Source organism: Acetobacter fabarum, from assembly GCF_029069195.1.
Lineage (GTDB): Bacteria > Pseudomonadota > Alphaproteobacteria > Acetobacterales > Acetobacteraceae > Acetobacter > Acetobacter fabarum_A.
In genome coordinates, this window is the sequence record NZ_JARDYK010000008.1 from 1 (window position 1) to 57671 (window position 57671).

Consider the following 57671-nt stretch of genomic DNA (forward strand, 5'->3'; position numbering starts at 1 on the left):
GCCGCCAGGTCTTCCAGTCTACCCTCACAAAATATAATCAACGCAAAATCATTACTCTCACCATCGCGGGGTGGAGCAGCCCGGTAGCTCGTCAGGCTCATAACCTGAAGGCCGTAGGTTCAAATCCTACCCCCGCAACCATGAATTATCCAATATAAACAGCATGTTAAGACGCCCATCGGGCGGATTTTTGCGTTTGGGACATACGCGCAGGATGCGTATAGGATGCAAATGGGACTGAAAGCGCAGCGTAGTTATGGGCTCATAACGAGGGTTTTCACGATAGCGTGATTTCTGCTGAATGGTCCGTTGTTCAGTGGAAATTGCGCGATCTGACGACGAGGCGTTCTTCAACACACAAACCTGCCTGAGCAATTCTGTGCAGGTACCAAAAGCTGCAATACAATTTCGTATTCCGACAGTATCTGATTTTTTCATTCCACTTAGTGTCGTTAGACGCGGTCTGCCCTCGGCATCTGCAGCCTCTTTGATAAATGAGGCCCAATATAAGCGAATGGCAAAAGCAATCGGCTGTGAAACTGTCGCAATCAAGGCTGTAGTCATGATTGAGGCAGCTCCTAATCAACCGACTTTTGATATTCTGAACCGACCACAAATTCTTTATGAACGACACATTTTTAAAAAAATGACACACAATCGTTTTGACGCGATCGCCCCGGATATTTCCGGCACAGTCCGTGGGCCGGGAGAGTATGGAGGGTACAATAAGCAGTATGAACGGCTCAATGCGGCAATGAAGCTAGATAATGAAGCTAGATTACGATGCAGCTCTCAAAGCGACATCATGGGGTGCGTTTCAAATCCTGGGTGAGAATTTTCGTCGTGCTGGCTATGGTTCTGTATCTGATTTTGTTCGTGCTATGGGTGATATTAATAAACAGGCTGATGCTTTTGTGGGACTCAATCTTTCTAATAGTAAAATGCGGCGCGCTTTGATCAACAAAGACTGGGCAACATTTGCGAGTGTTTACAACGGTCCTACGTACTACAGGTATAATTATGGCAGACGTATCAAGGCTAATTACGAAAAAATAATCATGAGCATGTTTATTCAAAACCCACCCGCTAAAAATGATATAGGCACGGCTTTTTTAAGAACGGCATGGTCTCAGAGAACGCAGCAGGAACTGAAGCAGCGGAAACCGTGAAATATCTGGCGTAAAAGACATGACTGTTGCAGCGTGCGACGGCGATATTTTCTTATTGTTTCGACGTTCACCGAACTATCTCGCCAAACGATAGTTTCTAAGGGCTGAATGCACGGCGTTGCCGTTCGGGCCAAATTTCCTATATGGCTATCTTAATCAGACATATAGAAAGAGTATAGAATGAAACATGGATGTATGTTCTTAATCTTTCTATTCCTGATTGTGACCGGGGCAGCCCAGGCGGCAACGCCATCTTATGACGTTTATGGATCGTGGCTGGTTGCATGCGACAATATTTTGACCTGCGAAGCCAAGGGGTTTGTACAGGGTGATGACGATGTCACTTCGACCATGCCCGACAACAGGTCAATCAACGGATCGGTTGACCTGCGTTTTATTCGTGATGCTGGACCGGATGGTGTGATTGAAGCGCGGCTGATCGCCGGGTTTCCTTTTGGCCTGGCGGATCTGCGTGTGGACGGCAGGCCGTTGTTGCTGGACCGTTCGGCATGGACACTCAACACACGGGACGGAATCACAATCCTGTCTGGCAAACAGGCTGAAGTCGTTGCGGCGTTTGTGGCGCAGTTGCGCGACGGGGAAACACTGCAGGTACGTGATGGGATTGTGCCATTGAACGGGTTCAGTGCTGCAATGCTGCACATGGATGACCGACAGGGAAGAGTGGGCGGTGTAACGGCACTGATCCGCGCGGGGACAAAATCAGCCAGCGGCGTACCCCCCGCGCCATTACTGCCGCCCGCTCCATCTGCTCATCGCTCCATCGTTCTTGCCCGCAGAGAGCGGGACCGTTTGATGGCGTGGACAGAAAGAACGCAGGCTAAGCTCATAAAAAAGCAGAGTTGTGATAGCCCGGATAAAGGAACTGATAATCTTCTGGAAACAGGAGTTTACGAGTTGGACAAGAATAATGCGCTTATCCTGTTCGGGTGTTCGATGGCGGCATATCAGGGAGCGTCTTTGGTTTTTGTTGTCCCGCGTACCGGCACTGGCCAGCCTGAGCCCGCCAGCCTGCCAAGTCCCGTCCTGATCAAGGGGGACACAGGCGGTGAAGGAAGTATTGTGACAAGCCCTGATTTTGATATGGCGACTGGAACTCTTACGGACTTTTACAAAGGCATGGGTCTGGCTTATTGCGGTGCTTCTCATGAATGGCGGTGGGATGGCCACCATTTCGTTCTGACGGGGATGACCTTTCAGCTTGGCTGTGGCGGCAGCATGTCGGGTGACTGGCCTGTTCTGTATCGATCGAAGGTTCAGCAAAGGGAACAGAGGATGGAGTAGGCAGGTTCTGTTTGGACGATTTCGTTTGCCTGGTATCGTTGCCATGTTGAGTGTGGCGCTGGTGGGCCGGAAAACGTGCGGATCGGATCAAGCTCTGCTATGTGAGGCGGCTCCGCGAGAGCGTGAATAAAGTTGTGACCTTGCCCTGAATTCAAACGGCTATTGCAGTCTTCCCACCCTATTGTAAGGTCATGTTCATGATCCGACGTATTTTATTGCTGGTTCTGGTCACAATGGGCGGCTGTACATACGCAGGAGCCGAACAGCAACCTTATGCGACAGATTTCCGGGTCTTCAACGGCACCCGGTATGCCAACGCAGACTATCTCGATAAAGCCGGTCTGGTGCCCTTTACATCCGTATACGATATCTGGAAGCTGACATGCGACGAGACCCAATGCTCCAATGTTCCGATCGAGAGCCAGTTCAAGAAAACACTTGCCAGCTATGTAGCGCAATTCCGGTCAAGCGCGTTTATTGCGTTCGATTTCGAGAAGATCGTGATTGACAGGGCAGATTCCACAGCGCAGGCCAATAACGAGGTTCAGCTCTTCAAAAAATTCATTGCCTGGACGCGGGACAGTTACCCTGAAGCAAAAATCGGTATGTATGACTATGATTTTAATTCGAAGTTTCTCGACATAAGAGCAAAAATCTATCGGAATGGCGGGTTCGATTTTTTTGCACCAACCCTTTACCAGAGATGGCCCGACCATGACGCGTGGCATGTGCACCTGCATGCGGCCGTAACAAACGATCGTGCCATCAATAAATCACTCCCGATATACGCCTATATCTCGCCTTACAGAGCCGGGGTGGCAAAGAACGGTTTTCTCAGCGACATAGAATGGTCCAGCCAGTTGGCCGATGCAAAGAGAGCCATTAACGGCGTGATCATATGGATGCCGGGTTCGACGTCCGCCAGACTGGAGACACAGCAGAGCTGGGAAGAAGCTTTGCGGCACATCATATCCAACAAAAGGCACTAAACAGTCCATCGTGGAGAGGACGTATTTATAACGGGCATGTGGAAGGTTCCAAAAACTTTCTGGTTTTGAGGTATTGCCTGTAATTCTGCCCTTTCTTGGTCTGGGTCTGTCAGACCACGTGCCTGAAGCCCAGACGGTCTGACTGTTTTGCGAGCACCTGACGCAGGCGGGGTAACTGATGCTCCGCACCATGGGGACAAGGAGTGTGCCGGACTGCGTTTCGATTGTAGTCCGGCACGCATTCCCCCGGTGGCCCGAGGCATGAAAAAGGCCCTGGCGACAAAAATGGCGAGACGTTTTTTTGACTAAGCTACCCGCGTCATACGGGGCAGGGATTGAACCTGCGTCTGCGGTTTCCCGCCGCTCTACCTGTAGTCCCGCCGGCATTCGCCAGGCGTATTCAAATTGGCTGGGCCATGATCTGCCCGACCCAGTGTGAGGCTTCCATCTGACCTGACGCAAAGGTGGCCATCTGGTCAAAGACCGCATCGGAAAACCCGCCGATATTCAGGATATCATCCCGTTCAGCGGCCTGCGCTGTGCCGTAGGGCTGGATATCAATACAGACGAGACGCGCCGCAGGATTGCTGAGCTTCAGCCTTGTCCACTCAAGCATCATACCCGTTGGCTTTCCTTTCGCCTGCGCGTTACCCCATGACTGATTATCCGACACAAACACAACAAGGTCAGCCCTCTCTTTCCGGGCGTTGAGCCACGCCAGCGGTGCCGCGCAATCTGTGCCGCCTCCGCCCAGTTCCGCAAGGCGGCGGGCGTTGGTCAGGATTGTATCACGCGGCTCCAGAGTGATGTCCCGTACCTGAACCTCAAAAGGCAGGATCCGGGCCGCCGGATTGTTGCGCTTGATGGCCGCAGCCACAAGGGCTGCAACATCAATGCACCGCACCGCTGTTGTGGCGCTGCCCCTGTAGCCTGTCGCCGGTGAGAGCATGGATCCCGAGACATCGGGGCAGACCACCACGCGTCCTTCAAAGCGGGGCACATTGTCTACCGCGCGTTCCATGGCATCATGCAGTGCATCCCGCAAAACCGCAGGAACTGCCGGGTCCAGTGCGCGCAGGGTTGCAAGCAACTGGTAGGGCAAAGCCTTGGCAGCCTTGATCCGTTCCCGGTCACGAAGCACATCGGCAACGTGCGCCACAACGGCAGGATCAGCAAACGCGCTGTTGCGGGTCAGCATGTTCAGCGCCTGCCGCAGGGTCTGCCAGGAGGCCATGCGGGCCACCGCGCCCCACTGCTGAGGTGAAAGCGTCAGACTGCCCAGCAACTGGAACGGCACAGCAGGAACATGCTCCGACTGACCCGCACGGAAGGCCAGCAGTTCCTGCACAACAGTAGGCAGCGCCGAGACATCGGCAGGTCTGTCGATCAGCCATGCATAGAAGGCTTCGCGCTGGGCATTGCCCGGACGAGGGTGAACCATGCGGATAACGTCTGCCAGAGACGGAACATTCCCAACGGATGCCGCCAGAAGCTGCGCGTCAGACGCAGTATTCAGCCAGTCCTGTACCATGGCCTTGGGGCGGGACCCCAGAGATTTGCGGCCCGTCTTCCCCGATCGCATGATCTGCACAAAAGTCCGCAACATACGCCCAGATGTGATGACCTTTGAGAACACACGGCTAAACAGCGCCGGATCACGACCGGACAGGACTGCCAGCAGCAGAGCGGGCGTATCCTTCATATGTCCCTTATCCCGTGCAAAAATAGCGGCACGGGCAAGGAAATCCGGGCTGACGGTATTAGCCAGTTCGATCAGGTTGCATGTCTGTGTCTGTGCATCCGTGTAATAACCACCGCCGAAAGTTCCGGTCATGGCAAGCTGAGCCAGCTTGTGGGGCGGGGTGAGGTCATAAGCGGCAGCGCCTGCCGCGTTATGAATGTCAGTCTGCGGTGCAAACCGCCCCGGCAGCGACGCAAACACGGATCGGTTTGCCATGAGTTTGTTTCCTTTCGTCTTCACCCCTCTTTTTTGCCAGACCGGGAAAAAAAGAAAAAGGAAAACGAAAATTTTCCATAACTTATTGTTATTAAATGATAATATTCGGTTTTTGGTGTGTCGCCCACAGAAAATATTATCTGGATTTATAAGGATTTATCATTTTATATAAGGGTATGCGTAATGTTGTTATTGGCTTCCTCGGGACCACCCTTGATCGGGGTCGTCGCCGGTCATGGCGTCCCTCGGTGCAGATTTGTGCCCAGTCCGATTTTCGGGTTGATCGGCTCGAACTCCTGTACGAGCAACGTCATTTGCGACTGGCGGAACATGTGGCGCGCGATATTGTAGCACTCTCCCCCCAGACGGAGGTGCGTCTGGTCGATATGGAACTTTCTAATCCATGGGATTTTCAGGAAGTTTACGGAAAGCTTTATGATTTTTCAGAAGGATATGGATTTGATGAAGATCGGGAAAATTATTACGTCCATCTGACAACGGGCACGCATGTCGCCCAGATATGCTGGTTTCTGCTGACCGAAAGCCGCCATATTCCCGCTCGCCTGCTCCAGAGCGCCCCTCCACGTGCAGATGAGGCGTCGCACGGTACCATCGACATCATTGATCTTGATCTTGCGCGCTACAATGATTTGCAGCGCCGTTTTGAGGCCGCAGCACGAGAACATTCCTATATGCTGCGTGGTGGTATCCCGACCCGAAATGCAGCCTTTCATAACCTGATCGAGCGGCTGGATCAGGTTGTGACCCGCTCGGATGAGCCGGTTCTGCTGGTCGGGGAGGCTGGTGTTGGCAAGACAACCCTGGCGCACCGCATTTACGAACTGAAGCTTCAGCGCCGCAGGGTCAAGGGTCGTCTTGTGCATGTGCATTGCAGCGGGTTGCAAGGGTCTCATGCTATGGCGGCTTTATTTGGCCAGAAGCGGAATGTGACGGGGCAGGCAGGAACCGAGCGGGCCGGATTCCTGAGCGAGGCTGAGGGAGGCGTATTGTTTCTTGATGATATTGACTTGCTGCCCCTCCCGGAACAGGGCCTGCTGCTGAATGTGCTGGAGAGCGGGCGTTATTATCCCGTAGGGTCTGATACTGCACGGAGTTGCCGTTTTCAGCTGATTGCCACGAGCGGTCGAGACCTGCCCGCACTGGCGCAGGAGGGCCTGATGCGCCCCGACCTGCTGGCGCGGCTGGCATTATGGGTCTTTTCTCTGCCGCCACTGCGTAACCGGCGGGAAGATGTGGAAGCCGAACTGATGCATGAACTGGAGGAAGCCGAGAGAAGCCTGGGGTGCAAAATCGGTTTTAACGTGGATGCAAGGACGCGGTATCTGCATTTTGCCAGCGATCCCGCCATGCCATGGTCTGGGAATTATCGGGATCTGTCGGCGTCAGCCCGCAGGCTGTGCACACTGGCAGAGCGCGGGCGCATTACCTTGCCTATGGTGGAGGCGGAAATTGCGACCCTGAGCGGCCAGTGGGCCGCCACCCGGCGTGATGGTGATTTTGCGTTGCTGGCCGAATTATTGCCAGACCCTGCGCGTGTAGACGAGTTTGATCGTGCGCAACTGGCGGCTGTTGTGCGGGCGTGCCGTGAGGCATCCTCTCTGTCCGCAGCAGGGCGACGATTGTTTGCCATATCCCGGCAGGGTAAGGTCAGTCAGAACGACGCTGATCGCCTGCGCAAATATCTCGCTCGTTTTGGCCTGAATTGGGAGATGGTTTCTGGTACGTGACGGCGTAACGGCAGGTACGGCTTGGCGGATACAGGTCTGTGCATCTTGGTGCATTGGAGATGACGGGTAGGCTGCCAAGATCAGGCCTGATGGGTAACCCCCGGTTTGAGCCGGGGCCGGTTGCGAATTATGCCGATTTGTGGCATCGACTTGAGAATTGGTCGCAACTTCGTATTGGACGGACGAGGATCTGAGCCTCTGGAGGGGGTCTTGCGTTGAACCGCGCACGCACATCGCTGGAGCTTTATCAGACTCACCGCGCCAGTCTTCTGTCCTACGCGACCCGGCTTTCGGGCGATCAGGTAGTCGCCGAGGATATTGTGCAGGACGTCTGGCTCCTGTTCAGCCGACAGCAGATCGAGACGATCGCCGCTCCGCTGAATTACCTCCGCACCATGGTCCGTAATCTGGTGATCACCCGTGGGCGCAGGCAGGCGCTGGAAGCCACTGCGGGCACGGATTTTGAAGTCGCAACGGCGGAACTGGCGGACGGGCAGGTTTCGCCCGAAGAAAACGCCGCTTCCCGCGAGACGATGCAACGCATTATCGACGCGATTGCCGCATTGCCCGACGAACGCCAGAGGCGGGCAATCTGTATGTATCATTTCGAGGGAATGAAACTGCGGGAAATCGGCACATGTCTGGGGCTGTCTCTGACACGTGTTCATGGCCTTATCGAGGAAGGCATGGTGATCTGCGACCGTGTCCGTAAGGAAGGGCAATAACGTCGCGTGTGGTTTCGAATTCGACGGAAAAAAATCTCTCGCCGCGCATCTGTTAGAGTAGACGGCTTTTCGATTCCTGCTTCAGGTGCAAGATCAGGGTGGCTGTGGCCGTGCGCTCCGGGAGGCTTTGCTTGTCATGACTGAACGGAAGACGCCAACGCAGGCTGCGGCAGGCTGGTATCTTTTTCTTCGGGACTATCCGGATGACGAGGATATGAAGCATCGGTTCGCCGAATGGCTGGCGAGCGACCCGGCGCATGCCCGGGCGTGGGAGGACATGAATGTGACGGCCTCCGTCATGGCTGGGGTTCCACGCATTTTGCACATGCCAGCGCGCACCTCTGCTACGCCCGTCCTGCATATGAACGCGTACCGCGTTGCCCGTCGGTTCCTGCCCGGCTGTGCGCTGGCTCTTGCGGCGGCTTGTGCCGCACTCGCTTTTATGCCCCCCGATATGCTCGTGCGACTGAGCGCTGATCATTATGCACCGGTGGCCCAGACGCGCGATATCCGTCTGGCGGACGGCAGTGAAATCATACTCGCCCCGCGTGCGGCCGTATCCCTTACGATCAATGGTTCAGAGCGGGGTGTCCGTCTGCTTCAGGGCGAGGCTCTGTTTGATGTCCGCCATGACCCCACGCGGCCGTTTCGTGTGACGGCCGGTCATGTTACAGCCACCGATGTCGGCACGGTATTCGATGTCCGGATGGACGGCGATGCCACGACGGTTGCCGTGCGCGAAGGCGAGGTTCATGTGGCCTCCGCCCGATCTGGCATCATTGAACGGAATCTGCACGCGGGCGAATGGGAGCGGGTATCCGGTACGACTGCCACCGCAGGCACCGCACCTGCTGCGACCATTGGTGCCTGGCGTGACGGAACGCTGATCGCCCGTGATCAGACTGTTGCAGCTCTGATTACCGCCTTGCGTCCGTGGACAGCCGCAAAAATTGTTCTCACAGACAGCGAACTGGCGAAAAAACGGGTTACCGGGACATACGACCTGCGGCAACCGGAAGCGTCATTGCGCCTGATCGTTGAAGCCTATGGTGGTCAGGTGTCTTCACTGTCGTCTTGGATCGATATTGTCAGGGCACGCTGAAGAATTCCCACTCGCCTCTTTCCGCCACCGGTGGTGCCGCCGGTTGCTCTTCCGCCGTATTCCTGGTGGGTACCAGATATCAATCGTGTATGCGCCCGGCGTGTGCCGATGGACATAGCCTCTCCTGTGTGCTCAGACCTCGGAGGGGTAGGGATGATCGTTTTTGGGCGTATGTCATCCAGGTCAAAAAAAGAAAGACAGAAAAGATAATTATTTCAGCAAGATGTCATCATCATCCATTCTGTTCGTAAAAAAAATCCGTCGTTTGGGAGAAAAATCGCAGCGTCTTCGCATCTGTTGAGTTAGGAGCAACGAATGCGAATTAATTGCATTTTTGGCAGTTTGGCGGCTGAACAAGACGGAGAGCACAGCGACGATGAACCCTTTTACTGATTTTTCGACTTCTGCTCCGGCGGGCTCTTTCCCAAAAGCATTATTGGGTACGAACAATGCAAGTATTCTACGGTCTTGTGCTTCTGGGAAGCCGCTACGGAGGGCTGCTGTATCATTCCTTTTTCTTGCAGGAACCACAGCTTTTACGCCATTGGTCATGACAAAAGCCATTGCACAGACAGCAAGTTCCCATGATGGCCCGCCGCAGCCCGGATACGCGGCGCTATCCCCGCTCCACCCTGCGGGAGCAGGCATCAATTTCGACATTCCGGCTGGATCGCTCTCCGATGCGCTCGTGGCCTTCAGCACCCAGGCCCATGCGCCGCTGACCTCGCAGGCACCAGTACTCGCGGGTAAAACAACCGCTGGCCTCAGGGGTGCTTTTACTCCCTCGGATGCTTTGTCGCGACTTTTGCAAGGAACCGGGCTAAGCTACCTTCCAACGGGATCGCATGCTTACAAGATTGTTGCCGCATCTTCAGTGATCACGCTTGGCCCTGTCCGTGTCTCGGGCCAACTACGGCAGTCTCTTGCCGGTCTGCTGGATTTTGCCGATACGCTTCATAATGGCCGTTATTCGGCCGATCGTGTGACGGTTGCGGGCAAGTTGCCGCTTTCGGTACGTCAGATACCCAATTCCGTATCAGTTGTTACGCAACAGCGTATTCTCGACCAGAACATGATAACGGTTGAAGATGCGTTGCGCTTTACAACAGGCGTTACGGCAACACCGTATGGTGACGGTACTGCTTACTTCATGTCGCGCGGTTATACGCTTGATGTGCAGTATGACGGTATGCCGGTTGTTTCGGGCATACAGTATTTGCCGCAATTTGATATGATGATGTACGACCGCGTTGAGGTAATGCGAGGCCCAACCGGGTTGTTGCAGGGTACGGGGTCCGGTGCCGGGTCTGTCAATCTGGTGCGCAAGCACACACAGGACACGTTCGCTACCCATGTTGGTGTTCAGGCCGGTTCTTGGAATAATGTACACCCTTATATAGACGTCAATACCCCGCTCAATGCGCGTCATACTTTGCGTGCCAGAATTGTTGCAACTGGTCAGAGTGCGGACTCATTCGTTCATGAAGTGCATCAGTCCGAGGCGATGCTCTATGCGATTGTTGATTATGACATTGACGCGCAGACCCGGCTGACAGTCTCAGGTTCCTATCAACATTCTGATCGCGGACCGTTTGATTACGGGCGGTCTCGGTATACCAACAATAAATTCCTGAATTTTCCCAGAAGCGCGTTTTTTGGTTCTTCCTGGAACGATGCTCCGAATGACATGGGGGAAGGCTATATTAATATTACGCACTCTTTCGGTAAAAATCTGATATGGTCAACCAGTGTCATAGATCGATACGCAGAGTTACCCGGAATATATAGTTACATGGGGGGCGGCGTTAATTTCAGCACCAATTTATCAAAATATTTTGTACAAAGTAATTTCAATCGTCAAAACATGATTGGTGGGGATTCAAATATCAACTACAGGGTGAACATTATGGGACGCCCGATGGATTTTCTTGTCGGGACGAATATGTACCAAGTTTATACGCGTAGTCTCTACGGGTATGGCCCCACATCGACATTAAATATCTTCAATGCTGTACTGCCGAAACCTGATCTCCCCTATTCCAGCGGTAACGATACGACTACGGAGCAATGGGGTGCTTATGCACAGGCCCGGCTTCACCCTATCAAAAATCTGACTGTGGTTCTCGGTGGGCGTGTCAGCTCCTACTGGGCGGGCAGCCGCGTCATTCTTCCCGCGCGCTTGGCCCGCTCGGGCCAGCCGGGGGTGGAAGGCAAACTAACGCCAAATGCGGGTATCCTGTATGATCTGACGCGTGAGCTGACAGCTTATTTCAGCTTTTCGTCTATTTTCACACCGCAGACGGAACTGACCGCCTCTGGCACGGGATTGAAACCTGTTACGGGCAGACAGTACGAAGTCGGATTGAAGGGCGCTTTTCTTTCAGGAAATCTTCTTGCATCTTTGGCGGCTTTTCAGCTTGAAACGAATAACAGGGCTATCGGCGATCCAACAGATATGCGCTATTATGTCTCGTCCGGTCGTGCGCGCAGTCGGGGTGTCGAGGTTGAGATCAACGGACGCCCGTTGCCGGGGTGGAATATTTACGCTGGTTATACGTGGCTGGAGACGCAATATCTCTCTGATCCGGTATATGGCAATCTGAGCCTGCAACCAGAAGAACCAAGACACAACTTCAAGCTGTGGTCTACTTACACACTTCAACAGGGTGTATTGAAAGACCTGTCGTTTGGTGCCGGTCTGTTGGTTTCGTCCCGGACCTCGCGTGATTACGTTGTCTGGCAGGGTAGTTATACAATTCTGGATTTACAGGTTGGATACAAGGTTACGCCTCACCTTTCCACCACGCTGACGATGAATAACGCTACGGACAAGGTGTACTGGGCTCGGCTTCCTACAAACTACTTTGGAAGCTATGGTGCGCCGCGCAGTGTTATGGCAGCCATACGAGCCGATTTCTGACAAGGTGAGCACGATGCGGAGAGTTCTTTACGCGTTTGGATGACAATGCGCAGCCAGTCTTGCAGATCGGGAATGGTTTGCTGTAGGCGCAACTGTATCGTGCTCTGTTTTCTGCTCTGATCGGCGCATTTTTTTTGTACTGATGGCGATCTTCTTCATTTTGGCGATCGTTCTGGGCGTTTTATGGTTTGTTCATGAAGCGCCTGACGCGCTCCCCGATGATCCTGATGATGTCTTTGCCAAATACATTGGACGGCCATAATGGCCTGCTGGCGCACAGGTCGCATAACGCATAGAGTTTTTAAAGTATTTTTTAAGTGTGTTTGTACAGCGTTGTGGCATCTACATAAAACCCAAATTCTGTCCACTAAGAGTTTTGTGACATTTATGTTGCATGTCTTCTGGTGAGTTGCAAAGTCTAAACAGAGGGCGCAATGCTTGCCCGGCACGTCATAACTTGCATATGTTGTTTTGTGTTGTGTAAGTAAAAATCTGGCTATTTTGTGTTTTTTTATTTTTGTCGACCGTGAGCTTTCAGGTTTTTGAGCAGAGTCGGGCGGCATATATGTAGAGATATAAAGCAGGAAGTATCGTTCCATGTTTCGTTCTGGTCCCCCAACGCGCCGCCGCCTGATAACCGATGCCGCGCGTCTGGCAGCTTTCAGTTCAGCCGCTACTTTAATGCCGCCCAATGTGCGTAGACTTATGGCGCAAACACCTAAACGGGCAGGCTCGCTCAAAGACATCAAACATGTTGTCCTGCTCATGCAGGAAAACCGCTCTTTTGACCATTATTTTGGTACCTTGTCTGGTGTACGCGGGTTTAATGACCCGGACGCCCTGATCCTTAAAAACGGCAAAAGTGTTTTTTACCAGCCAGACCCGGACAATTATTATTCTGATTATCTGCTACCCTTCCATCTCGACACCAAAACCACCAACGCACAGAAACTGCCTTCAACCAGCCATGCGTGGAACGTGCAGCATATTGCATGGAACGGCGGCAGAATGGATCAGTGGCTGCTAGCTCACCGTGCGGTCGATAAAGAAAATACGCCTTATGTTATGGGCTATTTCAAGCGTGAGGATATTCCTTTCCATTACGCCTTGGCCGATGCCTTTACAATCTGTGATGGTTATCATTGCTCCGTTCTTGGCCCAACAGGGCCAAATCGCCTTTACTACATGACCGGCATGATAGACCCGGACGGTATAGGGGGTGGTCCCAGCACGGATAATATTCAGCCAGAAGGCGGGTTTAGTTGGAAAACCTACCCGGAACGGCTGGAAGAAGCCGGTGTAAGCTGGCGTATTTACCAGTGTGGCAAGCATGGTCGGCCCTTTAACCAGTTACGGCATTTCCGGCAGTTCATGGATGCGCCCCATACCTCCGCCTTGTACCGCAAAGGTGTGCCTGATCCATCAGAGGGCGACTTTGAATACGATGCACTGCATGACCGCCTGCCAACAGTGTCCTGGTTGTGTCCGCCAGATTGGGCTTGTGAGCACCCTGAGTATATGCCCGCGGCCGGAGCGGAATTTATAGCGCAAAAACTGAATGCTCTTGCCGCCAATCCGGATGTATGGGCAAAAACAGCCTTTATTCTCAACTACGATGAAAATGATGGCCTGTTTGACCATGTTCCCCCGCCGTTTGCCCCCCATGGTACGCCGGGCGAATATGTTGATAAATGGCCTATCGGGGCAGGGTTCCGCGTGCCCTGCATCATTATTTCCCCCTGGACAGTGGGCGGCTGGGTATGCAGTGAAACCTTCGACCACACGTCAACCATTCAGTTTATTGAGCGGATAACGGGTGTGCGCGAGCCCAACCTGACCCAATGGCGCCGCGACACATTTGGAGATCTTACCTCAGCCTTCCGCTTTGGTGCCAGCCCAGCCGCCGCGCCAGTTCTGCCGCCCACAGCAGACCTGCTCAAACAGGCAGAATATGCTGCGCAACATTTTAGCGATCCGGTTTTCCCAGATAAGCATCAGGTTGAACCCGTGCAGGAACCAGGTACCCGTAAACGGGTGGATCAGTAAAAAAGGCGGCTGAATATGCACATGTCTGTCCGTCAGATTGCACTGGTTGTGGCATATAGTCTGATAATGGCCCTGCCAACATATGGTTGGGCCACCACACAGCCTGCTGTAGCCATTTTAAATCCGCAACAGGTGGCGCAGGGTGTTGTGTTATACAAACAGCGTTGCGGTGCATGCCATGATACCCCATCGCGCAGTTTGGACGAAGCGCCGCAACTGGCTGGCCCGGCTTTTGCCAGAAAATGGCTTACCCGGCCCGATGCCTTGTTCCGGAAAATCAGATACTCCATGCCGCAAAACAACCCCGGTACCTTAACAGATACAGAAGCCAGAGCCTTGGCGGCGGCTTTGGCCAGTGGTCAAATCAGTGGTCAAGCACCAGTTAAATAACAATCTGGAACACAGGCAGATTCTGTGGAGCGCCATGATTTATGATTTTATGCTGTTTTTTCCATGATGTTTTTCTTGTCAGTGAAGCGCGCAGGATGGAATTCTGATACTCTTTGTGATGTGGTCAGGGGTCATGTGGCCGGGTATCTGGGCCGTTTTTCTAAAGACAGGGTCGCCAGAATTATGGAAACAGTTTGCAACGTAACTGTCCTGTGGAATGTGCAATCGCTATAGTTGGTCAGGCAGAGTCTTCGGGAGATAAGTGATGCTTTCACGACGGTTTGTAATGGCGGCTGGCCTGACTGCAATGACCCTCCCCCGTGCAAAAGGGTGGGCAGCCTCCCAGAAGGTGAGCCCGCAGGACCTTGCTCTGGTCGACCTGCTTACGTGGGGTGTGACCCCATCGGCCATTGATGACTTTCTGGCGCTCGGCCGTGAGCAATGGCTGCATGCGCAACTGACGCCACCCTCTCGGCAGCGGGTGCCTGCCGATGTTCAGCAGCAGATTGATGCCCTGACTATTCCCCGTCAGTCCGTTGTTGATCTGGCGAGGGATTTCGAGACAGAGGCGCGCACTGCCAGAAAGATCGCCGATCCGGCCGAGCGGGCAAAGGCGAAAAAACTCCACCAGACGGCCATGACCGACATAGCGCGACAGGCCGCCACGGTTTCCATCCTGCGCGCACTTTACTCCCCAGATCAACTGGGTGAACGCATGACCTGGTTCTGGTTTAATCATTTCAATGTGTATCAGGGTAAAGGCAATATCCGTGTTCTTATCGGTGATTATGAGCATAATGCCATTCGCCGCCATGCGCTGGGCCACTTCCGTGATCTTGTGATGGCAACGCTATGCCATCCCGCGATGATGCGCTTTCTCGACAACGCCGATAACAAGGTGGGGCATGTGAACGAGAATTATGCCCGCGAGATTATGGAACTGCATACGATGGGTGTTGGCTCTGGCTATACGCAGCAGGATGTTGAGCAGCTCGCCCGTATCCTGAGTGGGGCTGGCATAGATTTTCAGTCTGATGATCCCAGACTGAAGCGGGCATGGCAGCCTCTGCTGGTGAGGGATGGAGCATTCCTGTTCAATCCGGCCCGCCACGACTTCAGTGATAAAATTTTTCTGGGGCAGACGATCGAGGGCAGCGGATTTTCCGAGATCGAGCAGGCCGTGGACATGCTGTGCGCTCACCCCGCCACAGCGCGCCACATTGCCCATCGGATTGCTCTTTATTTCGTTTCTGACAACCCGTCAGACGCCCTTGTTATGCGTATGGCGCAGCGCTTCACGCAGAGCAGGGGCCATATCCCCAGCGTGCTGGACACCATGATCCGCTCCCCCGAGTTCATGGCCAGTCTGGGAACACGTTTTAAGGAACCGGTCCGTTACGTCTATTCAGCGGTCCGTATGGCCTATGACGGGAAGGTGATCGTGAATGCGGCACCAATACAGAGCTGGCTGAACCAGCTTTCCGAAGGGCTTTATAACCGGCTCACGCCCGATGGGTATCCCATGGAATCCTCCGCATGGTCATCATCAGGGCAGATGATGGCCCGGTTTGACATTGCGCATAAGATTGGCTCGGGAGCGGCAGGTCTTTTCAGGTTGCCTGGTGAAGACGGACCGGGTGAATCTGCTTTTCCAGTGCTCCAGAACGGGTTGTATTTCGACACATGGCGCGCCACGCTGTCACGGCAGACGCGGGCTGCGCTGGACAAAGCCACATCGCCACAGGAGTGGAACACGCTCTTCCTCTCCTCGCCAGAATTTATGAGCTGACAGGAGAATTTCCGTCATGAGCCTCGATCGTCGCACCCTGCTGCTCGGAATGGCAGCCGCGTCTCCTCTGGCTATGGCAGGACGCCTTTGGGCGGCACCGGCCGGGGGGGCGCGTCTGCTTGTTGTCTTTCTTCGCGGTGCCTATGACGCCACCAATATCGTTATCCCGACCAGGAGCGATTTCTACTATGAGTCCCGCCCGACGCTAGCAATCCCGAGGCCTGATCCGGCCAATTCCCATGCGGCGTTATCCCTTGGGGATGCATGGGGGCTCCACCCTGCGCTGCGCGAGACCATTCTGCCATTATACCAGAAAGGAAACGTGGCGTTCATTCCCTTCGCAGGGACAGACGATCTGACCCGCAGCCATTTTGAGACACAGGATACAATCGAACTGGGGCAGGATATCAACAGCTCGCGGAATTACCGTTCCGGTTTTATGGGCCGTCTGGCGCAGACACTGAGCGGAACGTCTCCAATTGCGTTTACGGCCCAGTTGCCACTTATTTTCCAGAGTACTGGTGCAATTCCCAATATCGCCATCAATGCTGTTGCCAAATCCGCCATTACGGAGCGGCAGGTCCGGTTGATCAGCGAAATGTATGCCGGACGCCCGCTTGCGTCTGCTGTGGATGAGGGGTTCCATGTTCGGGATGATGTGTACCATGCCATTACTGAAAAACTGACACAGGCAAGCCGTGGTGCTGCGAGCCCGAAAGGGTTCGAGCTTTCGGCCAGACGTATCGGGCAGTTGATGCGTGACCGGTTCAGCCTTGGTTTTGTGGATGTCGGTGGGTGGGATACGCACGTTAATCAGGGTGGGGCGACGGGTTACCTGGCTGATCGTATTGGCGAGCTGGGGCGTGGTCTGGCTGGTTTTAGCGAAGAAATCGGCCCCCAATGGGATAATACGGTGGTTGTGGTGATCTCCGAATTTGGCCGGACGTTTCGGGAGAACGGTGACAAAGGCACCGATCATGGTCATGGCAGTGTCTACTGGGTTCTGGGTGGCGGCATTAAAGGGGGACGCCTTGCTGGTGAACAGGTTCCCGTCGATCAGCAACATCTGTTCCAGAACCGTGATTATCCGGTGCTCACGGATTACCGTGCGATGTTCGGCGGCCTGTTCCAGCGGATGTACGGGTTGAAGCAGCGCCATTTGCAAGCCATCTTCCCCATTGTCAGCCCGATGGACCTGAAACTGGTATGAGCGCCTTCGTGCAGGGATAATGCCCATATCGGCTCAAGGAGCTTCAGGATGTTGACGGCAGGAGAACCTGAGACTGGAGAAATGGCATGAATACCTGTGGATCAACAGCCGGTTTTCTGAACCTTATTGATGTTCAGTGGCCCATTGTTCAAGCCCCTATGGCAGGCACAGCAACACCGGCAATGGCTGCGGCTGTGTCCAACATGGGCGGGCTCGGATCATTAGGCATTGGTGCAATGACGCCACAGGCAGTCATGCAGGCGGTTGCATCATTCCGGCAGCGGTCAGGCAAAGCTCTGAACTTGAATGTATTTTGTCATGCGCCAGCGGTGGCGAACACCCATCAGGAATTAGCATGGCTAGACAAGCTTGCTCCGGAGTTTGAAAAATTTGGTGGAACGCCGCCTAAAGCTATAGGGGAAGCATATAAAAGTTTTGTCGAAGATGACGAAATGTTTTCGACGATTTTGTCTTTAAAGCCGAAAGTCGTTAGTTTTCACTTCGGCATACCTTGTGATGCATGGATCAGAGAGCTTAGACGGTACGGGATTGTGCTATTTGCTACGGCAACGAGCTTGAGCGAGGCGCAGGTCGCGGTAAAAGCCGGAGTACAGGTGATCGTGGCTCAGGGGTATGAAGCGGGCGGGCACCGGGGAGTGTTCAATCCAGATGCAGAAGACGATCAACTGGGGACTATCGCGCTCACACGTCTTTTACGCAAAAGTCTGAACGTACCCATTATCGCTGCTGGTGGCATCATGGACGGTCAGGGCATTGCGGCCATGATTCGTCTGGGTGCGAGTGCTGCACAACTTGGCACGGCCTTTATTGCCGCCCATGAATCAGCGGCTGATCCGGGGCATCGGAGCGCCTTGTTCAGCGATGCCGCTCATCACACGGTCATGACGCGTGTGATATCCGGGCGGCCAGCGCGTTGCCTGTCCAATTGTTTTACGGCGTTTGGCCGAGATATCCACCCCCAAGCCATTCCGGCCTATCCCATTGCTTACGATGCTGGAAAAGCGCTCAATGCGGCGGCCAGGTCAAAGGGCGAATTGGGTTATGGCGCACAGTGGGCTGGTCAGGGGGCGCCTCTCGCACGGTCGATGACAACGGAAAATCTGATGTCTGTATTGATCGATGAAATGAATGGTGGAAACACTTATGTAAACCATAAGTGAAAACCATATCATAAAAACCACAAGATCAACTTCTCCGTCTGGTAAGGTGTTCTGTCCCTTGCAGACGGAGGTTTGCGGTCTTTGGCGTGATGAATCTGTGTTCAGCAATATACGCTTTTTGCGGAGTATTCTGTGCAGTTCCCTGTCAGGCCGTATGAAAAGGATAGTCGGTGTAACCATGTGCGCCGCCGCCGTACATGGTCGCCGGGTCGAGGGGGTTGAGTGGCCAGCCATGTTCCATGCGCGCGGGCAGGTCCGGGTTGGCGATGAACTTCCGCCCGAAGCCGATCATATCCGCCCAGCCATGCGCCAGCACATGCTGCGCTTTGCGCAGGTCGTAACCGCCCGCGCACAGGATACGGCCGCCGAAGATGTTGCGCACGCTTGCGCGGAAGGCGTCCGGCATTTCGGGCGCATTGTCCCAGTCGGCTTCGGCCAGAGAGACATAGGCGATGCCTGCTTCTGCCAGCACACGAATGGCCTGCGTGTAGGTTTCCGCCGGATTGTCCTCCAGTAGACCGAGATAGACGCGCTCTTCTGTGGTTGTGCCGAAAAGGGGAGAGAACCGCACGCCCATCCTGTCGGGTGTAACCACGGCGGACACGGCCTCCACTACCTCACGCAGGAAGCGTAGACGGTTGGGCAGACTGCCGCCATAAGCATCGGTGCGGAAATTGGCGCGCTCTGAGAGGAACTGGTTGATCAGGTAACCATTGGCCGCATGGATTTCGACCCCATCAAACCCGGCGGACAGGGCATTGCGTGCCGCCTGTGCATACAGGTCCACCAGTTCATGGATTTCGGGGATGCTTAATGCTCTTGGTGTGTCTGGTGGCGCCAGCTTTCCCGCGTCTGGTCCGGTGGGGATGAAGACATTCACGCCTGTTGCCGCCACAGCGGATGGAGCAATTGGAGCTTCGTGTCCGGGTTGAAGCGCACGGTGAGAGACACGCCCCACATGCCACAACTGCGCGAAAATGGGGCGCTGTCTGGCATGCACGGCAGCGGTAACGTGCTTCCAGCCCGCAATCTGTTCGGGTGAGTAAATGCCCGGCGTCCAGGCATAGCCCTGACCGCGGGGTTCGAGCTGGGTTCCCTCAGTGATCAGGAAGCCCGCCTGCGTGCGCTGGGCGTAATAGTCGGCCATCAGCGTGTTGGGGATATTACCGGGCTGCGTGCTGCGGCAGCGCGTCAGGGGGGGCAGGAATATCCTGTTTTCGAGTAGCAGGTCGCCCAGCCGCACAGGGCTGAATAGAGAAGACGAAGACATGGTCCACCTTGTTCACAAAATACAGGCCATCCGTCCGGCCTGCGTGTAAACATTGACCCGCCCCGCCATGTGCGCAAGAACGCACATAAACCGCCACTAGTGTCAGGAATGATACCATGCCCCGTATCCGTCACACTACGCTGGCGTGCAGCCCCGGCTGCACGGTGGAAGCCACGCTGGAACTGTTTGGCGGGAAGTGGAAAGCACTCATCCTGTACCATCTTTTCATGGACGGGGTGCTGCGGTTTGGTGCACTGCGCCGCCGCCTGCCCAATGTTACGCAGCGGATGCTGACCAACCAGCTCCGGGAACTGGAGGCGGACGGGCTGGTTTTGCGGACCGTCTTCCCCGAGGTTCCGCCGCATGTGGAATATGCCCTGACTGATCTGGGAAAGACGCTAAAGCCAGTTATTCAGGCGCTCAAGACGTGGGGAGACCAGTATGCGCATTCTGTCCAGCGCAAGGCTGCCACTGACGGAAACTGACCGCGGAGGGGCGCTGTAAACAAAGTGGCAGTCGCCCGGCTTCCGAACGGCTTATCGTGGCGTCAATGTGACCAGTTGATACTGCGGCCATGTCGTAAATGTCAGGGTAGTCTGCTCAAGATTGACCGGGCCATGGACCGGGTGGTGAAATCTGCGGGCACCACCTGCTCGGAGCAATACACTCTGGTTATGCCACAGACGTTCAAAATCCGGGCTTTGGGACATGAGGTCCTGAACCAGCGTGTCCACCTGCTGCCTGTCACCATGAATGCTGGTGGCCCGGAATTCGGCAAGTACGCGTCTTGCGCTGGTTTCCCAGTCGTCAAGGAACGTCCGCGCATCAGGTGTCAGAAAGATATAACGCAGCAGGTTGCATTCCCTGCTGTCCAGCCATCCGACAAAAAGGTTCCGGGCTGCTTTGTTGGCAGCGCAGGCATTCCACAGGGAGTCCAGCACATAGCAGGGCACGGATAGGTGTTCGGGGAAAATACGGACCTGTTCGGGAAGAACCGATGCCGCGGGGAGCAGTGCTGCATCGGGGTCTTTCATTTGCCCCAGTTCGAACAGGTACCCGCGCTCGGCAGGGGAAAGATGCAGGGCCGAAGCAATACGTGCCAGCGTTGCGGTCGAGCAGGACACATCCCGGCCCTGTTCCAGCCAGGTATACCAGGTGGTGCTGATACCACATATCTGGGCGGCTTCTTCCCGCCGTAATCCTTTTGTCCGGCGTCGTCCGGGCAGGGAGTGCAGACCGACATCACCGGGTAAGAGAGCATCACGGCGGGCACGCAGGAATGCCCCGAGGGCGCGATGCTGTTCGGAAGAAAGACGCATGATGGTGCTTTTTATACCAGTATAAAAGAAGACCTTATACCGGATTTTTATTTCTGACAGCCTCTATCATGACGAATCATGAGCCGGAGAAAAAAGACCATGACAGAACCTTATGTGGCAAAGCATTATGCCATGCGCGCGCAGGACTATGTTGCCAGCACGGTGCACAGCCAGGGAAGTGATCTGGATAGGGTGGAGCATCTGGTAGCGGGGAAAAATCTGCGCCGTGTGCTGGATATCGGCTGTGGCGGTGGCCACGTCAGCTATCGGCTGGCTCCGCACGTTGGAGAAGTGGTGGCCTGTGACGTGACAGGCCCAATGCTGGAGGCCGTGAAGCAGGAAGCAACGCGACAGGGGTTGTCCAATATCACCGTCGCACAGGCACCGGCAGAGAAACTCCCTTTTGAGGACAGGAGCTTTGATGCCGTCTTCTGCCGCTTTACAACCCACCACTGGTCGGATGCGATAGCGGGCCTGCGCGAAGCGCGGCGTGTGCTGGCCCCATCAGGGATGGCTTTGTTCATTGATGTAACGGCTCCTCCTTCCGCCCTGCTGGATAGCTGGCTGCAAGCGGTGGAACTGTTACGCGATCTCTCGCATGTCCGGGACTATACGGTGGCCGAGTGGGCAGCTTTTCTGGGGCAGGCGGGTTTTGTGCTTCAGTCCACCCGGACCCATCGTCTGCGCATGGACTTCAAAAGCTGGGTAGCGCGGACAAAAACACCTCCTGAGCGTGCTGGGGCGATCCGTTCCCTGCAACAGGCCGCACCCGAAGAAGTGAGGCGCTCTTTCGGGATCGAGGCGGATGGCAGTTTTATGGTCGATGTCGGCAGTTTTCAGGTGATGCCGCTTTGACTGAAACGGTGCTTGCCCGGAGAACACGCATGGCGCCTCAGCAGAGGGGGGTGTCAGATAAATCGGTGCCCCGCCATCCATTGTTCGGCCATGTTGGGCCACGTCACCGTTGCTGTTCCTGATTTTCCCAGACCAAAACCGTGGCCACCTGTAGGAAACAGATGGCGCACGACCTCCACACCATTGTGCGCACAGGCGGTTTGAAGAATGGCGGTATTCGCCGGGTTTGATACGGGATCGTCCGCCGCCTGCACGAGAAAGAATGGTGCCAGCCCTGGATGAATGTGCGTCTGCACGGACCAGCGCGTACTTTCGGCAGGGCTTGGATGATCGCCGATCAGGAGGCGTCTTGTGGACGTGTTCTGATACGGTGGCTCAAGTGCCACGATAGGATAGATCAGCAGCGCCAGATCGGGATGCCCCGATACCTGATCCCATACGTCGATCGGCGTGTAGGAGAGATGATCCGCGCAGACCGCCTCCATCCCCAGCAGATGAGCGCCCGCAGAGAAGCCCGTTATTCCCACACGGTGCGGGTCGATGCCAAATAGGTGTGCCTGAGCGCGGATGATGCGAATGGCGCGTTCTGCATCCTGGAACGGTGCCAATCTGCCGACAGCCCAGCCTTCCCTCGGGAGGCGATACGTCAGAACGAAGGCCGTCACCCCGATAGAAGCCAGCCACCGGGCGGTGGGCATTGCTTCCTTTGCGTTTTCGATCCGTTTATATCCACCGCCCCCTGCGACCAGCATTGCGGCCCCGTTGGGCTGAACAGGACGCAGGACTGTAAGGGTCGGAACTGCAACGTTTGTCACGGCACCACTTCTGGAGACGTGCTCACCTGCAACCGGCCCCCCGCCGCCCGGCGGCAGTCCGGGCCAGATCGGGAATTTTGTCGGTATATCACCGTGTTGATGCCGTTCGTCATGGGCTGCGCACATCTGCGCGTGAACACCGCTCGAAACGGTGGCCGCGGCCATCATCACCGAGCCTTTTATAAGAGTACGCCTGCCAATCATGTCTGATCCCTTCTGATCCGGGCCATTTTGGCAGGACTATGCAGATCTGGCAGGTCGCCTCCGGCACCCGGTCCGGGAATTGAAGTATGGCATGGTTTCCAGCACGCGCCAAAAATCATGCCGTCAGGGGGCACTCCACAGCGATGCAGTAGAGATTTGGTATCCGGCGCAGAAGGCAACATGTTGCGTTTTCGCAACGTTATGCAGGATAGGCACGGCAGGCATGTTTTTTTCTATCATTTCAGTTCTGAAATGTAATACGGCGGATAGAGCAATAATGCTTCACAAGTGGGACATGAAACATGCGATTAGCGCGCCGCTTCTCTCTGCTTGCCACCACGCTCTGCACCGTTCTGCCTTCACTCTCTGTGGCGGAAACAACTGGAGTTGCCACGCCACATCGGAAGGTTTCGCACGAACACTCCGGGAAAGTCACAACAAAACCGGCAGGCCCCGCGACAGCAACAGCCTCAGCACCGCCGACCCGCAGAAAGGATAATACCAGAGCCTTGTACGCAGGCGAAGTCGAAACCGTTAATGTTTCAACGGGCACCCATTCGACCAACCGCAAGGCAAGACAAAGCTCGTCTCCGGTGACCGTTTTGACAGCGGCAACACTGCGCCGTTCGGGGCAGGTTAATCTGGCAGATTCGCTGGTGCGGACATATGCCTCGATCAACGTACAGGCCATGGCGGCTGATAGCGCCGCGCTGACATCCTCCATTCAGATGCGTGGTCTCAACCCGAATGAAGTGCTGGTTCTTGTGGATGGCAAGCGCCGCCATTCCACGGCAAACATTGTGGCGGATGCAGGCCCCCAGTTTGGTTCGACAGGCGTTGACCTGAACATGATTCCAGCAAATGCGATTGATCATATTGAAGTGCTGGAAGACGGTGCAGCCGCCATGTATGGGTCAGACGCCATTGCGGGTGTTGTGAACATTATTACCAAAAAAGAAGATCACGGCCTGCACATGTCAGCCCAGACCGGGGCCAATGCCTATAATGGCGATGGCTGGCAGTACCAGTTGAATGCAGATGGCGGGCTGAAGCTGGGACAGGATGGTTATATCCATCTTTCAGGCCAGATCACACATGTAGATCATTACGTTGTAAAAACTAAAGACCACCGTTTATTAGGGTATTGGCCCGATGGTGCGACCACAACCGGGTATTATAACGGTGTGGTGCCCAATGCCATGAGTCTGCCACTCGATTCCAACAAAATCATGAGCACGCCAGAAGAAACACGGGAAAATCTTGGTATTGATTTCGGTAAGAAAATTACGGACGCTATTCAGTTTTATGGTCTGATCACGTATGCGCATCGTTATGGAGAAGCATACGAAAACTATCGTATTCCCACCATCGCGCCGACCTATTATCCCTCTGGTTTTTCCCCGCTTGAAACCATTCAGGAAAACGATTACGCAGCAACCATTGGCCTTAAGGGCGATAACGTCTTCGGTTTTGACTGGGATCTGAGCACTACTTATGGTGCTGACGAAACCAAAATCGGCAATAAAAATACCGCCAATACGGGTATGCTGTCGTCTTCCTGCTCGTCGGATAGTACATCGGCCAACTATTCACCCATGGGATGCGGCTGGACCCCGACAATCGTGCGCGCAGAAACATACAGGCTTGCGCAATGGACCAATAATCTTGATTTTCGGCGGCATTTCAACATTGCCCAAAAAGTTCCGATGCTGCTGGCTTTTGGTGCGGAGCACCGGCTGGAAACGTATGATCTGACCGCAGGGGATGCGGCTTCCTACCTTCTGGGGGGCACGCAGGGTTATGCAGGTATTGGCCCGCAAAGCGCCGGTAACTGGAGCCGTGACATCTGGGCAGGTTATGTGGATGGTGACTTCCATCCGCTCAAAAACTGGGATCTGGATTTTGCCGGGCGTTTTGAGCATTACACAGACGTTGGAAATGCGGAAAATGGCAAGGTTTCCAGCCGCTATGATGTCACCCGGCGTATTGCCTTCCGTGGGACCATCAGCACGGGTTTCCGTGCGCCAACACTGCCCGAGCAGCATTATTCCGCCATGAACGTGGACCCCAACGGGGCGTCTGGCCTGTTGCCGGTTGATTCGGCTGCGGCCCGCACGCTGGGTGCCAGCAAGCTCAAACCGGAACGTTCCGTCAGTGCCAGTGGTGGTATTGTTATAGAGCCTGTCAACGGGTTTCATATCGAAGCGGATGTCTATCAGATTAACCTGCGCGACCGTATTGTGGGTGGTGGTACAGTCAATGGTTCCAGCGCTATTGCAGCCATTGAGCAGCTTGGCTATCTGCTGCCTTCCAATGGTCTGATTGCTGATAACGTGTCAGCATATTTCATGACCAACGGCGCCAGCACCCGTACGCAGGGGCTGGATATCAAAGCTGATTATACCTTCCGCTTCCGCAAGGCAGGTACTCTGGCGCTGACCATGGCGCTTGACCTCAACCGGACCCGCCTGCACCACAATACACTGGATGCAAACGGGAATCCTCTGCTGAATGCGCAGAATGTTTCCTACATCACAACGGCCTATCCACGTAGCAAGATTATCCTGAACGCATTCTACCTTTACAGAAACTGGGACTTTAACGTGCGTGAAACCCGGTATGGTGAGACAACCTCCATGCTGAGCTATTATGACTGGCAGAACCAGAACACGCTCTGCCCGGGTGGCGGAAAGCTGGCTTACTCCAATGTCTGCTTCAACCAGTTCAAGAACACACCACGCTGGATGACAGATATTGAAATAGGCTACCGCTTTAACAGGAACTGGCACATGGCTGTTGGCGTGAACAACATTGCCGATGTCAAACCGCGCATGGTTGCACAGATCAATAATTCCCGCGGCGCACAGCCTTACGACCAGTTCTCTCTTCAGGTGCCGATCACCGGTGCCTACTACTATGGTCGCCTGAACGCAGACTTCTAAAATAAATCATGCATGACGCATGTTTTTACACGTCATGCATTTTTGCCGGTTCGGTTTTACTGGAATCGTGAGTAAAAAAGCAGGAATACTCAATGGCAAGTCCATCAAACACCCATTTACAAACACGGCGGCAACTTCTGGGCCGTATTGGCGCGTTGGCTGGGAGTGTAGCGCTGTATCAGGCCATGACCAGTATGGGCCATGCCATGGGAACGGATTTTTCCGGTCCTCCCAAACTGTCTGGCGCTCAAAAAGGGACCTCTGTTCTGGTTCTGGGGGCCGGGCTTGCAGGGATGCTCAGCGCCTATGAACTGCGCAAAGCAGGGTATGATGTCAAGATCATTGAGTTCCAGACGCGTAGCGGTGGGCGCAACATCAGCCTGCGCGGAGGAGACACGGTAACGGAACTGGGTGGAGAAACACAAAAAGTCGGCTTTGCACCGGGGAATTACATAAACCCCGGTCCGTGGCGCATTCCCTACCATCATCAGGGGCTTTTGTACTATTGCCGCGAATTTGGTGTTGAACTGGAACCATTTATAGAACTGAACCATAATAGCTGGCTCCATTCAACAGGCTCTTTTGGTGGTAAAGCCGTGCGCTACCGGGAATTGGCGGCTGATTTTACCGGCTTTACGGCAGAGCTTCTGGCTAAGGCTGTGGACCAGCATAAACTCGATGATCTGGTGAGCGCGGATGAAGTGGCGCATCTGAAAGACGCCATGCGGGGCTGGGGTGCGCTTACACCGGACCTGGCTTATACAAAAGGTAATATCAGTGCGTTACGGCGCGGGTTTGAGAAGCCGCAGGGGGGCGGGCTGAATGGTGCGCCGGTACCGTCCGATCTGCTGAACAGGGGTGAAATCTGGAAATCCGGCATGTGGAACTGGATGGCGTTCCATGAGCGGCTGGATATGCAGACAACCATGTTCCAGCCTGTGGGGGGAATGGACAATATTGGTAAGGCTTTTACCAGACAGGTAAAAGACCTTTTACAACTTAACTGCAAGGTTACGGCCATTCATCAGGATGATCATGGTGTCAGCGTGACCTATCATGACATGCAGCATGGTGGTGTAGTGCGCCATGCACAGGCTGACTATTGTGTGTGCACAATTCCTCTTTCCATTCTGTCACAACTGGATGTGCAGGTCAGCGATGGCATGAAAGCCGCCATAGCTGCCGTGCCCTACGCGTCCTCCGTTAAGCTTGGTCTGGAATTCAAACGCCGCTTTTGGGAAGAAGATGACCAGATTTACGGTGGTATCAGCTTTACGGATCAGCCCATTAGTCAGGTTTCCTACCCAAGTCATGGTATTTTTTCCAAAGGACCAGCCGTGCTGCTTGGGGGGTATATGTTTGGTCCGGCTGCATATGATTTTGCGGGGATGACCCCACAGGAACGGCTGGAACAGGGTTTACGGCAGGGGCTCGCTTTTCATCCGCAATACCGGAAGGAGTTTCTGAATGGTGTGAGTTTTGCATGGAGCCGGGTGCCATGGACTTTGGGGTGCTGCTCGATGTGGAGCGAAGAGGCACGCAAGACGCACTATAAAACGCTGTGTTCCATTGACCGGAGACTGGTCCTGGCTGGCGAGCATGCGTCTTATGTCGGGTGCTGGCAGGAAGGTGCCATTTTATCTGCACTGGACGCGGTTACACGTTTGCATAAACGAGCCCTGGGAGCAGCCTGATGCGTAAATTTCTCCTTTTGTCGGCGCTGGTGGCGGCTGTTGCGCCTGCCGGTTTTGCACGGGCAGACAGTGCGAGTGCAATTTCTGGTAAAATGGAAGCCCTGTCGTCGGGCGAGGCGACCTATCGCCATGTCTGCCAGAGTTGCCATATGGCAGATGGGCAGGGGGCTGTCGGTGCGGGGGCGCAAATTCCTGCTCTTGCGCATAACCCGCATTTGCAGGCAGCCAGTTACCCGGTCACCGTTATTCTTAACGGTTATGGAGCCATGCCGTGGTTTTCCGGTTTGTTGAATGACAGACAGGTTGCAGATGTGGTGGATTATATCCGTACGCATTTTGGTAATCATTATACAGATAAACTGAACCCGTCGGAGGTCGCTCTTATGCGTCCGCATCTGACAGCCGAGGAGCAATAAAATCATGCGTATATTCAAGGCCGGATGGGGATGGACCCTTTGCGCAACAACAGTTCTGGCGGCATCTGCGTCGTTTGCGCCAGCATATGCCCAGAATGATCCAGTCAGGCATAACGAAGCAACTTTTCCCATTGCTTCAGCTATTGAAGTGCCGTCAGGTTCTTCCACCATCTACCTGAGCGGTATGGGGGCTCCTGTTATTGACCCGAAAGCGGCCCAGAAAAGTCTGGCAGCTTATGGTGACATGGCAACACAGACGCAAGGCGCTCTTAAACGGATAGAGGAGACGCTTGCTGGCATGGGGCTGGGCATGGGAGACGTGGTGCAGATGCACGTGTTTATGGTGGCGGATACAAACACCAAAAAACTTGATTTTGAAGGCATGATGAAAGGGTACACGAAGTTTTTTGGCACCCGGTCACAGCCCAACCTGCCGGTTCGCTCGGCTTTTGGTGTAGCGCAACTCGCTAACCCGGGATGGCTGGTGGAGATTGAAGTTGTGGCAGTCAGGCCTTCTCACCACTGAATATCGGGGACACGCCTGCCAGCCCCAAAGGACTGGCAGGCGTGTCAGGCATCATGCCCATGACCTGAACAGCAGGGAACGTAACCTTGTTGATTGGCTCTTCAATAAACCTAAACAGGTCAGCATTATTGCCGCCCGCTCCGACAAACGGAAGTCTACCCTTTGCGCAGAAGAGTAGACAATAAAACGGGGCAGCGATAATCAGATGACCCCCGAATAATGAACGACAGCCTGATGCGCGCGTTAATCCCTACAGAAAGGGCTCGACTATGGCGCCAGAGATGATTCTGACGCCACCGTTCATCAGTCATAGCCCCACCGAGAGTGATCTCACCCTTTTTTCTGCCGTGGGTAAAACGTGACCTCGTTTCCATAAATTCGTCCCGAGTACACATTTCTGGCGGGCAGTCTGGTCGTGACAGAAAGAATTCGCCTGCACAAAAATTTTCAGGGCGTTCGGAAACACTAGTTTTTGCGACACTTCGGAGCCTAGCCCCGAATGGTTATTAGAAGGTTAATAAAGGGAAAATTTCTTCAACCTGAAAAGAAGGACGTTTCTTCCCGATCTTTTTTTCCTTCATATTGAAATGCAAAAACAAAGTGAAATTCTAGGCTCTCTCAATAGAACGATACACAGTCGCCCTGCTAACGTTATAACGTCTGGCAATATCGGACACCCTCTCCCCACATTTAATAGAATTCAGGATATCTTTACAGGACTGCGGAGATAATGCCCGTTTACGACCAACCTGAATTCCACGGTTTTTAGCAGCTTGCAGACCTGACTTTACACGCTCCACAATTGTTTCGCGTTCCAGTTCCGCGACTGCGCCTAAAATGGTCATCAGAAAACCACCCAAGGCGCCGCCGGTATCTATGCCGTCACTTATGGAGCGGATTGTGACATTTTTTGATTTAAGAATTTCTGCCAGCTCTAAAAGATTTCGCACGGATCTCCCTAGTCTATCAAGTTTCCATACCATAATGACATCGCCAGATTGAACTGTTTCAAGCATAGAGTTCAAGCCTGGGCGGCTTTTTTCTTTTCCGGATACCCTGTCTTCAAAAATATTTGATAAATTCACTCCGGAATTTATTAATGCTTCAATCTGAGAAGACGTTGTCTGAACAAAAACTCCTTCCTCATCCTTTCTCGAAGTGGAAACACGCGCATATCCATAAAGCATTTCGTGACAACCTTTTACGACAACATACAAACGATTTTCTGCTGTTGGCCGAAGTGTTTCGAAACCTAGAGGTTAGGTTCGAAAATGTCACTCTCGATCAACAACAACTCATCGTCTCTTGTCGCTCTTGAAGCACTAAATGCTACGCAGACTGAACTGAGCAAAACAGAAAATACAGTTTCTACTGGTAAAAAAGTTGACAATGCTGCGGACAGCCCGGCAATTTACTCTATTGCAGCCCAAATGAACGGTAATTTGCAGGGAATGACTGCTGTTTCTGATTCTCTTTCTCTTGGTGCGCAGGTCGTTGCTACCGCCAATACTGCGGGCAACAAAATAGTCTCTTCTTTGCAAACGTTGCAGAACACGGTCACTACGGCGGGGCAGACCGGAACTGACGCAAGTGCGATGGCTACCCAGATTCTGAGCACGCTTGACAGCATTAACTCATATGCTCGCAATGCTACGTTCTCTGGTGTCAACCTGCTGACCAGCGGCAACGATGCTATCAATGCTTACAATGGGACCACCCTGCAAACACTGACAAACGTCCAAGGTCAGACACAGACCTTCACGAGCATGGCGGGTTCCAACACAACTCTAGTGGATGCTCTCGGCCTGACGAGCAATTCTGCAGCTGGGAGTAGTGCGGCAAATTCTACACAAACTATCTTTTCTTCTCTCAATAGCTCAAATGTGACACATGTGGATACATCGGCTTTGGATGCATCCGAAATTGTGCTAAAAAACAGCATTGATGGTTCAGGTGGTACAACCATTCAGGCGGATGGTAAAACCTTTGAATTTGTCCAGACTGGAGTGCAGGCTTCTGTGGGCAATGTCGCTGTTGCACTGGATAGCGGCTTTTCTACAAAAAATGCCCTGACTGCTTTGGTTAGCGCCATGAACGGTGCAGGGGTTAATGCTTCACTCAACAGCGATAGCTCTCTTGCTGTTGCAGGTAAATCTGGTGACTTTAAAATCCAGAGTTATCTATATACATCTGCGGCAGTTGGAACGGCAGGGACCCCGCCTGCGGCAGCTGACAATGTCAGTGTAACTGTAGGTTCTGGTGAATCAGCTGTTACCTATACTATTGGTAGTTCTAGTGACGCTGCGACGCACCAGTATACATCTATGGATGATCTTGCCAAAGCCGCTGGCTTGAGCTGGGATAACACAAAAAATATTTTAACCTCTAGCAGCGCCTTTACTGTTATGGCAGGGGCAACACCAGCCGCAGTGGCAGTTACAGCGCCTTACACGTCCGCGGCAGTTGGAACGGCAGGGACCGCGCCTACAGCAGCTAACAAGGTCAGTGTAACTGTGGGCTCTGGTGGATCGGCTGTTACCTATACTATTGGTAGTGTTAATAATGCTGCGGCGAACCAGTATACATCCATGGATGATCTTGCCAAAGCCGCTGGCTTGAGCTGGGATAGCACAAAGAATGTTTTAACCTCTAGCAGCGCTTTTACTGTTATGGCAGGGGCAACACCAGCCGCAGTGGCAATTACGGCAGGTACACCAGTTGATCTTTCGTCCTCCGTTAAAGTGAGTGGCGGAACAGCAGCTGATCAGATTGCGGTTGGGATTAAAGGTGGCGTAACAACAGCGGTTTCTGCCATTCAGTCTGCTATTACCAGTATGAGTTCTACCATGCAGAACCTTGGCAACTACAGCAACACGCTGTCTGGTCTGAGCACCTATACTTCGTCTCTGACAAATGCTGTTACGAACGGCGTCAGCGCTCTTACCGATGCCGACATGGCTGCTGAAAGTGCAAAACTGACTTCCCTGCAAACCAAACAGTCCCTGGCTATCAAGTCACTGACGATTGCGAATGGTCAGTCCCAGAACATTCTGTCTCTCTTCCAGTAATCTAAAGGATTACGGGCCTTGCTGATGCAGGGCCCGTAATTTTTTGCAAAGCTTATAATATGCCACTTGATGTAAACACACTTCGTCGTGGTGATATCGTACTTGCCAATCTGAAAGGCGCTATTGGAACAGAGCGGAATGGCAAAGATATTGTCTGTCTGATAGTGCAAAATGATGTGGGGAACAAATTCTCCCCCATGACAATAATTGCCCCGTTAACCGATCATAACCAAAATAAAAACCTGCCGATACAAGTGCCGATCACTGCAAAAGAACGTGGGAATAATGGGTATGATTCAGTTATTGAGTGTGGGCAAATCAGAACTATTGACAAAAGCCGTATCTCTGTCGTGATTTCCAGATTGCCGGAATACGTGATGAAAAAAGTAGATCAGGCAATTAAAATCAGCCTTGGTCTTAGTCAGTGACCGTTCGGCATAACATGTAGTTTGAGGGTGGAGGGATGCGTCATGCAGTGGACAGTCTGGCCGGGTAAATGCCCGATCACTCCCGATGGCCCTGCGCATCCGGCGGCGTTTCACATGCTTGATGTTGCCGGGGTGGCGGAAAGGCTGATTGCCCCGTTCAACATGGCGCCTCCCCTTCGCGATGCGCTGGTCATGCTTGTCGGGCTGCACGATATCGGCAAAATCAGTGAAAGTTTTCGCGCCATGCTCCGCGAAGGTGTGGCGCAGCCGGGGTTCCGTCATTGGGAACTGAGTGAGGTTCTGTTTTATGTGGAGGATGCCCGGCTTGCGGCCCGGCTTGGCGGCACCCCTTATGTGCGGAAAATGCTCTACGCGGCCGTAGCCGGACATCATGGATGCCCGTCCGGGCATATGCTTGGCGCTCTCCCACCCGAAGCGCGCCTGCCCCGAGAACTTGTCCGGGCACTGAAATGCGTTGGGGAAGGGCGTGAGCCAGCGGCGAAGCTGATTGATGCATTCTGTGACCTGTGGCCGGAAGCCTCACTCGACGGGGTGTCGGTGGCGGAGGTAGCACCCCTGTCCTGGTGGCTGGCGGGGTTCTGCACGGCCGCCGACTGGGTTGGGTCCAACCCGCACTGGTTCCAGCCATGGACTGAGGTCTGCAGTCTTGCGGCTTATCTGGAACGGATCCGCCCCATTGCGGCGCGCGCCGTTGCCGTGGCGGGCATAGCAGGTACTGCAGCGCGGGAGGGTGCTCTGTTTGATTTTGCACTGCGCCCCATGCAGGCGGCCTGCTCAACCATTGCCCTTCCGGCTGGACCAACGCTGGCGATTGTGGAGGATGAGACCGGGGCAGGCAAGACAGAGGCAGCACTTTTGCTTGCCCATCGTATGTGTTTGGCAGGCAAGGGGCGCGGCTTGTTTTTTGCTCTTCCCACGATGGCCACAGCGGATGCGATGTTTGGTCGTGCTTCACGCATTGTCGGGCGTATGTTCGATAATCCTTTTGTAACATTGGCGCATGGGCGATCTGGGCTGTCGGTGCCGTTCCGTGATCTGGTGCAGGGAAGCAGAACCGGCGGACCGTGGGAGATCACATCCTCGGACTGGCTGGCGGCAAGTAACAGGCGTGCATTGCTGGCCGATGTCGGGATCGGGACTATTGATCAGGCATTGCTGTCTGTTCTGCCTGTTCGGTTTCAGACATTACGGACTTATGGCCTGTCGTCGAAAATTCTCGTGGTTGATGAGGTTCATGAAATGGGGGAGCCTTATATTGCTGAAGAACTCACAGCACTTTTGAGAATGCACCGCGCGGCGGGTGGGTCTGCGATTCTTCTGACGGCAACGCTGCCTATGAATCTCCGTGGCAGGCTGCTGGCCACGTATGATGGTAAGGCTGATACCGCCGCTTATCCGGCTCTGACCATTGCGGGAGGGGAGGCGGTTACATGCTTCCATGCCGAAAACCGCCCGGTCAAAGGTCCGGTGATGGTTAAAAGGCTCGATACGGCAGAGAACGCTGTTACGCTGCTGGCAGAAATGGCGGCGCGGGGGGCAGCCTGCGTGTGGGTTCGCAATGCGGTTGATGACGCAATCGGGGCCGTTGCGGCACTCCGCGCCGCAGGCGTGGATGCACGGCTGCTGCACGCCCGTTTTGCCTTGTGCGATCGCAAACGGATCGAGGCCGAGGTTTTGGCGCGGGTTGGCAGGAACGGCAGGGGGAGAGAGGGCTTCGTTCTTGTAGGCACACAGGTTCTGGAGTCTTCGCTTGATCTGGATTTTGACGTCATGCTGTCCGATATCGCGCCCATCGCAGCGCTGATCCAGCGGGCTGGGCGTCTGTGGCGGCATATGGATATCCGACCGGCATCGGCTCGCCCGGTTTCCGCACCGGTGCTGCATGTTCTTTCACCGGACCCTTCTCAAGTCGGGGATGACCGATGGCTGCATGGCACGTTGGGTAAAGGTGCGTGGGTTTATGCGGTTGCCGATGTCTGGCGGAGCGCGCAGGTAATTTTCACGCAAGGACAGATCGGGACACCAGACCGGCAGCGTGAGCTGATCGAGGCGGTCTATGGAGCGGACGCAGAGCCGGTACCCGAAGCTCTTTTGAAGGCAGAACAGGATAAATATGGAAAAGACAGCGCCAACAGGGGGCTGGCCTGGCATAATATCGTAAAGGTCTCGGATGGCTATCGCAAGGCAGGCCGTGGGGATGATGACGTGAACTACCCTACCCGGCTGGGAGAAGATGCGCGTGTTCTGTGTCTGGCGCGTCGGACGGCGCGCGGTTTGATTCCGTGGGCAACAGGAGAGGGCGCGGACGCCTGGATGCTTTCCGAAGTTTCCGCCCACCGCAAGAAGGTCGATGCCCTGCCGCTCCCCGATCAGTCATCTCCAGAAATCATGGCAATTACAAAAGACTGGCCGGACTGGAAGCGCGCGCAGGTCAGGCTGTGTCCTGTCAGCGAGGCGGGCGGCATCTGTGACGGCTTGCATTACGATGAGAAGTGCGGTCTTGTCTTTACTTCTCCGTGAACACGGAGATGACCCCTGTTCAGGCGTAAGCTGCTTGTGGTGGTAAATAAACCCATATATTTTACGGGCGAATTTACAAGGTATCCGAGGCGTACGCAATGTTGATGAAGTGTCTTTGTCGCACTGCCGCTTCGGGTGCGCTTTTCTATGCCCCACCGGCAAGTGGAAGAGGTAATGTGTGACCCTCAATCTTATTCATGATCCGTGGATTCCAGTCCTCTGCGCGGATGGGTCGCGGCGGGTCATTGTGCCATGGCAGATGGCACAGCCGGATGTGGTGCAGCCCGACTGGCCGCGCCCTGACCTTAACATTGCATGTCTTGAATTTCTGATAGGGCTGGTTTTTCTCGCCGATCCCCCTGCTGATGAAGAGGATTGGGGAGAGCGATGCAAGGCTGATCCGCAACGGTTGCGTGAAAAACTGGTGCCTTATGCTCCGGCGTTCAATCTTCTGGGGGATGGGCCGCGTTTTCTTCAGGAGCTGGCACCACTCACAGCGGAGGGCAGCCCCGTCGATATGCTGTTCATAGACAGTGCGGGTGCGAATACCGTACGCAATAATGCGGATGTCATGGTGCATCGTGCCCGGTATGAGCGTCTGGATTTTTCCATGGCGGCTATGGCACTTTACACATTTCAGGCCGATGCGCCATCTGGCGGGGCGGGAAACCGCACATCCTTGCGTGGTGGTGGACCAATGGTCACGCTGGTGGATCCGGAGCGGACGCTATGGGACCTGATCTGGGCGAATGTGCCGTATGGACATCCCGCGGAAATGGACGCTCTGCCCTGGATGCGACCAACCCGGGTTTCCGATACAGGGCAGCAGACTTTTCCGCCAGAAGGCGAGGTTTTTGGGGTGGAGGCGTTTTTCGGCATGCCGCGCAGGCTGCGTCTTATACACGATGATGAGGCGGTAACCGGCGTGATCCAGAAACCATGGGGCACGAATTACGCGCTCTGGAAGCATCCACTCAGCCCCTATTACCGGCTGAAACCCGGCACGGAATGGCTGCCGAAACATCCGCGCGCCGGGCATTTCGGTTATCGTAACTGGCTTGGCGTGGTGGCTGGAGACAATAGAAGCGAGCTTTCCGAACTGGCATTGTGCCTGCGGGAGCAGAGAATGAGTGGAGGCTCCGTTATCGTCGCGGGCTGGTCGATGGATAACATGAAGCCTCGTGACTTCATTTTTTCACGCCAGCGTCTGCTGTCGGTTCTGTCCTCTGAGGCGGAAATTCAGCTTGTTGGCCTGATCGAGGCCGCAGAAGCCGTGGCGGTGACCTTACGCAACGCTCTTGTGCCCGTTCTGGCCGCTGGCGAAGCGCGCGAAGCGGAGCGCGAGGCTTTTTTTCTTGAGACAGAAGCACGGTTTCTGACCCATGTGCAGGCGATTGAGCAGGGCGAAAACCCGGCGAACATCTGGTTGAATGATCTGCGCAGGCAGGCGCTGGGACAATTCGATGCCAAGGCTCTGCCCGGCCTGAATCAGCGGGAAGTGGAGGCGATCGGCCGTATCACCGGGGCCCGCCGATACCTGCAGGGGGCGCTCGCAGGCTACGGAAAACAGGGGGCTGAGATATTCAGCGCGCTTGGTCTTTCGCCGCCGAAAACAGAAAAAAGGAAAACGGCATGAGCGGGGAGGAAAAGAGGGCAGGCACCATCGCCTTTGGCTGGTGGGCGGAATATCTCGAACCACGCGACACAAATCCCGCCGCGCGTGGACTGGCGGCCCGTCTGCGCCGGGCTAGCCCGATCGAGACCCTGTGTGAACCGGCGGTGCATGATCTTGCGCGGAAACTCCACGTATCGGGAGGAGCAGGCGAGACGGAAAAACTCGTTCGTCTGGCATGTCTGCTCGCTGAAGTGAGAGAGCGTGACGCGGCACCGCTCGCCTATCGCCTGGGGGGAAAGGAGCCGGTTTTTTCACACGGACGTTTTGAAAGCCTCATACGTGCGGAAGGAGAAAATCTGACCAATCTCATGCGCCGCGCAATTGTGATGGCGGGTCGGCGCTGCAATGTCGGGGCGCTGGCGCGGGATATCTGGAACTGGAACGACGGAACACGCACAAACTGGTGCTTTGGTTATTTTCATGCCGATGTTCCGCAGGATGATGTGAAAGAAACTGCCTGATGACGACTTTTCTGCAATTCCACCTTCTGACGACCTACGGCCCCTCCAACCCCAACCGGGACGATCAGGGGCGCCCTAAACAGGCAACTGTGGGCGGTGTGCCGCGTCTGCGGATGTCTTCCCAGTCTGTCAAGCGGGCCTTGCGAGAGAGTGCGTTTTTTGCGCTCGATCTTGCTGACCACGAAGGGAAGCGGACCAAAAGACTGTATCAGAACCTTGTTGAGCACCTCGTTGGTCAAGGAGTGAGTGAGGAGAAGGCGCGCGCCGCTGCAGATCAGGTCGCGGCGATTTTTGGCAAGCTGGAAGCGCCAGGCAAGGAAACAAAAAACCGGATCAGCACGACACTCGCCTTCATCTCCCCTGAAGAATGGCGTCTGGCGGAAGAACTGGCTGAGAAAATTATCGCCGGAGAGAAGGTGCCTGCTGAAAAAGACCTGAAAAAAATGGTTCTGCGCCGGGCCGATGGCGCGGTCGATATCGCCATGTTCGGGCGGATGCTGGCGGACTCGCCCGATTACAATCGCGATGCAGCGGTACAGGTGGCGCATGCCATCACCACACACCGCGCGCAGTCGGAAGAGGACTGGTTTTCCGCGGTTGATGATCTCAACAAGAGCGAAGAGACGGGGGCAGGCCATCTTGGCGAGACCTCTTTTGGGTCTGGTGTGTATTATCAGTATGTCTGTGTGAACTGTGACCTGCTCATCAGCAATCTCGCCGGGGATCGAGAACTGGCGGTAAAGGGGATCGAGGCACTGGCGGCGGCGCTGGCCCGTACAACGCCAAAGGGCAAGCAGAACAGCTTTGCCCACCACCCGCTTGCCCATTACATGCTGGCCGAAGCCGGTGCGCAGGCGCCGCGCGATCTGTCTGGAGCTTTCTTCCTGCCGGTCAGTGGAGAGCGGTTGCTGGAACAGTCAGTCGAAGCACTGGAGCAGATACGCCGGGACATTGATGACGCCTACGGCAAGGTCTGGACATCGGAACAGAAGCTGCATGTGGGAAGGGGCGGCACGCTGGGTGAGATCACGGCCTTTGCGGGCGCAGTTGTACGGGGGGCGTGATGCGGCCCTTTCTGGTGTTCGGTTTGACCGCATCACTGGGCGCGATGGGCGAACTGGCAGGGCATGAGCGGCGCGGCTCTCTGATCTGGCCTGCCCGGTCGGCTCTGATCGGGCTGATGGGCGCGGCGCTCGGGATAGAAAGAGATGGAGATTTTTCCGCGCTTGACGCCCTGACAATCGACGTGGCGATTTTTGATGCCGGTACGCCTCTGCGCGATTACCATACCATCGAGACAGTCCCGTCCGCTGCGGTGAAAAACCCGAACTCCCGACCGGAAGCTCTGAGGGACGCGCGCGGCAGAACCAACACTGCCATTACCTATCGGGATTACCGGACCAGCGTGTTTTACGGCATTGCGGCGCAAGGCCAAGGCATGAACGGCATTGCAGCGGCATTGCGGGAACCACGTTTTACGCTTTATCTCGGGCGGAAATCATGCCCGCTTGCAGCGCCGACCGGCGCGCGGATTGTGGATGCAACGTGTGCGGAGGCGGCGCTGGAACATCTGAAAGCCCCCCTCTGGCGGACGCCTCCCGTGCGGGCGCATACACTGGTGACTGACGATCCCGAGGGGGAGATGGTGACAGACATGCCGCTGGACCGCAACCGCTGGCATTTCGGCTCCCGGCGTATTGGGCTGCGTCCGGTCAATATTGTGGCGGGAGGCTGACATGGCACTCTATTTCAGTCATCTCCGGTTGGCCCGCAATCCTTCGGCACGGGCGCTGGCTGCACTGCTTCAACCCTCAGGGGTTGGGGAGCGTGTGTCTGCACAGCATCATCTGCTCTGGTCGGTATTTGCCGATAGCGAGGACAGAAAACGGGATTTCCTTTGGCGGGAGGAGCGTGACGGGAGTTTTCTCACTCTCTCAGCGCGTCCGCCGTGTGAGAGCGATCTTTTCCAGCCGCATCAGATCAAGCCATACGCGCCGGACCTCGCAGTGGGTGAATGTCTTGATTTCCGGCTCCGCGCCAATGCTACCCGGATGAAGCGGGGTGGCAAACGCGAAGACGTTGTCAAAGCGCCCATCGACGCTCTGGGGCAGAAGGAGCGTGCGGGGCAGCGTATGGAAATTGCTTCTTCGGCTGGGCAGGCGTGGATGGAACGGCAGGGAGAAAAGAGCGGTTTCAGGGTGGTTGCCGCAGTTGCGGAGGATTATCGGCAAGTGTCGCTGCCACGTCCGGGTGCATTGCACCGCAACGCGATGAAACTCGGGATTCTCGATCTTTCGGGGTCTCTCGAAATTACCGACCCTGCACTTTTTCTCATGCATCTGGAACAGGGATTCGGGCGGGCAAAATCGTTCGGATGCGGTCTGATGCTGATCCGGCGAGCGCGATGAACAAAGGGAGCGGGATGCCCGGTCTTGCGCCGCCGAAACTCATACCGCTGAAAGACCGCGCCTCGCTGATCTTTGTCGAGAAGGCACGTCTGGATGTGCTTGATGGCGCCTTTGTGGCTGTCAATGCCGATGGAACACGCACCCAGATTCCCATTGGTGGCATTGCCGGGATCATGCTGGAGCCGGGTGCCCGTATTTCTCACGCGGCGGTTTCCTTTGCGGCTCGCACCGGTACCCTCATCATCTGGGTGGGGGAAGCGGGTGTGCGGCTCTATTCGGCAGGACAGCCAGGGGGCGCGCGCTCGGACAAACTCCTCTGGCAGGCCCGGATTGCGCTTGATGACGCAGCCCGGCTGCGCGTCGTGCGGAAAATGTATGCTATGCGGTTTAATGAGGAACCGCCAGCCCGCCGGTCTATCGAACAGTTGCGTGGCATCGAGGGTGTGCGTGTGCGGGAAAGCTACGCGCTTCTGGCCAAGCAGTACGGCGTGCCGTGGAAGCGGCGTCTCTATGATCCGAAAGACTGGGAGGCGGGCGATATTCCCAATCGCTGCCTTTCTGCTGCAACGGCCTGTCTGCATGGGTTGTCGGAAGCTGCCGTTCTGGCCGCGGGCTATGCTCCGGCCATCGGGTTTCTCCATACAGGTAAGCCTCTGTCATTTGTTTATGATATTGCGGATCTGTTCAAGCTCGAAACTGTTGTGCCCGAGGCGTTCCGTATTGCCGGACAGGCTGCAAAAGGTCGCATGGACATGGGGCCAGACCGGGCCGTGCGTCTGGCTTGCCGTGATATGTTCCGCCGGACGGGCCTTCTTGGGCGTATTATTCCCACGATTGAGGAAGTACTTTCTGCAGGAGACATTCTTCGGCCCGAGCCACCACCGGAGGCTATCCTTCCTGCTTTTGATGAAGATCAGTCTGGCGATGCGGGCCACCGGGGATGATGGTTGTGGTTGTTACCAATGCGCCACCACGCCTGCGCGGCAGGCTCGCGGCCTGGCTGGTCGAAGTGAGGGCGGGTGTCTATGTCGGCGATTATTCAGCGCGCACGCGTGAAATGATCTGGCGACAGGTGACGGAAGGGCTGGAAGCAGGAGATGCAGTTATGGTGTGGAAGGCCCCAACGGATCAGGGTTATGACTTTCTTACTTTCGGTCGCAACCGCCGCATGCCCGTTGATTTTGATGGCCTGAAGCTTGTAAGCTTCCTTCCAGAAAAGTAGACCTGAAAAGCTCTTTTTTGGCCGGTGGGATCTTTGACAAGGTAAAAATATTTTTAAATCAATAGCTTCCACGAAGAGTGTTCCCCGCCTGCGCGGGGATGAACCGCGGTTAGAGCGTCCAGCAGACAAACGGGCATTGTGTTCCCCGCCTGCGCGGGGATGAACCGGTAATAAAACCATGATTGGCACCTATTATGCCGTGTTCCCCGCCTGCGCGGGGATGAACCGGTTTGCAACGCCGGAATGAATGCCGACAAGCAGTGTTCCCCGCCTGCGCGGGGATGAACCGCCTTGCGTCATGGCAGGAGGTAGCCACTCCGAGTGTTCCCCGCCTGCGCGGGGATGAACCGTTGTTGACCACCTTCAGGTACTGGCGGGACTGGTGTTCCCCGCCTGCGCGGGGATGAACCGGGAGGATGACATGGAGCAAGGTATTCCTGACTGTGTTCCCCGCCTGCGCGGGGATGAACCGCGACTGCAACTCCTCTGGCGTCTTGGCGACGAGTGTTCCCCGCCTGCGCGGGGATGAACCGTGGGCCGGGCCGACGCTCGCAACATCGACAGCGTGTTCCCCGCCTGCGCGGGGATGAACCGCGTCTTGTAGGTGGCCGGGCGATAACGTTTTGACAGAGTATCAGGCTGAATATCCAGCTTTGGGGCTGTTCTATGCTGGAGCTACAGCGTCAGTCTCTCCAGCCCCGGCGGGTTGCCGTCATACATTCTTCTGTGGTTATTCCGGTGGCGTTATTGCCACATGCAGGTCAAAGCCGACAGTGCCGGGTGCTTCCAGGCCTGTCTTCAGTTCCATTGTCGGGATCTGATAATCGCCACCATTTTGTTGGCGGTAAGGGATTGGCGCTGTTGTGGCCAGTGTCAGCAGCCGTTCGCGGAGCTGGTCTGCCAATGTGGTAAAACCCGCGTTGTCCAGCCGGTCCACCCTATAGGCCACAAATGGCGGCAGAACGGTAAAACCCGGATAAAACAGGATGCCATGATTGATGGGAAACAGCAGGTCCTCTATCGGACCGTTGATCCCGCGGGCGGAGTAATGCTCGGGCCAGCCCCCGGCGGTGACGATCAGCATGGCGCGCTTGCCCGCCATTGTCCCCTCGCCGTAACGGTCGCCCCAGCGGCGGTCGCTGTGCTCACCAACGCCATAGGCAAAACCGCAGGCATAAACACGGTCCACCCAGCCCTTGAGGATTGCGGGCATGGCGAACCACCAGAGCGGAAACTGGAAAATAACCGTATCGGCCCAGCGCAGTTTGTCCTGTTCGGCCGTTACATCGTCCGTCAGCCCGCCTTGGGCGAACTCGCGCGACGATGCGGAGGCCACTTTCAGGCGTTCGCTTGTAGCGATATCCGGAAAATCAGACCGATCAACAGTTGCTTTCCAGTCCATGGCGTAGAGGTCGGAAACCCTGACCTCGTGGCCCTGTGCCTGCAATGTGGTCACTGCAACGTCGAGCAGGGCACCGTTGAGGGAGTGCCGTTCGGGATGGGCGAAGACGATCAGGATATTCATGGGTGGACCTTGCTGTTGTCAGTAGAATGCGTATTCCGTTCAGAGTAGGCGATAAGCTATTCTTCTCCCATACGAGGCGAGCGGAAGGTATAATGCCAAAAAATGGAACAATCTCTGGTTTCATTGGAGCGAATGCGAACTTTTGTGCGTATCGCTGAACGGGGGAATCTGGCGGCGGTTGCCCGCGAAACCGGCGTGGGGCAATCGACGGTCACGCGGCATCTGCGTGAGCTGGAAGAGGCTCTGGGCGTCTCTTTACTGACGCGGACAACACGCCGCACGGCGCTGACGGACGAAGGAGCGCGTTATTACGCGCACTGCGTGCAAATTCTCTCTCTTGTCGAACAGGCCAGTCAGGAGATGCGCGATACGCGGCAGGCGACAGCCGGAACAGTGCGGATTTCCTGCACCGGTGCACTGGGGGTGTTGTATATCAGTCGTCTCCTTTACGAATTTCAGGACCAGAACCCCGGCATAAGGATTGAATTCGGGTTGACGGACGAACGCATTGATCTGGTGCGCGATGGCGTCGATATTGCCATTCGTCTCGGCCCTCTGACTGATTGCACGATGAAGCTGCGCTCTCTGGGCGCAAGTCAGCGTATGCTGGTTGCCTCGCCCGCATGGCTGAAGCGCCATGGCCCGGTGCGGCGGCTGGAGGACCTGCATGACCTTGAGGGCGTGCGGATGTCGCGCGTGCATGGCTCGGAGCGGCTGCTTTTGCAGGATGCCGAAGGTCGGGACCATGTTGTGCCGTTTTATGGTCGTCTGATTGTTGACCATGGTCTGGCGGCGCGCGATGCGTTTCTGGCTGGTCGGGGCTTTGGTCCGGCCCATCGCTGGCTGGTGGAAGATTGCCTACGTGATGGCCGTCTGGAGCGGGTTCTGCCGGAGTACACACTCCCGGCGTCGCCGCTGAGCATGCTGATCGCACCGGAGCGGACAAATCTGACACGGGTAAGGCTTTGCACGGAGTTTCTTGCCGCGCGGGCCAGAGACATTCCCGGTATCAGCCGATGACTGTGCTGCGCTGGCGTGTCATGCCCGCGCAGCCTGCCGTCCGGCTATGGGGCATGCCTTGCCATCAGGGTCTGAAGTGTTGGGGCTGCGTGCCGTGCAGGTCTGTCGCTTTATTCAGTTTTCGATGTTCAGGGCAGCACTTTTATGGAATGCTATGTGGCCGGTTTTAAGGCTCTCAATTTCGTATTGTGGTTCTGTCGGTGTCGCGTGATGTTGATAGCCATTGACCATGAAAGGGGTAAAATGGACGGCTCTGATCTGTCCGCTGACGTGCCCGGCTTCCGAGTTCCAGGATACGATATCTCCGATTTTGAAGGACTGTGATGGCATGAAAAACTCCAAATCCAGCATGAATCATAAAAGAGAGCCGAGTATATCCGTTTCCAACCCCTTTTACACCATTGGACATTCGACACTGTCGCTGGATGATTTTATGGCGCTCCTGCGCCATTATGAGGTAACGCTGGTCGCAGATGTAAGGGCTTTTCCTTACTCTCGTCGTAACCGTGAGTATGACGGGACGAATCTTCTGCCTGAACTGGCAGCCTGTGGAATAGGGTATCGTCATTTTCCAGAACTTGGGGGACGCCGCCCAAGGTCAAAGACAGTGCCAGTGAACACGAATGCGTTCTGGCGCGTGCAGAGTTTTCATAATTATGCGGATTATGCTCTGGGAGAGGATTTTCACCATGGTCTGACCCAGCTTATCGAGGCAGGGACACACGCCGTTGTTGCGATCATGTGCGCGGAAGTGCTCTGGTGGCGCTGCCACAGGCGCATTATCACGGATTATCTTCTGGCCAATGGGGTCAAGGTTTTTCATATTCTGTCCATGTCGCACGTTGTTCCGGCAGGTTTGACAGAGGCGGCGGTGGTTGAAGATAACCACGGTATTACGTATCCGCAGGATGAAAGTGCTCAAGCGCCCACGTAAATATTTTCCATGCCAGTGCGGCCCGGCTTCCAGAGGTGCTGGTGGAGGCCGAAGAAAGCCCCCTTACGCCGCTGCCAGAGCCAGCCCCTCGGCAACCGAGACAAACTCTCCGCCCAGTTCCACCTTCTCGGCACCAAAGCGGGAGGTAAACAGGGCGCGTACCGCAGGTACAAACGATGTGCCACCGGTCAGGAACACACGGTCGATCTGCCCGGGGAGCAGGGAGGCTTCCTTTAACGCGGCCTCTATGCCTGCATCCAGCCTTGCGATGTCGGGCGCGATCCAGCGGTCAAAATCCTCACGCCGTATGGTTGCGTGAATATCCAGCCCCGGCTGCGCAAAATGCAGTTCTGCTGATGTGTGGGTGGAAAGTGCACGCTTGGTGGCTGATACGGCGTTGTAGAGTTCCTGCCCGCGTTGTTCGCGAATGAGTTCGATCAGGTTTTTCAGTTTCTGCGGTTCGGTCGCTGTGCGCGCTACGTCTTCAATTTCGTTAAGAATACGCGGTGTGCGCATGAGCGAGAGCCGGTGCCAGCGCGCCAGTGCGTGGTACCATTCAACCGGCACGGGGAGAGGCTCCCCCCCCATGATGCGGAAGGTGCAGTCCCGCCCAAGATAGGGGGCCACCACGTTGTCTATGATACGGAAATCAAACTGGTCTCCCGCCAGCCCAACACCTGCATGGCCCAGTGGCTGTGTTGCGGTATGGCCTCTGGGGTCAAAACGTACGACAGAAAAATCGCTTGTACCGCCACCAAAATCTCCGACCAGAACTGTTGCGGGCTGGTCCAGGCGCTGCATGAAGCGCCAGCCCGCGGCCTCTGGCTCCATCATTACCGTAACATCGGCAAAGCCTGCCTGGGCAAAGGCGGCCCGTAACCGGGTTTCTCCCAGAGCATCATCGGCATTGTCACCCACAAAATGCACAGGTCGGCCCACCGTAACATGGCACCGGGCGGGGGACAGGCCACCAAGGGCCATGAGTTCTTGCAAAAAGGTGGCGATCAGGCTTTCAAGCGTCAGGCGCTGGCCAAAAACCTGTGTCTCGCGAAAGCTGGCCTGTGCGAGATAGGATTTCATGGACATGATCAGCCGTGTCTCGGCCGGGTCATCCAGATGCGCTTCAATGGCATGCGCACCGACTGCGCGGTGGCGCACGCGCTGCCCACCTTCCATATCCTGCCATAAAGCCAGCAATGTGCGGCATGTTTCCGAAGGGGAACCATCAGGTGTGGCAAAGCGGATGGTCTGGATTGTACGGTCGGGGCGCGCAATGACAATAACACTGTTGGTTGTGCCAAAATCAATGCCGATGCGGGTGGGGGAGGGTAAGGAGGTCATGACCAGCGGAAAATAGAACCCGCTTCCCTGCTTGTCCATGCCCTATATGCGCAGGGTGGCCAGGGCGGCGCAAAGGCACAGGGTAAGGCTGAACAGACCGGTCCACAGGTAAAGCCCGTGTGTTTGGGTGGCACTTGCAAAGAGCGTTGTTGCAGCTTGGGAGAACATCCATGCACCTCCAGCGCGGGAGGCCAGTTTGCCTGTTGGGTCCACAAGGCAGGTCAGGCCCATAAGGCCGGGATACACAAAGAACCATGCCGCGTAGTTCAAGACAAAGGCTGCGCAGAACAGCCAGGGCGTGGGGGGGCAGGCCTGTACCACGCAAACACCGCTGGTCAGCACAAGGGCGGACACAAGCATAGGGCTGGTTATATGCCTGCGGCTTTGCAGCACCGTAGCAAGGCAGACCACAAGCCCCGCAATATTGGCAACGGCTGACAAAACTCCAAAAGAGGCAGGAGCCAGACCAACAGAAAGGCCAATGCGCTGGGTAAAGGACCAGACGGCCAGACTGCCTCCGGTATAAAACAATACGGCCAGCAAAGCCCACATAGGGGCAGAAGCAGCCGGGGCGGCACAACCAGTCTGCGGGTTGGAACTGCGGGCCGGTAGCACCGTATCGGGCAGAAAAAACAGGAGGGGCAGCAGCACAATAACAAGTCCCGCCAGCGCCAGAAAAATACCTTTCTGCCCGGCCAGCAGCCCGTACCAAAAAATCCATGGTGTTTGGTAATTATTCCCTGCTGTTACAGGCTATTTTGCAAGGGCAGGGTCTTGGTCTTGGTTGGCGGCTGTTAATAGATGACTACTTGCAAACCAGCCCGTTTGCCTCCACATAAGCGCAGGTCAAACGGGCTGTGTGGTTAAGATGATGTGTTTTTTCCGTGCGTGTCTGCCGGTGCTGCTGGCCTGTACAGGCGCTCCCACGCCAGTTTTCCTCCCAGCCAGCCCAGTGCAATGCAGGTGATCAGGAGCACAGCCTTTGCGCCATCCAGCCCAAGCAGAACCAGAGCCGGGCCGGGACAGACCCCACTTAACCCCCAGCCCATGCCAAACAGCGTAGACCCGATCACCAGTCCTTTATCGGGTGGCCAGCGCGATGGCCAGTGGAGTGCCTGCCCGCTGGCATCCCGCCCTTTGCGGCGCAACAGCCAGAAGCCGGGCAGGGTTACGGCAACCGCCCCCCCCAGAACACCCGCCAGAATGGGGTTCCAATGCCCCGCCACATCCAGAAAACCCAGAACATTGGCCGGGTTGGCCATGCCGGAAATCCACAGGCCGCAGCCAAACAGCAGGCCGCAAAAAAACGTAATGGCCATGTGCATCATGCCCATCCTTCCAGTCGGGATATAAAGACCGTGGCTATGGCAACCCCCATAAAAATGGTAACTGCCACAAGGGATCGGCCAGACCTGTTTCCTAGCCCGCAAACACCGTGCCCGCTGGTGCAGCCATTGGCCAGCGCGGTGCCCAGACCAATCAGCAGGCCGGAAACAGCAAGGCGTAACCAGCCAGTCTGGGCGAACTGTTCCGGTACGGCCGCTCCCGCCATGCGGGCTATTACGCCAGTGGTAACCAGCCCGGCCAAGGCGGCCCAGCGCCAGTGGCTGGTCGGGTGGCGCAAGGCGTTGCCCAGTATGCCGCTAACCCCCAGAATGTGGCCTTCAAACGCCATAAGCAATACGGCGGCCGTGCCAATCAGCACGCCACCACCCAATGCTGCCAGCCATGCTGCGCTCATGCTTGTCTCCTCGATTGTCCAAGGGGTGCGACTGGGGCATCCCTGTTCTCAAAACTGTTATGCAGGCCGAAGGATGCCCGCTCCGTGGCGTTTATGTCAGACAGGCTCATGGTTCGGTGGAGGCAGGTCATGGCGTCTGGCTCTGGGGCCAGAAGTGGCCAGAGCTTTCGGACACGGAGGCACTGACGAACTGCGCTTCAGTCACGGCAAATAATCTTTCATATATTGGAATTATTTAAAAATATCTGTTCGGGGAAAAACTGTCATGCATGATGGAAAAGCCAACATCGATTTCCAAAAAATAGAGTGCAATACATGGCCGTTCTTCTTTTTTATAACCAGCCAGATAGGCTGGTGCAGTGTATCCGTTCAGACTAGCACTCCTGAAAAGATGGTCAATGGATGGAGCCGTTTGTGTGCCCGGCCTCACCGGGCCATCTTGGTGGAAGATGTGTGTCCTGCCTGTATGTTTGTCCGTGTGGCCCGTTCCGTTACGCCTGTGGTTATTGTGCTCCACAACGCGGCTTGCGCGTTGGGCGGGATGGGGCGGGGTGTCAATACGAATGTGCAGGGAATGGTGTTGCGGGGCAGATGCTCCTGCGTGGCGGGGGGGTTGAAAATGGATGTGCTCTGGTTTAATTCCATCTGGACGGAATTAAACCAGTTGAGGGTATTTCAAAGGTATGGCCCGCCCCAGAACCATAGACCGCGAAAAAGTGCTGGCCTGTGCCGAGCATCTTGTGCAGCGCAATGGCGCAACCGCCCTTACGCTGGATGCCGTGGCGCGTGAGGCCGGGATTACCAAAGGCGGCCTGCAATACTGTTTTGGCAGCAAGGATGATCTGATAGCCGCCCTGATTGAACGCTGGATTCTGGTGTTTGATACTCATGTGGCGCGTTGCCGCAGTGCCGCGGCAGGGCCTGCCAGCCTTGCCCGTGCGTATGTACAGGCTTGCGCCCGCATAGATGATGCAGCCCGTGCGCGCATGGTGGGTATGCTGGTGACATTGCTCCAGTCCCCCCGGCATCTGGCCCCGATCAAGGCGTGGTATGCGCGCTGGCTGGGGCTGGGGCAGGACCATACCGTGGAAGCGCGGCAGATACGCACAATGATTTTTGCTGCTGAAGGCGCTTTTTTTCTAAGAAGTCTCGGTTTTGTCGATATGAAGGATGCAGAATGGACCAGCATTTTTGCGGATATTCAGAAACTGGCTTTACCCATGGAGGTCAGTCCCGCATAAGCGCTGGGCCTTGCATGACTGAATTTTGTATAGTGTGTTCGGGTTACCACCAATGAATACGATTTCTCACCCCTCGAAAGTGAAGGCGGCCGTGTCTGCTCCAGTTCCTCCCACTCCCTCCTGTGTCACTCCTGTGCCGTTTACGGGCATGGGCAACAGTCTGGCCCACACCGTGGCGGCGGCCTGTGACTGGCTGATAGGGGAGCAGAAAGCCGATGGGCATTGGGTGGGGCCTGTGGCCTCCAATGCCTCCATGGAGGCGGAATGGTGCCTGGCCCTGTGGTACCTCGGGCTGGAGGATCACCCCCTGCGCCCCCGTCTTGGCAAAGCCCTGCTGCACATGCAGCGTGAGGATGGGTCATGGGGCACATACTGGGGTGCGGGTAATGGCGATATTAATGCAACGGTGGAAGCCTACGCCGCCCTGCGCTCGCTCGGTTATGCGGCTGATACGCCCGAACTGAGCAAGGCGTGTGCGTGGATCATGCGTATGGGGGGCTTGCGCAATGTGCGCGTGTTTACCCGCTACTGGCTGGCGCTGATTGGCGAATGGCCGTGGGAGCAGACCCCCAACCTTCCGCCAGAGGTAATCTGGTTCCCGGACAAATTTGTTTTTTCCATCTATAATTTTGCACAATGGGCGAGGGCGACGCTGGTGCCGCTGGCCATTCTTTCCGCCCGTAGGCCAAGTCGCCCCCTACGCCCGCAGGACCGGCTGGATGCGCTTTTCCCCCAGGGGCGTGAGACGTTTGATTACGTTCTGCCCAAAAAGGAAGGGGTGGATTTGTGGTCAAGCTTTTTTCGCACCACAGACAGGGGTCTGCACTGGCTCCAGAGCAGGTTTCTCAAACACAATACGGTACGTGAGGCGGCCATCCGCCACATGCTGGAATGGATTATCCGTCATCAGGATGCGGATGGTGGGTGGGGCGGGATTCAGCCCCCCTGGGTGTACGGCCTTATGGCGCTGCACGGGGAGGACTACCAGTTCCACCATCCGGTTATGGCCAAGGCTCTGGCCGCGCTGGATGATCCGGGCTGGCGGCGTGATCAGGGGGATGCCTCGTGGGTGCAGGCCACCAACAGCCCCGTATGGGATACAATGCTGGCCCTGATGGCCCTGCATGATGCCAATGCAGAAGACCGCTACACCCCACAGATGGACAAGGCGCTGGACTGGCTGCTTGCGCGGCAGGTGCGTGTTAAGGGGGACTGGTCGATCAAGCTACCGGATGTGGAGCCGGGTGGCTGGGCGTTTGAATACGCAAATGACCGCTACCCTGATACGGACGATACAGCCGTGGCCCTGATTGCCCTTTCCGCCTGCCGCAACCGGGAGGAATGGAAGAAAAAAGGTGTTGAGGAGGCCATTACCCGGGGCGTGAACTGGCTGATCGCCATGCAGAGCAGTTGTGGCGGCTGGGGCGCGTTTGACAAGGACAATAACCGCAGACTGCTTTCCAAAATCCCGTTCTGTGATTTTGGCGAAGCCCTCGACCCGCCTTCGGTCGATGTGACCGCCCATGTGCTGGAAGCTTTTGGTCTGCTGGGTGTGCCCCGCCAGACTCCTGCTCTCCAGCGTGGGCTTGCGTATATCCGTGCCGAGCAGGAGGCATCGGGCGCATGGTTCGGGCGCTGGGGTGTGAACTACCTGTACGGCACCGGTGCGGTGCTGCCCGCCCTTGCCGCCATCGGGGAGGATATGACCCAGCCGTACATTACCCGTGCGTGCGACTGGCTGATCGCACACCAGCAGGAAGATGGCGGTTGGGGCGAAAGTTGTGCGTCTTATATGGATGTTTCTGCCATCGGGCGGGGTACGACCACACCTTCGCAAACGGCATGGGCGCTTATGGGGCTGATTGCCGCCAACCGTGTGCAGGACCATCCTGCCATTGCACGTGGCTGCCGCTACCTGATCGACCGGCAGGAAGCCGACGGAAGCTGGACGGAAGAAGAATTTACCGGCACCGGCTTTCCCGGTTATGGCGTGGGGCAGACCATCAGGCTTGATGACCCGGCAGTGGCCAAACGGTTGCAGCAGGGGGCCGAACTCTCCCGCGCATTCATGCTGCGCTATGACCTGTATCGCCAGTTTTTTCCGCTTATGGCGCTCAGCCGGGCTGCACGTATTATGCCCGTGGGCCAGTAATTACGTCTATGCCCTGCCCTGTTCGCCATGAGCGGGCCGGGCAGGCCCCTTTTGGAATGGTATTAAAATAAGCTGCTGAGTGCGAGTTTTTCTGTCAGCCTGACCAGATCAGGCAGAGTCTGGGCATCCATCTTGCGCATGACCTGAGCGCGACGGATCTTGACGGTGATCTCACTGACATTCAGTTCAGCGGCGATCTGCTTGTTCAGCAACCCGCGCACGACCAGACGTGCAACCTCCTGCTCTCCTGCCGAGAGTGAGGACCAGAGGGCCTGCAGGGCCATGCTCTGGGCCTTGGTGCGGCGGCGGTCCTGGTCCATGCTGATTCCATTCTGGATCGCATCCAGAAGGGTCTGGTCGTTGAACGGCTTGGTCAGGAACTCGATCGCCCCGTGTTTGATCGCTTCCACACCCATTGAAATATCACCATGACCGGTGATGAATATGACTGGCAGGTTAATTCCGAGCCCGGTCATGCTGCGATGGAAGTCAATCCCACTCTGACCGGGCATACGCACGTCCAGCACAAGGCAGCCCGGTATGTCCACCATTCCATGCGTGAGGAATGCCGTAGTGGTCTCAAAAGCCAGAACCCTTATCCCGACCGATGCCAGGAGGTCCTCCAGCGCTGCGCGGACGGAGCTGTCGTCGTCAATCACGTACACCACACAGTCGTCGGTCATGGGTGTTGTTCCTGCTGTGCAGCGGGCACCGTAAAACAGAAGAGTGCCCCCCACGGCTCTACCGGTTCTGCCGAGATATGCCCACCATTGGCCTCCACAAGTGTACGGCTGATGCTCAGCCCGATTCCCATGCCGTCTTCCTTGGTGGTCCAGAATGTTTCGAACAGATGGTTACGAATACCCACGGGAATACCAACACCGGAATCGCGAACGCAAAGCCGGAGCATGCTGCCTCTCATATCCGATGCCATATGGATCGTGCGCACAGGATTTGTGCTGGAGAGAATGGCTTCAATGGCGTTGAGAAGAAGATTGCCGATGACCTGCTGTATCTGCACCCGATCAGCGTGGACTGGAGGCAGGCCGGGCGGAAGTTCCAGTTCCAGTGTAATCCCGTGGCGTTCAATTTCTCCGCGGGAGACACCAATGATCTCCTGAACCGCGTCATTGAGGATAAAAACGGTTTTGTGGGGTGCTTCACCTCTGCTCAGGCTGCGGACGCGGGCGACAATGGTACTGGCCCGGCCTGCATCATGCACGATCCGTTCAAGCGCCTGTCTGGCGCGGTCAAGATTGGGAGGGTCGTGCGCCAGCCAATGGCTGCATGCATTGCCGCTTGTAACGATTGCGGCCAGTGGCTGGTTGATTTCGTGCGCAATGGAGGTGGTGAGTCCCTCAAGGCTTTTGATCCGTGCCACCCGCATCAGCCGGGCCTGTGCATCCTGCGCTTCCTGGCGGGCCGCGTCCATTTTGAGGATCAGCCAGGTGGTCATGATAATGGCTATGATGCTGACGCTCATATTGGCCAGACCGATGGTAAGGTTCCCTTTGGGTGTCAGCGCAAAGCTCAGGGCGGTCAATGCAATGCAGAGTGCTGCAAGCAGGATGAGTGTCCGGTGCATCAGGAATGGTGCCGCAGTCAGGATAACGATTGCATAGAAAACTGCGGCTGCAACTTCGTAATTCGTAACGGTGTCCACTATGAACAGCGTGGCCATGATCCCTGCAAGAAGAACCAGCCTGAGCCCGCTGCGAAGCTGCATTGCCATGTGTTTCCTCCCTTTTGCATCACGTCTCGTCGCGGGCATTCCAGAAAGCCTGCCGCACGCCAGGCAGAGTTTCCACCTTCTCAACCGCAGCATCCAGTTCTTCGACGTTGACCGAGGTGGGGAAGAGCGTCAACTCGATCTCCATTTCGTCCGACCCCAGAAGGTGAGTGTCCATCTGGCGGACGGGGAAGCCGGTATCGTCAAGGATTTCGAGAATATTTTCCCGTATGTCCACATTCAGGTTGCGGGTGCAGATTACGTAAACCACATACAGAGCCTCACTGCTCTCCTCGCTGAACGGACGCCTGTTGATCCCGTTCACCAGCGGACGCAGCAGCGTATTGCTGGCAAGGACGAAGAGCGTGGCAAGTAATGCTTCACCCAGAAAGCCAGCGCCAGCGCAGGCCCCGACCGCGCCCGACCCCCAGAGTGTTGCCGCAGTGTTCAGACCGGAGACACTGGCGCCTTCTTTCATGATCGCGCCAGCACCCAGAAAACCGATCCCCGAGACGACATAGGCAACGATTGTGATGGGTGTTTGCGATCCGTGGTCAATTTCGAACAGGCGTGCGCCCAATATGACAAAGATGGCCGCACCAACAGAAACCAGCGTATTTGTTCGCAACCCTGCAGTACGCTGGCGAAGCTGGCGCTCGACGCCGATCAGGGCGCCGAGGGCAAAGGCTGTCAAAAGCTCGATGAGTGTGGTCGCAAGCGATGACAGGCTGCTGAAATGAAGATCAAGGGTCAAATCATGACTCCAGAGGAAGACAGGGTTCGTCCATGTGGCTTCTTACCAGCCGAATTGGCGGATATAGATTTTTTTCATCAGGGACGTCAGGAATGCATACCCCAGAATCATACCGGCCAGCCAAGGATAATAGCTGAGTGGCAGCGGCTGGAATCCAAAATATCCACCCAGAGGGCTGATCGGCAGAGCGATGCCAACAGCAGCGATCAGCACGGTCATGAGCATCAGTGGCCATGCAGCCCGGCTGTCAATGAAGGGGCGCTGTGGCGTGCGGATCATGTGGACGATCAGTGTCTGTGTCAGCAATCCTTCCACAAACCAGCCGGACTGGAACAGGGACTGGTTGGCTTCGCTATTCGCACCAAAGACATGCCACATGACGATAAATGTCGCGATGTCAAAAACCGAGCTGGCGGGACCGAAGAAAATCATGAACCGGCCTATATCCCGTGGGTTCCATTTCAGTGGTTGTGCGATCAGGGCGCGGTCCACGCTATCGAACGGAATGGCGGTCTGCGAGAGATCGTAGAGCAGGTTCTGCACCAGTAATTGCAGCGGCATCATCGGCAGGAAGGGCAGAAACGCACTGCCAACCAGAACCGAGAAAACATTGCCGAAGTTCGAACTGGCCGTCATGCGGATATATTTGAGCATGTTACAGAAAGTCCTGCGCCCTTCGAGCACACCTTCTTCGAGCACCATCAGGCTTTTTTCCAGCAGGATAATGTCCGCTGCTTCCTTTGCAATATCCACACCCGTATCGACCGAGATACCGATATCTGCCGCGCGCAGGGCCGCCGCATCGTTGATACCATCCCCCATGAAGCCCACGACATGGCCGCCATTGCGCAGTGCATGAACGATCCGCTCCTTGTGCTGAGGGGTAAGGCGGGCGAAAATCTGATGTGTGCTGACCGCACCTGCCAGTACGGTTTCGCTCATGGTGTCGATCTGCGGGCCGGTCAGGAAATGTGCATGCCCAAACCCGACCTGCGCGCAGACCTGCGCCGTAACAAGTTCGCTGTCGCCTGTCAGGATTTTGACTTCCACACCGTGCTCCGCCAACGCCCGCAGGGCGGGCGCTGTTGTTTCCTTCGGTGGATCGAGAAAGGCGATATAACCTACCAGTGTCAGCTCCGTCTCATCCTTTACCGAATAGACAGACTGCGCAGCAGGCATCTCACGCGTTGCAACAGCGACCACGCGCAGCCCCTGCCGGTTCAGGTCCTGCGTGACGGTGTGCAGTTTTTCCAGCATCCTGTCATCAAGGCGGCGCACATCCGCACTCTCAGTGTCCGCAATCCATGTGCAGGCAGCCAGCATTTCCTCCACCGCTCCCTTGCAGATCAGCAAAGGAGGATTGCTTCCTTCCGACACGATAACCGACATGCGCCGACGTTCGAAATCAAACGGAATTTCATCAATCTTGTGCCAGTTCCGGGCTTCAGGCGCTTCATGGTCCAGCGCGACATGTTCCAGCACCGCACGGTCCAGCAGGTTCTTGAGTCCGGTCTGGTAAAAGCTGTTGAGCCAGGCGTAACGCAACACAGCCTCGGAGGGTGTGCCAAACGCATCGGTGTGGCGTGCCAGTGCAATCTTGTCTTGCGTGATTGTTCCGGTTTTGTCGGTGCAGAGGATGTTCATTGCACCAAAGTTCTGTATTGCGTCCAGACGTTTGACAATGACTTTCCTGCGCGAAAGTGTGACCGCGCCTCTGGCCAGGGTCGAGGTTACGATCATCGGCAACATTTCCGGCGTCAGCCCAACCGCGACCGAGAGCGCAAACAGGGATGCGTCGAGCCAGTCCCCCTTTGTCAATCCGTTGAGGAACAGTACTACCGGTGCCATAACAAGAGCAAAGCGGATCAGCAGCCAGCTGACACCGTTTACACCTGCCTCGAACGCCGTAGGGGTACGGTCTGCCTCCGAAACACGCGCAGACAGCGCACCAAAGCAGGTATTCTGGCCCGTTGCGACGACGAGCGCGGTCGCAGAACCGGAAATGACGTTGGTCCCCATGAAGACGAGGTTGGGTGTTTCGAAAATGGATGTAAAAGGCTTGTCAATTTCAGCAAATTTTTCTACCGGCAGCGCTTCGCCAGTCATGGCGCTCTGGGAGACAAACAGATCCTTGGCTGTCAGCACCCTGCAATCTGCGGGGATCATGTCACCCGCGGACAGAATGACGTGATCGCCGGGCACAAGGTCGCGGATTGGCAGTTCAACCGGAACGGCTGAACGCGCCACATGCAGATGCTCGCCAGCATAACGCGCGTTGATGGCCTCTGCATCAAGCGCGTGACGCCGGATGACGGTCGCGGTGTTGCTGACCATGGATTTTAGCCGTTCGGCTGCCCGGTTGGAACGTCCTTCCTGCACAAAACGCAGCAGGGTGCTCAGCGCCACCATCGTGCCGATGACCGTGGCCGCCGTCAGGTCCTGCGTCAGTACGGAGATAAGGGCGAGCGTTGTAAGCAGCAGGTTGAACGGGTTGCTGTAGCAATGCCACAGGTGCCGCCAGGCTGGCAGTGGTTTTTCGTGTTCCACTTCGTTGGGGCCAAAACGTTCCCGGCGGTCTGCCGCCTCGGCATTTGTCAGCCCGTCCTCACACGAATGCAGGCGTGTGATCGCAGCCGGAACATCGTCGGTTGCGATCTGGCTCATCTTTCTGGAATCGTACTGCAACGATGCCTGTCTGTTGCCGGTTCCCAGCCTGTTCAGGCTTTCGAGTATTTTCTGGCGTCGAAAATAACGCTGTGTATGACGCTGTTTCAGAAACAGGCTGAACAGAAACTGTAGAATATTCTTGAAGCCGTTCATGATGAACACTCCCCCTGGCAAGTGTCGGGGCACCGCGCGAAACAAGAAAAACGCGGCAGGCATGGTAGCGGTATTGGCCACCACCATGCTTGCCGTGCGCAATCGCCGGGCTGGGCACAGAAAATACGTAAAAAATTTCCAAACTGGGATTGCGTGGAAACAGGTATCATTTTCCTGATAAATGATAATATCGCAAGATATTATTGCCTTGTTGCAGGGGGTAATGAGTATATCAAAAATATACGAAAGTATAATTGACCTTCCGGTGTTACGGTTTTTCCGGGGCAGGCTGCAAAAGCGGAGCATTTTTTTGAGGTCGTCAGACAGCCCCATATCCTTGTGCCCTGCCCGTGGCGCGCCCCTGCGATCTCCGCGCGACAGGGAAAAATTTGCGTGTTCACAGGGTTTGAAAATGCACATGAAGGGTGAACTGACCAGTATCGCTCGCATAGATCGATGGAGGAAAATAGAATGAACGGTAATAAAATCATCAAACTTATATTGTATTGAGATTTTCTTATTTTCCACAAAATATTATTGATCTATACTAATCTGGCGATAAATGATATTATGCCGGAAAAGGGATAATAGTCTTATGTTAGATTCTGATTCGAAACATGCTCACTTTGGCTGGTTCAAACGGCGCAAACATATCAACGCAGAGGATATCACCATTGTCGATGGTGATATGCTCAAACGCGCTGTTGGAGCTGCCGCACTAGGCAATGCTATGGAATGGTTCGACTTTGGTGTTTACGGCTATATTGCTGTTGTACTTGGTCAGGTCTTTTTTCCATCTGCCGATGCCGCCGTGCAGCTGATCGCCACTTTTGCGACCTTTACCGTGGCTTTTCTGGTGCGCCCGTTGGGGGGTATGATTTTTGGCCCTCTGGGTGATAAATATGGCCGCCAGAAAATTTTGGCCGTTACCATGGTTATGATGGCGTCCAGCACGTTCTGTATCGGGCTTATTCCATCCTATGGCAGTATTGGCATCTGGGCGCCTGCACTTCTGCTGCTTGCGCGTATGATCCAGGGTTTTTCGACAGGTGGAGAATATGGTGGGGCGGCCACTTTTATAGCTGAGTATTCCACAGATAAAAAGCGTGGATTTATGGGGAGCTGGATGGAGTTCGGAACGCTAGGCGGGTATGTCGCCGGAGCGGGTGCCGTAACAGCTCTGCAATTAGCACTTACAGAAAGTCAGATGACCGTCTGGGGGTGGCGTATTCCCTTTCTGGTCGCCGGGCCGTTAGGGCTTCTGGGTCTTTATATGCGGAACAAGCTGGAAGAAACGCCAGCGTTCCAGAATTACTCAAAAGAAGCCGAGACGCGTGAAAATGATAAGCCCGGCTGGCGCGACCTGTTTACCGTTCATTGGAGACAGCTCGCCAAATGCATGGGGCTGGTTCTGGTTTTTAATGTGACGTACTACATGGTCCTGACATACATGCCGAGCTACCTGAGTGTGACGCTGGGCTACCCGGAAACGAAGGGTCTGCTGCTCATTATTCTGGTAATGCTGGTCATGATGCCCCTGAACGTCGTAGGCGGGCTGTTTAGTGACCGGTTGGGGCGGCGGCCAATGATTATTGGGGCCTGCCTTGCTCTTTTGTTTCTGGCGATACCCAGTTTGTGGTTGATACAGAGCAATAATGACTGGCTGATTTTTCTGGGGCTGATGCTTCTGGGCGTATCTCTGGTGTGCTTTACCAGTTCGATGCCTGCTACATTGCCAGCCTTGTTCTATACGCCCGTCAGATACACGGCATTGTCTCTGGCATTTAATCTGTCAGTTTCAATTTTTGGGGGGACTACACCTTTAATAACGGCATGGCTTATACGGCGAACCGAGAATTTGATGATCCCTGCCTACTATCTGATGGGGGCAGCAGTCGTGGGAATTCTGACCATGCTGACCGTGAAGGAAACGGCACGCTTACCTTTGCGCGGTTCCCCCCCTGCTGTTGGAACCGAAGATGAACTTAAAGCCTTCATGAAAGGGAACAGGCCTTTGACTGTAGATCCAAAATTACCCC

General features: G+C 55.5%; 52 protein-coding genes, 1 tRNA gene and 1 CRISPR repeat array (1 of these 54 running past the window's edge). Of the genes, 35 read left to right on the plus strand and 18 right to left on the minus strand.

Features of this window, described 5'->3' with window-relative positions; all coding sequences use genetic code 11:
• Positions 1-64 precede the first annotated feature (64 nt).
• Positions 65-141, plus strand: a tRNA-Met gene (locus PY793_RS10065).
• On the opposite strand, the gene PY793_RS10070 is transcribed toward PY793_RS10065, so the two are convergent.
• On the minus strand, positions 127-564 hold the full coding sequence (locus PY793_RS10070) for a hypothetical protein (RefSeq protein WP_275177927.1): 438 nt from the start codon (positions 562-564) through the stop codon (positions 127-129). The two genes, PY793_RS10065 and PY793_RS10070, sit on opposite strands and share 15 nt — an antisense overlap.
• Between PY793_RS10070 and PY793_RS14200 the strand changes: the two genes are divergently transcribed.
• The 4 genes from PY793_RS14200 to PY793_RS10085 all read left to right on the plus strand — a co-directional run bounded on the left by PY793_RS14200 (position 563) and on the right by PY793_RS10085 (position 3463).
• Positions 563-832, plus strand: a complete 270-nt coding sequence (locus tag PY793_RS14200; protein WP_408744700.1) for an N-acetylmuramidase domain-containing protein — start codon at positions 563-565, stop codon at positions 830-832. The two genes, PY793_RS10070 and PY793_RS14200, sit on opposite strands and share 2 nt — an antisense overlap.
• On the plus strand, positions 768-1169 hold the full coding sequence (locus PY793_RS10075) for an N-acetylmuramidase domain-containing protein (protein ID WP_275177928.1): 402 nt from the start codon (positions 768-770) through the stop codon (positions 1167-1169). Before PY793_RS14200 ends, PY793_RS10075 begins: the two co-directional genes overlap by 65 nt.
• Positions 1170-1364: 195 nt before the next feature.
• Positions 1365-2474 carry a DUF1176 domain-containing protein gene (locus PY793_RS10080; protein WP_275177929.1) on the plus strand — a complete coding sequence of 370 codons (1110 nt, stop codon included), beginning with the start codon at positions 1365-1367 and terminating at the stop codon, positions 2472-2474.
• A 197-nt stretch (positions 2475-2671) separates the two neighbouring features.
• Positions 2672-3463 carry a hypothetical protein gene (locus PY793_RS10085; RefSeq protein WP_275177930.1) on the plus strand — a complete coding sequence of 264 codons (792 nt, stop codon included), beginning with the start codon at positions 2672-2674 and terminating at the stop codon, positions 3461-3463.
• A gap of 400 nt (positions 3464-3863) precedes the next feature.
• Here PY793_RS10085 and PY793_RS10090 read toward each other — a convergent pair whose 3' ends face one another.
• Complete coding sequence (locus tag PY793_RS10090; RefSeq protein WP_275177931.1) at positions 3864-5420, minus strand: vWA domain-containing protein; 1557 nt, start codon at positions 5418-5420, stop codon at positions 3864-3866.
• A 176-nt stretch (positions 5421-5596) separates the two neighbouring features.
• On the opposite strand from PY793_RS10090, the gene PY793_RS10095 reads away from it, so the two are divergent.
• The 3 genes from PY793_RS10095 to PY793_RS10105 all read left to right on the plus strand — a co-directional run bounded on the left by PY793_RS10095 (position 5597) and on the right by PY793_RS10105 (position 8995).
• Positions 5597-7168 carry an RNA repair transcriptional activator RtcR family protein gene (locus PY793_RS10095; protein ID WP_275177932.1) on the plus strand — a complete coding sequence of 524 codons (1572 nt, stop codon included), beginning with the start codon at positions 5597-5599 and terminating at the stop codon, positions 7166-7168.
• 215 nt (positions 7169-7383) lie between these two features.
• On the plus strand, positions 7384-7893 hold the full coding sequence (locus tag PY793_RS10100; RefSeq protein ID WP_275177933.1) for an RNA polymerase sigma factor: 510 nt from the start codon (positions 7384-7386) through the stop codon (positions 7891-7893).
• A gap of 136 nt (positions 7894-8029) precedes the next feature.
• Positions 8030-8995, plus strand: coding sequence for a FecR family protein (locus tag PY793_RS10105; protein ID WP_275177934.1), 966 nt, complete (start codon positions 8030-8032; stop codon positions 8993-8995).
• Positions 8996-9205: 210 nt separating this feature from the next.
• On the opposite strand, the gene PY793_RS10110 is transcribed toward PY793_RS10105, so the two are convergent.
• A complete protein-coding gene (locus PY793_RS10110; protein ID WP_275177935.1) occupies positions 9206-9547 on the minus strand; it encodes a hypothetical protein in 342 nt (113 codons plus the stop codon).
• Between PY793_RS10110 and PY793_RS10115 the strand changes: the two genes are divergently transcribed.
• From PY793_RS10115 to PY793_RS10140, 6 genes are all read left to right on the plus strand, one after another.
• On the plus strand, positions 9546-11915 hold the full coding sequence (locus tag PY793_RS10115) for a TonB-dependent siderophore receptor (RefSeq protein ID WP_275177936.1): 2370 nt from the start codon (positions 9546-9548) through the stop codon (positions 11913-11915). The genes PY793_RS10110 and PY793_RS10115 overlap by 2 nt on opposite strands.
• 597 nt (positions 11916-12512) lie before the next feature.
• The gene (locus PY793_RS10120) at positions 12513-13961 is read left to right on the plus strand and encodes an alkaline phosphatase family protein (protein WP_275177937.1); all 1449 of its coding nucleotides are present in this window, start codon (positions 12513-12515) and stop codon (positions 13959-13961) included.
• 21 nt (positions 13962-13982) lie between these two features.
• Complete coding sequence (locus PY793_RS10125; RefSeq protein WP_275177938.1) at positions 13983-14351, plus strand: c-type cytochrome; 369 nt, start codon at positions 13983-13985, stop codon at positions 14349-14351.
• Between the two features lie 265 nt (positions 14352-14616).
• Positions 14617-16140 (plus strand): DUF1800 domain-containing protein, encoded by a 1524-nt coding sequence (locus PY793_RS10130; RefSeq protein WP_275177939.1) that lies wholly within the window; start codon positions 14617-14619, stop codon positions 16138-16140.
• A 16-nt stretch (positions 16141-16156) separates the two neighbouring features.
• Positions 16157-17350, plus strand: a complete 1194-nt coding sequence (locus PY793_RS10135) for a DUF1501 domain-containing protein (protein WP_275177940.1) — start codon at positions 16157-16159, stop codon at positions 17348-17350.
• A gap of 86 nt (positions 17351-17436) precedes the next feature.
• Positions 17437-18531, plus strand: coding sequence for an NAD(P)H-dependent flavin oxidoreductase (locus tag PY793_RS10140; protein ID WP_275177941.1), 1095 nt, complete (start codon positions 17437-17439; stop codon positions 18529-18531).
• Positions 18532-18676: 145 nt separating this feature from the next.
• Here PY793_RS10140 and PY793_RS10145 read toward each other — a convergent pair whose 3' ends face one another.
• Positions 18677-19801: an alkene reductase gene (locus PY793_RS10145; RefSeq protein WP_275177942.1), complete on the minus strand. Its 1125-nt coding sequence runs from the start codon at positions 19799-19801 to the stop codon at positions 18677-18679.
• 116 nt (positions 19802-19917) lie between these two features.
• Between PY793_RS10145 and PY793_RS10150 the strand changes: the two genes are divergently transcribed.
• On the plus strand, positions 19918-20286 hold the full coding sequence (locus PY793_RS10150) for a winged helix-turn-helix transcriptional regulator (RefSeq protein ID WP_275177943.1): 369 nt from the start codon (positions 19918-19920) through the stop codon (positions 20284-20286).
• A 51-nt stretch (positions 20287-20337) separates the two neighbouring features.
• Here PY793_RS10150 and PY793_RS10155 read toward each other — a convergent pair whose 3' ends face one another.
• Complete coding sequence (locus PY793_RS10155; protein ID WP_275177944.1) at positions 20338-21120, minus strand: helix-turn-helix transcriptional regulator; 783 nt, start codon at positions 21118-21120, stop codon at positions 20338-20340.
• A 99-nt stretch (positions 21121-21219) separates the two neighbouring features.
• Between PY793_RS10155 and PY793_RS10160 the strand changes: the two genes are divergently transcribed.
• On the plus strand, positions 21220-21975 hold the full coding sequence (locus tag PY793_RS10160; RefSeq protein ID WP_275177945.1) for a class I SAM-dependent methyltransferase: 756 nt from the start codon (positions 21220-21222) through the stop codon (positions 21973-21975).
• A gap of 53 nt (positions 21976-22028) precedes the next feature.
• On the opposite strand, the gene PY793_RS10165 is transcribed toward PY793_RS10160, so the two are convergent.
• Positions 22029-22994, minus strand: coding sequence for an alpha/beta hydrolase (locus tag PY793_RS10165; RefSeq protein WP_275177946.1), 966 nt, complete (start codon positions 22992-22994; stop codon positions 22029-22031).
• A gap of 302 nt (positions 22995-23296) precedes the next feature.
• Between PY793_RS10165 and PY793_RS10170 the strand changes: the two genes are divergently transcribed.
• The 4 genes from PY793_RS10170 (at position 23297) to PY793_RS10185 (ending at position 28572) form a co-directional block, all read left to right on the plus strand.
• Positions 23297-25936, plus strand: a complete 2640-nt coding sequence (locus PY793_RS10170; RefSeq protein ID WP_275177947.1) for a TonB-dependent receptor plug domain-containing protein — start codon at positions 23297-23299, stop codon at positions 25934-25936.
• A 92-nt stretch (positions 25937-26028) separates the two neighbouring features.
• Positions 26029-27630, plus strand: coding sequence for a flavin monoamine oxidase family protein (locus tag PY793_RS10175; RefSeq protein ID WP_275177948.1), 1602 nt, complete (start codon positions 26029-26031; stop codon positions 27628-27630).
• A complete protein-coding gene (locus PY793_RS10180; protein ID WP_275177949.1) occupies positions 27630-28046 on the plus strand; it encodes a c-type cytochrome in 417 nt (138 codons plus the stop codon). The genes PY793_RS10175 and PY793_RS10180 overlap by 1 nt, the downstream gene beginning before the upstream one ends.
• Before the next feature lie 4 nt (positions 28047-28050).
• On the plus strand, positions 28051-28572 hold the full coding sequence (locus PY793_RS10185) for a RidA family protein (protein WP_275177950.1): 522 nt from the start codon (positions 28051-28053) through the stop codon (positions 28570-28572).
• Between the two features lie 608 nt (positions 28573-29180).
• Here PY793_RS10185 and PY793_RS10190 read toward each other — a convergent pair.
• Positions 29181-29759, minus strand: coding sequence for a recombinase family protein (locus PY793_RS10190; protein ID WP_275177951.1), 579 nt, complete (start codon positions 29757-29759; stop codon positions 29181-29183).
• An 84-nt stretch (positions 29760-29843) separates the two neighbouring features.
• Between PY793_RS10190 and PY793_RS10195 the strand changes: the two genes are divergently transcribed.
• The 10 genes from PY793_RS10195 to cas2e all read left to right on the plus strand — a co-directional run bounded on the left by PY793_RS10195 (position 29844) and on the right by cas2e (position 40375).
• The gene (locus PY793_RS10195; protein WP_275177952.1) at positions 29844-31640 is read left to right on the plus strand and encodes a flagellin N-terminal helical domain-containing protein; all 1797 of its coding nucleotides are present in this window, start codon (positions 29844-29846) and stop codon (positions 31638-31640) included.
• A gap of 59 nt (positions 31641-31699) precedes the next feature.
• Positions 31700-32068 carry a type II toxin-antitoxin system PemK/MazF family toxin gene (locus tag PY793_RS10200; protein WP_275177953.1) on the plus strand — a complete coding sequence of 123 codons (369 nt, stop codon included), beginning with the start codon at positions 31700-31702 and terminating at the stop codon, positions 32066-32068.
• Between the two features lie 42 nt (positions 32069-32110).
• Positions 32111-34609 carry a CRISPR-associated helicase Cas3' gene (cas3, locus tag PY793_RS10205; RefSeq protein ID WP_275177954.1) on the plus strand — a complete coding sequence of 833 codons (2499 nt, stop codon included), beginning with the start codon at positions 32111-32113 and terminating at the stop codon, positions 34607-34609.
• A 178-nt stretch (positions 34610-34787) separates the two neighbouring features.
• Entirely contained in the window at positions 34788-36245 is a 1458-nt protein-coding gene (casA, locus tag PY793_RS10210) for a type I-E CRISPR-associated protein Cse1/CasA (protein ID WP_275177955.1), read from the plus strand.
• Entirely contained in the window at positions 36242-36745 is a 504-nt protein-coding gene (casB, locus tag PY793_RS10215; RefSeq protein WP_275177956.1) for a type I-E CRISPR-associated protein Cse2/CasB, read from the plus strand. The genes casA and casB overlap by 4 nt, the downstream gene beginning before the upstream one ends.
• Positions 36745-37809: a type I-E CRISPR-associated protein Cas7/Cse4/CasC gene (gene cas7e, locus PY793_RS10220; RefSeq protein ID WP_275177957.1), complete on the plus strand. Its 1065-nt coding sequence runs from the start codon at positions 36745-36747 to the stop codon at positions 37807-37809. The genes casB and cas7e overlap by 1 nt, the downstream gene beginning before the upstream one ends.
• On the plus strand, positions 37809-38480 hold the full coding sequence (gene cas5e, locus PY793_RS10225; RefSeq protein ID WP_275177958.1) for a type I-E CRISPR-associated protein Cas5/CasD: 672 nt from the start codon (positions 37809-37811) through the stop codon (positions 38478-38480). The genes cas7e and cas5e overlap by 1 nt, the downstream gene beginning before the upstream one ends.
• Before the next feature lies 1 nt (position 38481).
• Positions 38482-39153, plus strand: coding sequence for a type I-E CRISPR-associated protein Cas6/Cse3/CasE (gene cas6e / locus PY793_RS10230; RefSeq protein WP_275177959.1), 672 nt, complete (start codon positions 38482-38484; stop codon positions 39151-39153).
• A 14-nt stretch (positions 39154-39167) separates the two neighbouring features.
• Entirely contained in the window at positions 39168-40097 is a 930-nt protein-coding gene (cas1e, locus tag PY793_RS10235) for a type I-E CRISPR-associated endonuclease Cas1e (protein ID WP_275177960.1), read from the plus strand.
• On the plus strand, positions 40094-40375 hold the full coding sequence (cas2e, locus tag PY793_RS10240; RefSeq protein ID WP_275177961.1) for a type I-E CRISPR-associated endoribonuclease Cas2e: 282 nt from the start codon (positions 40094-40096) through the stop codon (positions 40373-40375). Before cas1e ends, cas2e begins: the two co-directional genes overlap by 4 nt.
• Before the next feature lie 77 nt (positions 40376-40452).
• A CRISPR array of direct repeats spans positions 40453-40969; the repeat unit is 29 nt; unit sequence GTGTTCCCCGCCTGCGCGGGGATGAACCG.
• A 136-nt stretch (positions 40970-41105) separates the two neighbouring features.
• Here the strand turns inward: cas2e and PY793_RS10245 are convergent.
• A complete protein-coding gene (locus PY793_RS10245) occupies positions 41106-41900 on the minus strand; it encodes an NAD(P)H-dependent oxidoreductase (RefSeq protein ID WP_275177962.1) in 795 nt (264 codons plus the stop codon).
• 102 nt (positions 41901-42002) lie between these two features.
• Here PY793_RS10245 and PY793_RS10250 point away from each other — a divergent pair, with 102 nt between their 5' ends.
• On the plus strand, positions 42003-42920 hold the full coding sequence (locus PY793_RS10250) for a LysR family transcriptional regulator (protein ID WP_275177963.1): 918 nt from the start codon (positions 42003-42005) through the stop codon (positions 42918-42920).
• A gap of 114 nt (positions 42921-43034) precedes the next feature.
• On the opposite strand, the gene PY793_RS10255 is transcribed toward PY793_RS10250, so the two are convergent.
• Positions 43035-43250 carry a hypervirulence associated TUDOR domain-containing protein gene (locus tag PY793_RS10255; RefSeq protein ID WP_275177964.1) on the minus strand — a complete coding sequence of 72 codons (216 nt, stop codon included), beginning with the start codon at positions 43248-43250 and terminating at the stop codon, positions 43035-43037.
• Between PY793_RS10255 and PY793_RS10260 the strand changes: the two genes are divergently transcribed.
• On the plus strand, positions 43249-43854 hold the full coding sequence (locus tag PY793_RS10260; protein ID WP_275177965.1) for a DUF488 domain-containing protein: 606 nt from the start codon (positions 43249-43251) through the stop codon (positions 43852-43854). The genes PY793_RS10255 and PY793_RS10260 overlap by 2 nt on opposite strands.
• 63 nt (positions 43855-43917) lie before the next feature.
• Here PY793_RS10260 and PY793_RS10265 read toward each other — a convergent pair whose 3' ends face one another.
• The 5 genes from PY793_RS10265 to PY793_RS10285 form a co-directional block, all read right to left on the minus strand.
• Entirely contained in the window at positions 43918-45234 is a 1317-nt protein-coding gene (locus PY793_RS10265) for an Hsp70 family protein (protein WP_275177966.1), read from the minus strand.
• A 3-nt stretch (positions 45235-45237) separates the two neighbouring features.
• The gene (locus PY793_RS10270) at positions 45238-45846 is read right to left on the minus strand and encodes a hypothetical protein (RefSeq protein WP_275177967.1); all 609 of its coding nucleotides are present in this window, start codon (positions 45844-45846) and stop codon (positions 45238-45240) included.
• A gap of 212 nt (positions 45847-46058) precedes the next feature.
• Complete coding sequence (locus tag PY793_RS10275) at positions 46059-46514, minus strand: YeeE/YedE family protein (RefSeq protein ID WP_275177968.1); 456 nt, start codon at positions 46512-46514, stop codon at positions 46059-46061.
• A gap of 5 nt (positions 46515-46519) precedes the next feature.
• Positions 46520-46936 (minus strand): YeeE/YedE family protein, encoded by a 417-nt coding sequence (locus PY793_RS10280; RefSeq protein WP_275177969.1) that lies wholly within the window; start codon positions 46934-46936, stop codon positions 46520-46522.
• 426 nt (positions 46937-47362) lie between these two features.
• Positions 47363-47581 carry a hypothetical protein gene (locus tag PY793_RS10285; RefSeq protein ID WP_275177970.1) on the minus strand — a complete coding sequence of 73 codons (219 nt, stop codon included), beginning with the start codon at positions 47579-47581 and terminating at the stop codon, positions 47363-47365.
• A 38-nt stretch (positions 47582-47619) separates the two neighbouring features.
• Between PY793_RS10285 and PY793_RS10290 the strand changes: the two genes are divergently transcribed.
• Both PY793_RS10290 and shc read left to right on the plus strand, forming a co-directional pair.
• Positions 47620-48177, plus strand: a complete 558-nt coding sequence (locus PY793_RS10290) for a TetR/AcrR family transcriptional regulator (protein WP_275177971.1) — start codon at positions 47620-47622, stop codon at positions 48175-48177.
• A 148-nt stretch (positions 48178-48325) separates the two neighbouring features.
• Complete coding sequence (gene shc / locus PY793_RS10295; protein WP_275178024.1) at positions 48326-50329, plus strand: squalene--hopene cyclase; 2004 nt, start codon at positions 48326-48328, stop codon at positions 50327-50329.
• A gap of 62 nt (positions 50330-50391) precedes the next feature.
• Here the strand turns inward: shc and PY793_RS10300 are convergent, their stop codons facing one another.
• The 4 genes from PY793_RS10300 to mgtA are packed head-to-tail and all read right to left on the minus strand — an operon-like array spanning position 50392 to position 55632.
• On the minus strand, positions 50392-51012 hold the full coding sequence (locus PY793_RS10300) for a response regulator transcription factor (RefSeq protein ID WP_275177972.1): 621 nt from the start codon (positions 51010-51012) through the stop codon (positions 50392-50394).
• Entirely contained in the window at positions 51009-52061 is a 1053-nt protein-coding gene (locus tag PY793_RS10305) for a sensor histidine kinase (protein WP_275177973.1), read from the minus strand. Before PY793_RS10305 ends, PY793_RS10300 begins: the two co-directional genes overlap by 4 nt.
• Positions 52062-52080: 19 nt before the next feature.
• Positions 52081-52812 (minus strand): MgtC/SapB family protein, encoded by a 732-nt coding sequence (locus PY793_RS10310; protein ID WP_275177974.1) that lies wholly within the window; start codon positions 52810-52812, stop codon positions 52081-52083.
• 42 nt (positions 52813-52854) lie between these two features.
• Entirely contained in the window at positions 52855-55632 is a 2778-nt protein-coding gene (mgtA, locus tag PY793_RS10315; RefSeq protein WP_275177975.1) for a magnesium-translocating P-type ATPase, read from the minus strand.
• Between the two features lie 595 nt (positions 55633-56227).
• Here mgtA and proP point away from each other — a divergent pair.
• Positions 56228-57671, plus strand: the 5' portion of a protein-coding gene (gene proP, locus PY793_RS10320) for a glycine betaine/L-proline transporter ProP (protein WP_275177976.1). It continues 26 nt past the right edge of the window; only the first 1444 of its 1470 coding nucleotides appear in the window; the start codon lies at positions 56228-56230; its stop codon lies off the right edge, out of view.

Excerpts from the sequence above, each read along its gene's own strand:
- PY793_RS14200 (WP_408744700.1), top strand. The coding sequence starts at position 563 with ATGATTGAGGCAGCTCCTAATCAACCGACTTTTGATATTCTGAACCGA.
- PY793_RS10070 (WP_275177927.1), bottom strand. The coding sequence starts at position 564 with ATGACTACAGCCTTGATTGCGACAGTTTCACAGCCGATTGCTTTTGCC.
- PY793_RS10075 (WP_275177928.1), top strand. The coding sequence starts at position 768 with ATGAAGCTAGATTACGATGCAGCTCTCAAAGCGACATCATGGGGTGCG.
- PY793_RS10080 (WP_275177929.1), top strand. The coding sequence starts at position 1,365 with ATGTTCTTAATCTTTCTATTCCTGATTGTGACCGGGGCAGCCCAGGCG.
- PY793_RS10085 (WP_275177930.1), top strand. The coding sequence starts at position 2,672 with ATGATCCGACGTATTTTATTGCTGGTTCTGGTCACAATGGGCGGCTGT.
- PY793_RS10090 (WP_275177931.1), bottom strand. The coding sequence starts at position 5,420 with ATGGCAAACCGATCCGTGTTTGCGTCGCTGCCGGGGCGGTTTGCACCG.
- PY793_RS10095 (WP_275177932.1), top strand. The coding sequence starts at position 5,597 with ATGCGTAATGTTGTTATTGGCTTCCTCGGGACCACCCTTGATCGGGGT.
- PY793_RS10105 (WP_275177934.1), top strand. The coding sequence starts at position 8,030 with ATGACTGAACGGAAGACGCCAACGCAGGCTGCGGCAGGCTGGTATCTT.
- PY793_RS10115 (WP_275177936.1), top strand. The coding sequence starts at position 9,546 with ATGACAAAAGCCATTGCACAGACAGCAAGTTCCCATGATGGCCCGCCG.
- PY793_RS10110 (WP_275177935.1), bottom strand. The coding sequence starts at position 9,547 with ATGACCAATGGCGTAAAAGCTGTGGTTCCTGCAAGAAAAAGGAATGAT.
- PY793_RS10120 (WP_275177937.1), top strand. The coding sequence starts at position 12,513 with ATGTTTCGTTCTGGTCCCCCAACGCGCCGCCGCCTGATAACCGATGCC.
- PY793_RS10125 (WP_275177938.1), top strand. The coding sequence starts at position 13,983 with ATGTCTGTCCGTCAGATTGCACTGGTTGTGGCATATAGTCTGATAATG.
- PY793_RS10130 (WP_275177939.1), top strand. The coding sequence starts at position 14,617 with ATGCTTTCACGACGGTTTGTAATGGCGGCTGGCCTGACTGCAATGACC.
- PY793_RS10135 (WP_275177940.1), top strand. The coding sequence starts at position 16,157 with ATGAGCCTCGATCGTCGCACCCTGCTGCTCGGAATGGCAGCCGCGTCT.
- PY793_RS10140 (WP_275177941.1), top strand. The coding sequence starts at position 17,437 with ATGAATACCTGTGGATCAACAGCCGGTTTTCTGAACCTTATTGATGTT.
- PY793_RS10145 (WP_275177942.1), bottom strand. The coding sequence starts at position 19,801 with ATGTCTTCGTCTTCTCTATTCAGCCCTGTGCGGCTGGGCGACCTGCTA.
- PY793_RS10150 (WP_275177943.1), top strand. The coding sequence starts at position 19,918 with ATGCCCCGTATCCGTCACACTACGCTGGCGTGCAGCCCCGGCTGCACG.
- PY793_RS10155 (WP_275177944.1), bottom strand. The coding sequence starts at position 21,120 with ATGCGTCTTTCTTCCGAACAGCATCGCGCCCTCGGGGCATTCCTGCGT.
- PY793_RS10160 (WP_275177945.1), top strand. The coding sequence starts at position 21,220 with ATGACAGAACCTTATGTGGCAAAGCATTATGCCATGCGCGCGCAGGAC.
- PY793_RS10165 (WP_275177946.1), bottom strand. The coding sequence starts at position 22,994 with ATGATTGGCAGGCGTACTCTTATAAAAGGCTCGGTGATGATGGCCGCG.
- PY793_RS10170 (WP_275177947.1), top strand. The coding sequence starts at position 23,297 with ATGCGATTAGCGCGCCGCTTCTCTCTGCTTGCCACCACGCTCTGCACC.
- PY793_RS10175 (WP_275177948.1), top strand. The coding sequence starts at position 26,029 with ATGGCAAGTCCATCAAACACCCATTTACAAACACGGCGGCAACTTCTG.
- PY793_RS10180 (WP_275177949.1), top strand. The coding sequence starts at position 27,630 with ATGCGTAAATTTCTCCTTTTGTCGGCGCTGGTGGCGGCTGTTGCGCCT.
- PY793_RS10185 (WP_275177950.1), top strand. The coding sequence starts at position 28,051 with ATGCGTATATTCAAGGCCGGATGGGGATGGACCCTTTGCGCAACAACA.
- PY793_RS10190 (WP_275177951.1), bottom strand. The coding sequence starts at position 29,759 with ATGCTTTATGGATATGCGCGTGTTTCCACTTCGAGAAAGGATGAGGAA.
- PY793_RS10195 (WP_275177952.1), top strand. The coding sequence starts at position 29,844 with ATGTCACTCTCGATCAACAACAACTCATCGTCTCTTGTCGCTCTTGAA.
- PY793_RS10200 (WP_275177953.1), top strand. The coding sequence starts at position 31,700 with ATGCCACTTGATGTAAACACACTTCGTCGTGGTGATATCGTACTTGCC.
- cas3 (WP_275177954.1), top strand. The coding sequence starts at position 32,111 with ATGCAGTGGACAGTCTGGCCGGGTAAATGCCCGATCACTCCCGATGGC.
- casB (WP_275177956.1), top strand. The coding sequence starts at position 36,242 with ATGAGCGGGGAGGAAAAGAGGGCAGGCACCATCGCCTTTGGCTGGTGG.
- cas7e (WP_275177957.1), top strand. The coding sequence starts at position 36,745 with ATGACGACTTTTCTGCAATTCCACCTTCTGACGACCTACGGCCCCTCC.
- cas5e (WP_275177958.1), top strand. The coding sequence starts at position 37,809 with ATGCGGCCCTTTCTGGTGTTCGGTTTGACCGCATCACTGGGCGCGATG.
- cas6e (WP_275177959.1), top strand. The coding sequence starts at position 38,482 with ATGGCACTCTATTTCAGTCATCTCCGGTTGGCCCGCAATCCTTCGGCA.
- cas1e (WP_275177960.1), top strand. The coding sequence starts at position 39,168 with ATGCCCGGTCTTGCGCCGCCGAAACTCATACCGCTGAAAGACCGCGCC.
- cas2e (WP_275177961.1), top strand. The coding sequence starts at position 40,094 with ATGATGGTTGTGGTTGTTACCAATGCGCCACCACGCCTGCGCGGCAGG.
- PY793_RS10245 (WP_275177962.1), bottom strand. The coding sequence starts at position 41,900 with ATGAATATCCTGATCGTCTTCGCCCATCCCGAACGGCACTCCCTCAAC.
- PY793_RS10250 (WP_275177963.1), top strand. The coding sequence starts at position 42,003 with ATGGAACAATCTCTGGTTTCATTGGAGCGAATGCGAACTTTTGTGCGT.
- PY793_RS10260 (WP_275177965.1), top strand. The coding sequence starts at position 43,249 with ATGAAAAACTCCAAATCCAGCATGAATCATAAAAGAGAGCCGAGTATA.
- PY793_RS10255 (WP_275177964.1), bottom strand. The coding sequence starts at position 43,250 with ATGCCATCACAGTCCTTCAAAATCGGAGATATCGTATCCTGGAACTCG.
- PY793_RS10265 (WP_275177966.1), bottom strand. The coding sequence starts at position 45,234 with ATGGACAAGCAGGGAAGCGGGTTCTATTTTCCGCTGGTCATGACCTCC.
- PY793_RS10275 (WP_275177968.1), bottom strand. The coding sequence starts at position 46,514 with ATGGCCATTACGTTTTTTTGCGGCCTGCTGTTTGGCTGCGGCCTGTGG.
- PY793_RS10280 (WP_275177969.1), bottom strand. The coding sequence starts at position 46,936 with ATGAGCGCAGCATGGCTGGCAGCATTGGGTGGTGGCGTGCTGATTGGC.
- PY793_RS10285 (WP_275177970.1), bottom strand. The coding sequence starts at position 47,581 with ATGGAATTAAACCAGAGCACATCCATTTTCAACCCCCCCGCCACGCAG.
- PY793_RS10290 (WP_275177971.1), top strand. The coding sequence starts at position 47,620 with ATGGCCCGCCCCAGAACCATAGACCGCGAAAAAGTGCTGGCCTGTGCC.
- shc (WP_275178024.1), top strand. The coding sequence starts at position 48,326 with ATGGGCAACAGTCTGGCCCACACCGTGGCGGCGGCCTGTGACTGGCTG.
- PY793_RS10300 (WP_275177972.1), bottom strand. The coding sequence starts at position 51,012 with ATGACCGACGACTGTGTGGTGTACGTGATTGACGACGACAGCTCCGTC.
- PY793_RS10305 (WP_275177973.1), bottom strand. The coding sequence starts at position 52,061 with ATGGCAATGCAGCTTCGCAGCGGGCTCAGGCTGGTTCTTCTTGCAGGG.
- mgtA (WP_275177975.1), bottom strand. The coding sequence starts at position 55,632 with ATGAACGGCTTCAAGAATATTCTACAGTTTCTGTTCAGCCTGTTTCTG.